Source organism: Bacillus sp. AFS001701, assembly GCF_002559405.1.
Lineage (GTDB): Bacteria > Bacillota > Bacilli > Bacillales > Bacillaceae_G > Gottfriedia.
Window position 1 is genome coordinate 1 of the sequence record NZ_NTZO01000088.1, and the last position, 57671, is coordinate 57671.

The 57671-nt window shown below is 33.4% G+C and carries 64 protein-coding genes and 1 tRNA gene (1 of these 65 running past the window's edge); 8 read left to right on the forward strand and 57 right to left on the reverse strand.

Annotated elements, in window-relative coordinates; genetic code table 11:
* On the forward strand, positions 1-2583 hold a 2583-nt coding region (locus CN514_RS07045), incomplete at its 5' end, for a sigma-54-dependent transcriptional regulator (protein WP_141529321.1).
* A gap of 226 nt (positions 2584-2809) precedes the next feature.
* Here the strand turns inward: CN514_RS07045 and chbG are convergent.
* From chbG to CN514_RS07095, 11 genes are all read right to left on the reverse strand, one after another.
* Positions 2810-3526 (reverse strand): chitin disaccharide deacetylase, encoded by a 717-nt coding sequence (chbG, locus tag CN514_RS07050; RefSeq protein ID WP_098231983.1) that lies wholly within the window; start codon positions 3524-3526, stop codon positions 2810-2812.
* Between the two features lie 79 nt (positions 3527-3605).
* Positions 3606-4943 (reverse strand): 6-phospho-beta-glucosidase, encoded by a 1338-nt coding sequence (locus CN514_RS07055; protein ID WP_098231984.1) that lies wholly within the window; start codon positions 4941-4943, stop codon positions 3606-3608.
* 72 nt (positions 4944-5015) lie between these two features.
* Positions 5016-5336, reverse strand: a complete 321-nt coding sequence (locus tag CN514_RS07060; protein WP_029715362.1) for a PTS lactose/cellobiose transporter subunit IIA — start codon at positions 5334-5336, stop codon at positions 5016-5018.
* 22 nt (positions 5337-5358) lie between these two features.
* Entirely contained in the window at positions 5359-6714 is a 1356-nt protein-coding gene (locus CN514_RS07065) for a PTS sugar transporter subunit IIC (RefSeq protein ID WP_098231985.1), read from the reverse strand.
* Between the two features lie 44 nt (positions 6715-6758).
* Positions 6759-7061, reverse strand: a complete 303-nt coding sequence (locus tag CN514_RS07070) for a PTS sugar transporter subunit IIB (protein WP_098231986.1) — start codon at positions 7059-7061, stop codon at positions 6759-6761.
* A 441-nt stretch (positions 7062-7502) separates the two neighbouring features.
* Positions 7503-7823, reverse strand: coding sequence for a PTS sugar transporter subunit IIA (locus CN514_RS07075; RefSeq protein WP_098231987.1), 321 nt, complete (start codon positions 7821-7823; stop codon positions 7503-7505).
* 25 nt (positions 7824-7848) lie between these two features.
* Entirely contained in the window at positions 7849-9204 is a 1356-nt protein-coding gene (locus tag CN514_RS07080; protein ID WP_098231988.1) for a PTS sugar transporter subunit IIC, read from the reverse strand.
* A 43-nt stretch (positions 9205-9247) separates the two neighbouring features.
* Entirely contained in the window at positions 9248-9550 is a 303-nt protein-coding gene (locus CN514_RS07085) for a PTS sugar transporter subunit IIB (RefSeq protein WP_098231989.1), read from the reverse strand.
* A gap of 334 nt (positions 9551-9884) precedes the next feature.
* Positions 9885-10178 (reverse strand): DUF6509 family protein, encoded by a 294-nt coding sequence (locus CN514_RS07090; protein ID WP_098231990.1) that lies wholly within the window; start codon positions 10176-10178, stop codon positions 9885-9887.
* A gap of 295 nt (positions 10179-10473) precedes the next feature.
* Positions 10474-10629, reverse strand: a complete 156-nt coding sequence (locus CN514_RS25585) for a hypothetical protein (protein WP_176525821.1) — start codon at positions 10627-10629, stop codon at positions 10474-10476.
* A 205-nt stretch (positions 10630-10834) separates the two neighbouring features.
* A tRNA-Arg gene (locus CN514_RS07095) sits at positions 10835-10907 on the reverse strand.
* A 1147-nt stretch (positions 10908-12054) separates the two neighbouring features.
* On the opposite strand from CN514_RS07095, the gene clpP reads away from it, so the two are divergent.
* A complete protein-coding gene (clpP, locus tag CN514_RS07100) occupies positions 12055-12648 on the forward strand; it encodes an ATP-dependent Clp endopeptidase proteolytic subunit ClpP (protein WP_025568718.1) in 594 nt (197 codons plus the stop codon).
* An 81-nt stretch (positions 12649-12729) separates the two neighbouring features.
* On the opposite strand, the gene CN514_RS07105 is transcribed toward clpP, so the two are convergent.
* The 26 genes from CN514_RS07105 to CN514_RS07235 form a co-directional block, all read right to left on the reverse strand.
* A complete protein-coding gene (locus CN514_RS07105) occupies positions 12730-12987 on the reverse strand; it encodes an HPr family phosphocarrier protein (protein ID WP_025568719.1) in 258 nt (85 codons plus the stop codon).
* A 20-nt stretch (positions 12988-13007) separates the two neighbouring features.
* A complete protein-coding gene (gene whiA / locus CN514_RS07110) occupies positions 13008-13958 on the reverse strand; it encodes a DNA-binding protein WhiA (RefSeq protein WP_098231991.1) in 951 nt (316 codons plus the stop codon).
* 39 nt (positions 13959-13997) lie between these two features.
* The gene (locus CN514_RS07115; RefSeq protein WP_098231992.1) at positions 13998-14966 is read right to left on the reverse strand and encodes a gluconeogenesis factor YvcK family protein; all 969 of its coding nucleotides are present in this window, start codon (positions 14964-14966) and stop codon (positions 13998-14000) included.
* A complete protein-coding gene (gene rapZ / locus CN514_RS07120; protein WP_098231993.1) occupies positions 14966-15850 on the reverse strand; it encodes an RNase adapter RapZ in 885 nt (294 codons plus the stop codon). Before rapZ ends, CN514_RS07115 begins: the two co-directional genes overlap by 1 nt.
* Before the next feature lie 27 nt (positions 15851-15877).
* Entirely contained in the window at positions 15878-16336 is a 459-nt protein-coding gene (locus CN514_RS07125) for an NUDIX hydrolase (RefSeq protein ID WP_098231994.1), read from the reverse strand.
* Between the two features lie 503 nt (positions 16337-16839).
* On the reverse strand, positions 16840-17787 hold the full coding sequence (trxB, locus tag CN514_RS07130; protein WP_098231995.1) for a thioredoxin-disulfide reductase: 948 nt from the start codon (positions 17785-17787) through the stop codon (positions 16840-16842).
* Between the two features lie 267 nt (positions 17788-18054).
* Positions 18055-19554 (reverse strand): tetratricopeptide repeat protein, encoded by a 1500-nt coding sequence (locus tag CN514_RS07135; protein WP_098231996.1) that lies wholly within the window; start codon positions 19552-19554, stop codon positions 18055-18057.
* A gap of 165 nt (positions 19555-19719) precedes the next feature.
* Positions 19720-20220, reverse strand: a complete 501-nt coding sequence (locus CN514_RS07140) for an acyltransferase (RefSeq protein ID WP_098231997.1) — start codon at positions 20218-20220, stop codon at positions 19720-19722.
* Positions 20217-20864 (reverse strand): pyrophosphatase PpaX, encoded by a 648-nt coding sequence (gene ppaX, locus CN514_RS07145; protein WP_098231998.1) that lies wholly within the window; start codon positions 20862-20864, stop codon positions 20217-20219. Before ppaX ends, CN514_RS07140 begins: the two co-directional genes overlap by 4 nt.
* Positions 20865-20877: 13 nt before the next feature.
* Complete coding sequence (locus CN514_RS07150) at positions 20878-21819, reverse strand: nucleoside recognition domain-containing protein (protein WP_098231999.1); 942 nt, start codon at positions 21817-21819, stop codon at positions 20878-20880.
* 27 nt (positions 21820-21846) lie between these two features.
* Entirely contained in the window at positions 21847-22659 is an 813-nt protein-coding gene (lgt, locus tag CN514_RS07155) for a prolipoprotein diacylglyceryl transferase (RefSeq protein ID WP_098232000.1), read from the reverse strand.
* Positions 22660-22680: 21 nt separating this feature from the next.
* Complete coding sequence (gene hprK, locus CN514_RS07160; protein WP_098232001.1) at positions 22681-23622, reverse strand: HPr(Ser) kinase/phosphatase; 942 nt, start codon at positions 23620-23622, stop codon at positions 22681-22683.
* A 282-nt stretch (positions 23623-23904) separates the two neighbouring features.
* Positions 23905-24279 carry a phage holin family protein gene (locus CN514_RS07165; protein WP_025671435.1) on the reverse strand — a complete coding sequence of 125 codons (375 nt, stop codon included), beginning with the start codon at positions 24277-24279 and terminating at the stop codon, positions 23905-23907.
* Positions 24280-24474, reverse strand: coding sequence for a PspC domain-containing protein (locus tag CN514_RS25590; protein ID WP_025568734.1), 195 nt, complete (start codon positions 24472-24474; stop codon positions 24280-24282).
* A 369-nt stretch (positions 24475-24843) separates the two neighbouring features.
* Complete coding sequence (gene uvrA, locus CN514_RS07175; protein ID WP_098232037.1) at positions 24844-27702, reverse strand: excinuclease ABC subunit UvrA; 2859 nt, start codon at positions 27700-27702, stop codon at positions 24844-24846.
* A 14-nt stretch (positions 27703-27716) separates the two neighbouring features.
* On the reverse strand, positions 27717-29702 hold the full coding sequence (gene uvrB, locus CN514_RS07180; RefSeq protein ID WP_098232002.1) for an excinuclease ABC subunit UvrB: 1986 nt from the start codon (positions 29700-29702) through the stop codon (positions 27717-27719).
* A 302-nt stretch (positions 29703-30004) separates the two neighbouring features.
* Positions 30005-31291, reverse strand: coding sequence for a hypothetical protein (locus CN514_RS07185; protein ID WP_098232003.1), 1287 nt, complete (start codon positions 31289-31291; stop codon positions 30005-30007).
* Positions 31292-31303: 12 nt separating this feature from the next.
* Positions 31304-32146 carry a hypothetical protein gene (locus CN514_RS07190; protein ID WP_098232004.1) on the reverse strand — a complete coding sequence of 281 codons (843 nt, stop codon included), beginning with the start codon at positions 32144-32146 and terminating at the stop codon, positions 31304-31306.
* Entirely contained in the window at positions 32143-32832 is a 690-nt protein-coding gene (locus CN514_RS07195) for an ABC transporter ATP-binding protein (RefSeq protein WP_098232005.1), read from the reverse strand. Before CN514_RS07195 ends, CN514_RS07190 begins: the two co-directional genes overlap by 4 nt.
* Complete coding sequence (locus CN514_RS07200) at positions 32833-33225, reverse strand: GntR family transcriptional regulator (protein ID WP_098232006.1); 393 nt, start codon at positions 33223-33225, stop codon at positions 32833-32835.
* 415 nt (positions 33226-33640) lie between these two features.
* Positions 33641-33937 (reverse strand): DUF5345 family protein, encoded by a 297-nt coding sequence (locus tag CN514_RS07210; protein ID WP_098232007.1) that lies wholly within the window; start codon positions 33935-33937, stop codon positions 33641-33643.
* Positions 33930-34469: an RNA polymerase sigma factor SigY gene (sigY, locus tag CN514_RS07215; protein ID WP_098232008.1), complete on the reverse strand. Its 540-nt coding sequence runs from the start codon at positions 34467-34469 to the stop codon at positions 33930-33932. Before sigY ends, CN514_RS07210 begins: the two co-directional genes overlap by 8 nt.
* 150 nt (positions 34470-34619) lie before the next feature.
* Positions 34620-35225 (reverse strand): flavin reductase family protein, encoded by a 606-nt coding sequence (locus CN514_RS07220; protein ID WP_098232039.1) that lies wholly within the window; start codon positions 35223-35225, stop codon positions 34620-34622.
* A gap of 16 nt (positions 35226-35241) precedes the next feature.
* Complete coding sequence (locus tag CN514_RS07225) at positions 35242-35847, reverse strand: alpha/beta hydrolase (RefSeq protein WP_098232009.1); 606 nt, start codon at positions 35845-35847, stop codon at positions 35242-35244.
* A 2-nt stretch (positions 35848-35849) separates the two neighbouring features.
* Complete coding sequence (locus CN514_RS07230) at positions 35850-36791, reverse strand: ring-cleaving dioxygenase (protein ID WP_098232010.1); 942 nt, start codon at positions 36789-36791, stop codon at positions 35850-35852.
* A gap of 23 nt (positions 36792-36814) precedes the next feature.
* Positions 36815-37255 carry a MarR family winged helix-turn-helix transcriptional regulator gene (locus CN514_RS07235; RefSeq protein WP_098232011.1) on the reverse strand — a complete coding sequence of 147 codons (441 nt, stop codon included), beginning with the start codon at positions 37253-37255 and terminating at the stop codon, positions 36815-36817.
* A 248-nt stretch (positions 37256-37503) separates the two neighbouring features.
* Between CN514_RS07235 and CN514_RS07240 the strand changes: the two genes are divergently transcribed.
* Positions 37504-38214, forward strand: a complete 711-nt coding sequence (locus CN514_RS07240; protein WP_098232012.1) for a polysaccharide deacetylase family protein — start codon at positions 37504-37506, stop codon at positions 38212-38214.
* Between the two features lie 2 nt (positions 38215-38216).
* Here the strand turns inward: CN514_RS07240 and CN514_RS07245 are convergent, their stop codons facing one another.
* Positions 38217-38798 (reverse strand): VanZ family protein, encoded by a 582-nt coding sequence (locus tag CN514_RS07245; protein ID WP_176525822.1) that lies wholly within the window; start codon positions 38796-38798, stop codon positions 38217-38219.
* 262 nt (positions 38799-39060) lie between these two features.
* Between CN514_RS07245 and CN514_RS07250 the strand changes: the two genes are divergently transcribed.
* Positions 39061-39717, forward strand: coding sequence for a glycosyltransferase (locus CN514_RS07250; protein WP_098232014.1), 657 nt, complete (start codon positions 39061-39063; stop codon positions 39715-39717).
* 66 nt (positions 39718-39783) lie between these two features.
* Here CN514_RS07250 and CN514_RS07255 read toward each other — a convergent pair whose 3' ends face one another.
* From CN514_RS07255 to CN514_RS07265, 3 genes are all read right to left on the reverse strand, one after another.
* Positions 39784-40572 (reverse strand): EcsC family protein, encoded by a 789-nt coding sequence (locus CN514_RS07255; protein ID WP_098232015.1) that lies wholly within the window; start codon positions 40570-40572, stop codon positions 39784-39786.
* Positions 40573-41136: 564 nt separating this feature from the next.
* Positions 41137-42021, reverse strand: coding sequence for an RNA polymerase sigma factor SigJ (sigJ, locus tag CN514_RS07260; protein ID WP_098232016.1), 885 nt, complete (start codon positions 42019-42021; stop codon positions 41137-41139).
* A gap of 20 nt (positions 42022-42041) precedes the next feature.
* Positions 42042-43346, reverse strand: coding sequence for a phytoene desaturase family protein (locus tag CN514_RS07265; RefSeq protein WP_098232017.1), 1305 nt, complete (start codon positions 43344-43346; stop codon positions 42042-42044).
* Positions 43347-43587: 241 nt separating this feature from the next.
* Between CN514_RS07265 and CN514_RS07270 the strand changes: the two genes are divergently transcribed.
* Genes CN514_RS07270 through CN514_RS07280 form a run of 3 tightly spaced genes read left to right on the forward strand, consistent with a single transcriptional unit; the run spans position 43588 to position 44962 of the window.
* Complete coding sequence (locus CN514_RS07270) at positions 43588-43914, forward strand: PadR family transcriptional regulator (RefSeq protein ID WP_056469746.1); 327 nt, start codon at positions 43588-43590, stop codon at positions 43912-43914.
* Positions 43914-44318 (forward strand): permease prefix domain 1-containing protein, encoded by a 405-nt coding sequence (locus CN514_RS07275; RefSeq protein WP_098232018.1) that lies wholly within the window; start codon positions 43914-43916, stop codon positions 44316-44318. Before CN514_RS07270 ends, CN514_RS07275 begins: the two co-directional genes overlap by 1 nt.
* An 11-nt stretch (positions 44319-44329) precedes the next feature.
* Entirely contained in the window at positions 44330-44962 is a 633-nt protein-coding gene (locus tag CN514_RS07280; protein ID WP_098232019.1) for a hypothetical protein, read from the forward strand.
* Between the two features lie 226 nt (positions 44963-45188).
* Here the strand turns inward: CN514_RS07280 and CN514_RS07285 are convergent, their stop codons facing one another.
* The 5 genes from CN514_RS07285 to CN514_RS07305 form a co-directional block, all read right to left on the reverse strand.
* Entirely contained in the window at positions 45189-45827 is a 639-nt protein-coding gene (locus CN514_RS07285; RefSeq protein ID WP_098232020.1) for an NAD(P)-dependent oxidoreductase, read from the reverse strand.
* A 138-nt stretch (positions 45828-45965) separates the two neighbouring features.
* Positions 45966-46394 carry an Rrf2 family transcriptional regulator gene (locus tag CN514_RS07290; protein WP_098232021.1) on the reverse strand — a complete coding sequence of 143 codons (429 nt, stop codon included), beginning with the start codon at positions 46392-46394 and terminating at the stop codon, positions 45966-45968.
* A 108-nt stretch (positions 46395-46502) separates the two neighbouring features.
* Positions 46503-47099, reverse strand: a complete 597-nt coding sequence (locus CN514_RS07295; protein WP_098232022.1) for a LysE family translocator — start codon at positions 47097-47099, stop codon at positions 46503-46505.
* Positions 47100-47122: 23 nt separating this feature from the next.
* Positions 47123-47737: a LysE family translocator gene (locus CN514_RS07300; RefSeq protein WP_098232023.1), complete on the reverse strand. Its 615-nt coding sequence runs from the start codon at positions 47735-47737 to the stop codon at positions 47123-47125.
* Between the two features lie 10 nt (positions 47738-47747).
* Positions 47748-48218 (reverse strand): Lrp/AsnC family transcriptional regulator, encoded by a 471-nt coding sequence (locus CN514_RS07305; RefSeq protein WP_098232024.1) that lies wholly within the window; start codon positions 48216-48218, stop codon positions 47748-47750.
* Between the two features lie 174 nt (positions 48219-48392).
* On the opposite strand from CN514_RS07305, the gene CN514_RS07310 reads away from it, so the two are divergent.
* Positions 48393-48824, forward strand: coding sequence for a YmaF family protein (locus CN514_RS07310; RefSeq protein WP_098232025.1), 432 nt, complete (start codon positions 48393-48395; stop codon positions 48822-48824).
* 201 nt (positions 48825-49025) lie between these two features.
* On the opposite strand, the gene CN514_RS07315 is transcribed toward CN514_RS07310, so the two are convergent.
* From CN514_RS07315 to CN514_RS07365, 11 genes are all read right to left on the reverse strand, one after another.
* Positions 49026-49427: a VOC family protein gene (locus CN514_RS07315; protein ID WP_098232026.1), complete on the reverse strand. Its 402-nt coding sequence runs from the start codon at positions 49425-49427 to the stop codon at positions 49026-49028.
* 17 nt (positions 49428-49444) lie between these two features.
* Positions 49445-49993 carry an NADPH-dependent FMN reductase gene (locus tag CN514_RS07320; RefSeq protein WP_098232027.1) on the reverse strand — a complete coding sequence of 183 codons (549 nt, stop codon included), beginning with the start codon at positions 49991-49993 and terminating at the stop codon, positions 49445-49447.
* A 134-nt stretch (positions 49994-50127) separates the two neighbouring features.
* Complete coding sequence (panE, locus tag CN514_RS07325) at positions 50128-51081, reverse strand: 2-dehydropantoate 2-reductase (protein ID WP_098232028.1); 954 nt, start codon at positions 51079-51081, stop codon at positions 50128-50130.
* Between the two features lie 49 nt (positions 51082-51130).
* Positions 51131-51778, reverse strand: a complete 648-nt coding sequence (locus CN514_RS07330; RefSeq protein ID WP_098232029.1) for a response regulator — start codon at positions 51776-51778, stop codon at positions 51131-51133.
* Between the two features lie 13 nt (positions 51779-51791).
* Entirely contained in the window at positions 51792-52910 is a 1119-nt protein-coding gene (locus tag CN514_RS07335) for a GAF domain-containing sensor histidine kinase (protein ID WP_098232030.1), read from the reverse strand.
* 2 nt (positions 52911-52912) lie between these two features.
* Positions 52913-53356, reverse strand: coding sequence for an SRPBCC family protein (locus tag CN514_RS07340; RefSeq protein WP_098232031.1), 444 nt, complete (start codon positions 53354-53356; stop codon positions 52913-52915).
* A 25-nt stretch (positions 53357-53381) separates the two neighbouring features.
* Positions 53382-53924, reverse strand: coding sequence for a GNAT family N-acetyltransferase (locus tag CN514_RS07345; protein WP_097975151.1), 543 nt, complete (start codon positions 53922-53924; stop codon positions 53382-53384).
* A gap of 42 nt (positions 53925-53966) precedes the next feature.
* Positions 53967-54953, reverse strand: coding sequence for a GNAT family N-acetyltransferase (locus CN514_RS07350; RefSeq protein WP_098232032.1), 987 nt, complete (start codon positions 54951-54953; stop codon positions 53967-53969).
* 148 nt (positions 54954-55101) lie between these two features.
* Positions 55102-55899 (reverse strand): YwqG family protein, encoded by a 798-nt coding sequence (locus CN514_RS07355; protein WP_098232033.1) that lies wholly within the window; start codon positions 55897-55899, stop codon positions 55102-55104.
* Between the two features lie 115 nt (positions 55900-56014).
* Complete coding sequence (locus CN514_RS07360; RefSeq protein ID WP_098232034.1) at positions 56015-56383, reverse strand: VOC family protein; 369 nt, start codon at positions 56381-56383, stop codon at positions 56015-56017.
* A gap of 111 nt (positions 56384-56494) precedes the next feature.
* Positions 56495-57671, reverse strand: the 3' portion of a protein-coding gene (locus CN514_RS07365) for an aromatic amino acid hydroxylase (protein WP_098232035.1). 560 nt of this gene lie beyond the right edge of the window; 1177 of the gene's 1737 nt are visible here — the last part of the coding sequence; the start codon falls outside the window, past its right edge; it ends in the stop codon at positions 56495-56497.

A 57671-nucleotide genomic window follows, 5' to 3' on the forward strand; every position in this document is an offset into this window, starting at 1 on the left:
TTATTAATTAAAACAAATTCTAGACCCGTTGTATTTAAACTTCAGTCTGATCGTATACAACAACCGAATAATTCTCAAAACAATCCAGCAAGTTCAAACTATAAATATGAATATTTTTATGAAGAGAATATTAGTTTAAGACCTGCCATCGAAAAAGCAAGATCAGCTATTCTCTATCCACCTAATGGAATGCATACATTAATACTCGGTGAGACTGGTGTTGGTAAATCTGCTTTTGCTAAAAGAATGCATGATTACGCAATTCGTTCGAATGTTTTAGAAAACGATTCCCCATTCATTATTTTTAATTGCGCAGACTATGCAAATAATCCACAACTATTATTAGGTCAGCTTTTCGGCGTAAGAAAAGGTGCTTATACAGGTGCAACAGAACAAAAGGGGCTGCTTGAGAAAGCAAATAATGGAATATTATTTTTAGATGAGGTTCATCGTCTTACTCCTGAAGGTCAAGAAATGTTATTTACGTTCATTGATTATAAGTTGTATAGAAGACTAGGAGAGACAGAAAACGAGCGAACATCGAATGTTTTAATCATTTCAGCAACAACAGAGGATCCCGGATCCACTTTATTATCTACATTTACGCGCCGGATTCCTATGGTCATTACATTGCCTGCTCTTCGCGATCGATCATATGAAGAGAGATTGACACTAATTAAACGATTTTTCACGGAAGAAAGTGTTCGTCTAGGAAAAGAGATCGTTGTAAGTGCAAATACGATTCGCTCTTTTCTATTTTATCCTTGTCAAAACAATATCGGACAACTTAAAGCTGACATTCAATTAGCTTGCGCAAAGGCTTACGCAGATTTTATTACTCATAAACATGATAAAATACGAATTTATAGCACTGATTTGAACTGGTATGTGAAGGAAGGCTTATTCATTGAAAAAAAGGTGAAGCATGCAGTCACACTGTTAAACGAGCATTTTGAATTTTCACCAACAAAGGGTATAACCAGTAACCAGCAATTGGATCATTCCGCAGATACAATTTATGACCGAATTGATACGAAATACGAAGAACTAAAACAACGTGGCGTTGCTCAGGACGAGTTATCCTTACTTATGGAAAACGATATTGAAAGTTATTTTACGCATTATTTAACTTCTATAAATCGCAAACTATCTAGTAAAGAAAATGTCCAAAAAATAATCAAGCCAGAAATCGTTACACTAAGCGAAAAGGTTCTAAAACTAGCAGAAGAAAAATTAAGTAAGAGATTTAATGAAAAAATACTCGTTGCACTTAGCCTACACATACAAACCCTATTACAACGTATACAGTCAAACAAGAAAATTTATCATCCAAATATAACGCAAATCCGAGATCAATATAAGAAAGAGTTTTCCGTTTCAATTGAATGTGTAAAAATGATTGAAGATTTTTCAAATGTTTCAATCCCATTTGATGAAGTAGCATTTATAACGATGTTTTTTGTATATGGAAACGAAGATTTTAAAGTGACTAGTTCCAATGTAAAAGTAATTGTATTAGCTCACGGTAATGGTATTGCTAGAGAAATGGCAAATGTAACAAATGAACTGTTAGAAAATGAGGAAGTTATTGGAATCGACATGCCATTAAGTGAACCACCACAAGATTTTTTAATTCGAGTAAAAGATTATATTAAATCTTTAGGTAAATTAAATGGAATTCTACTTTGTATCGATATGGGGTCACTATCTTATATCGGAGACATAATTGAAGCCGAATTTTCAATTCCTGTACGCGTGATTCAAATGGTAAGTACTGCACATGTAATCGAAGCCTCTAGAAAAGCGACACTAGGTTATAATTTAGACGAGCTATATCAGGATGTGCGAAACTTAACTACTTTCTTCATCAATTCTCATTCGAATAAAACGAAACAACCTGAATTTAATCGTTCTGTCATTTTAACTGCATGTCTGACTGGTCAGGGAAGTGCAATAGCCATTAAAAATATACTAGCGAATAACTTGGTCTATGATAAAGAGATGTTAGAAATCGTGCCAATTAGCCTTTTAAATAAAGACGAATTACAAAAAATGTTAAATGATATATCTAAAGAACGAAGTATCGTTTGTATTGTTTCGAATTTTGATATAAATGTTCCATTTAATACGTTTCATTTACAAGATGTATTAAATATGAAGGCTACAAAGACAATACAAGAATTGATCACTTATGAAGAAACGTATTTAAAAATGGCTGAAACATTACAAGATACTATTTCTTTAAAGGATGCTAAAAAAGTAATTAGCGTGATTAGACGTTCCTTGAATGATATACAAGTACAAACAGATAAATTTTTCAAAAATGAGGATTTAATGGGAATAGTTATTCATATGAGTTGCATGATCGATCGAATTCAAAACTCACAGCCTCTAATTCCATTTAAAGATAAAGAAGATAAAATAAATAGTGACTATATGCTATATTTAAAAATTAAAAAAATAATGCAACAAATTGAGGATGCTTGTGACATTATCATACCTGATGATGAAATATGTTACTTAATGGAATTTTATTCTAGAAATGATATAAGTAGGTTAGATGAAGAATTTTATATAAAATAAGAAAAAGGCAGTTGTTACTTCGTTGAAGATCCTTAGACAAAGTACTCAAATTTGACTTTCAGACTGATTGCAAGCGCCTGACTTTCTAGGCGCGAAGCCTGGTGAGGAGCGGAGTTACCTTTGACGGTAATGAGCACCGCAGACAGGCGAAGCAACGAAGAAAGCGAGCGTTTGTCAACAGTCTGAGCCAGTTACTTCGATGAAGGAACTGGCTTTTTTCTCAATATTAATACTTTACTAACTCTACTCCCTCAGGAAGTTTTGAGTTCGTTAAGATATCTAGTTCTGTTAATCTCTCAAAGCAATAAGATGTACCATTTTTCAAATGATTATCTAGAAATGCTGGATGTACCATAACCTCTACTGACTCAATACTATTATTTATTCTTTCTTCTATTTTCTCAAAATAGTTTTTTGGAATATCACTACCATAAAAATCGGTTAATAATTGATCCGTAAAAGGTGTGATTCCGTCTATTTGACTATTTGGAGAAACTCGGACTGGAAGATCATACTTTTGAGATAATCTTGCAATCACAGGGTGTAGAATTGGGATCATGTGTACATGGTGATGACTATCTAGATGTGAAGGATTCAATCCATAAGAAAGAAACTTTTGAATTTGAGCATCCCATTCCTTTTCAACTTCTTCAACATTAATAACTGGATTGTCATACCAATAACTATTCTTAAGGAAATCCGCATTTTGATCTACGATTGTTTGTAGACCTGTTAATAATGGTTTGCCCGCAGTTAATACAAGATGTACACCTAATCCTAATGTAGGATGTAATTTTGCTAATTCAATTCCATGCTCCACAGCATACATATTCATCATCATAGTCGCGGAGTTCACTATTCCATTCAAATGTGATTCAATAATGCCATAATTTACACCTTTTGAATATCCGAAATCATCTGCATTTACAATAAGCTTCGTCATCATTTATTCCCCTTTTTTCATTTAGTATGATAAAAAGGGATGCACTCTTTCATTCGAGCTACATCCCACTTTTTAATCGTTAATTTGCTGCTACTTTTTCGTTTTTGAAGAATTGAGGTAAATGCTCTTTGTGAGCCTCTAACATTTCATCTAGTATTTGTTTTGCTAAATTATCAGATCCAACTAGTGGGTTGATACACATAGCAAGTAAAGCTGTTTTATAATCACCAGTTACTCCGGCTTCCGCAGCAACACGCTCGAATGATTTTATTTGTTGAACTAAACCGCGTACTGCAACCGGCAAATCACCCATTGTAAGTGGTTTTGGACCATCTTTTGTAATAACGGCACTTACTTCAACAGCACAATCATCTGGAATTGATGCAATAGCACCATTATTCATTGTGTTAACAGGTTGGATATCACCTTTATTGTTATATAGAGATGAAATTAATCGGCATGCAGCATCACTATAATAAGCTCCACCGCGTTTTTCTAATTGTGGTGGCTTAATATTTAAATTAGGATCTTTATATAATTCAAATAATGATTCTTCTAATTTTTTTACAACTTCTGCACGCGTACCATCTTTTTTCGCTGCTTCAAGCTCTTCCTCTAGCATTACTTTCGTTTGATAGTAGTAGCGATGATACGGACATGGAATCGCTCCAAGTGCTTCAATAAAATCAGGATTCCAATCCATTGCCTTAATATTTTGCATCGTCATACTTTCAGCAGGGCGTGCAAACTCACTTACAACACGACTTGTTACATCTTCACCATCTAATAATACCTTCGTTCCGTAAACCATATGATTTAATCCCATAAAATCAATATGCACACGTTCAGCTTCTACCCCTAGACCTTTTGCAATGTTCATGTGGATATGAATTGGTACATTACATAAACCTACTACTTTACGGAAATTTGTGTATCTTAAAATTGCTTCTGTTAAAATACCTGTAGGATTCGTAAAGTTTACTAGCCAAGCATTTGGACAAAGCTCTTCAATATCCTTAACGATATCTAAAATAACTGGAATTGTACGAAGTGCTTTAAACAGACCACCAGGACCATTTGTTTCTTGACCAATTACCCCATATTTTAAGGGAATACGTTCATCCTTCATACGAGCTTCAAGTAAGCCTACACGAAATTGTGTCGTAACAAAATCAGCATCTTTAAGGGCAGCACGTCGATCAAGCGTTAAGTGAATTTCCATTGGTACTCCTGCTTTTTCTACCATTCTTTTCGCAAGGTTTCCAACGATTTCAAGTTTCTCTCTACCTTCTTCAATGTCCACTAGCCATAGCTCTCTTACAGGTAGTTCATCATAACGTTTAATAAAACCTTCAACTAATTCTGGAGTATAACTTGAACCGCCACCAATTGTTGCTATTTTAATACCGTTTCTCATTTTCTTCACTCCTTTTTTATGATAGGAGAAAAGTAGCCCGGTCATTCTAGGAAACTACTTTTCTATTTTCTCTTATTTATTTAATTTTTCATGTAGGAAAATTATTTCTGTTACTAAGTCCCTCATCGTTAATGCATTCATTAAATGATCTTGAGCATGAATTAATAAGATACTTAATTCAACATTCTCTCCACGTGCTTCACCTTGAATTAATGAAGTTTGTGCCTGATGCGCAAGATTTAATTCTTTCTTTGCTTCTTCAATCTTACTATTTGCTTCTTCTAAATTACCCGCTCGAGCAGCCTGCATACCTTCCATTAATGAGCTTTTTGCGTTTCCTGCGTGTAAGATTAATTGGAATGCTGTTTGCTCGATTGTCGTTAAAGTACTCATTTCGTATCCTCCTCAAACTGCCTTACATAGCAGCACTTTGATTATTTGCTGCTTCTCTCATTTTTTTAGATTCCATACGTCTTTGTAGTGCAACGAAAGGTAAATAGATGACCACTGAGATAACTAAGTTGAATGCTGCTAAGGCTGCACCTGTCCAATGTCCACCTGTAATCAACCACCCACCTAAAATTGGTGGTGTTACCCATGGAATATTCGTAGTTACTGGGTGAACCATACCTAAAGAAATCGCTAAATATGAAATAATCGTTAAGATAATTGGTGTACCAATGAATGGAATTAACCACATTGGATTTAACACGATTGGCAATCCGAAAAGAACTGGTTCATTAATTTGGAATAAACCTGGTGCCCCACCTAATCCAATCATTTGTTTATTACGTTTTCGATTTATTAATATCATTGAAATGATTAACCCTAACGTAGCACCTGATCCACCTAAGAATACAAATGCATCAAAGAACTGGCCAGCCATTACATTGTATTCACTCCACTTTGTAACACCTTTTGCTGCTAAATCAATATTTTCATTTCCTAAAGCTGTAAATAATGGTGTCGTAATTCCACCTAGTATATTTGGTCCATGTAAGCCAAGCATCCAGAAGAAATGAATAAAGAATGCTATACCGATTGCAAACGGTAAAGAGTCTGCAGCATTCGTTAATGGCTTAACAAGTACTGAGCTTAACCAATCATTAAAATAAACCCCATCCGATAAATATAATCTGAATAACAATCCAACAATCGCGATCACAAAGATTGTTAGCATACCAGGTATTAGCTTCGCAAAAGCTTTTGAAACTGCTGGTGGTACACCATCTGGTAATTTAATAACTAATTGCTTTACTCTTGATAAGCGAACAAAAATTTCTGTTGCAATAATGGCAACGATTATTCCCGTAAATAGTGCAGTTGAATTAGTATAAGTAGAGTTCACTAATCCCCAAACACTACCAGTAGCTGTTTTTCCATTTTCTAATGTAACCGATACTGTGTTTAATGATTGTGGCACTAGTACAAAATATGACGCTAATGCGACAAGCATTGCTTCAAATCCTTCATCACCATAAGAACGTGCCAATTTATAAGCAATCCCTACAACTGCAAAAACAGTCATAAATGCGAATGTTCCCCACCAAATGTCTCCACCTAATGTCTTCCAGTTCACTCCAAAAAGAGCTTCCATCATTTTGTCGTAACCTTTAATCGCTCCACCTAAATTATTAAATAAAACTGCAAATGAACCGACCATTGTTATGGCAATCATCCCGATTAACGCATCGCGTATTGCTAATAAATGACGTTGGTTACCGAACTTTGCTGCAGCTGGCATTATATATCTATCTACAAAATTCATCATTTTTTAAGACTCCCTTTTGTTTAAAATGTATGCAACATATATGACTATTTTTTTAAACTAAGTGCCAATTCTAAAACAGCTTCACCATTCATAAGTCCATAATGTACTGGATTGATTACATCCACTGGTATTCCTTTTGGCTCGGCAACTTTTTTCATTTCAGAAGCTAAATAACGCACTTGTGGTCCTAATAAAAGAACATCTGCTTTATCTAAATTTTCTTTTGCAGCATCTCCTGAAACTGCCCAAATCTTTATTTCAATCCCTTTTGCTTTTGCTGCATCCTCCATTTTAGTTACTAGTAAGCTAGTAGACATTCCTGCTGAACAAGCTAATAAAATATTCATTGTTATTCCTCCAGTATTAGAATTAGCGTAGCGCTTACAGGTTTGTTTGAAAGTAAGAAACAGTTCCTTGTAGCATCTACAAATTTATTTATTTTGTACACTCTTTATATAGCAAATGGCGTGCCAACTTTTTCTGACATTTTCAAAAATTTATCATTTACTCATTGAAACGTTGTCCTATATGGACTCATCGTCATGAAATCTTTTTTCTTTGCTTTAAAAGGAAAGTAACTTAAAACATCTAGTGTGTTAATTTTAGTTCGTTCATCTTCTTAAATTGTTATAGTGTGTTATTACCCGGTTAGTGTGTCATGATTTAAGTACACTAAATTATAGTGTTTTAAAACACTTTTCGATTCTTACTTAAATTATACATTTTGTTCTATGTAATCTAAGAAAAAAAGTGATGTAGAATTAATCTACACCACTTTTTTTCAATAATTAAAGTGAAATTTTCTCATGCAAATAAATAATTTCTTCTACTAAATCTCTTGTTGTAAGAGTGTTCATTAAATGATCCTGTGCATGTACTAAAAGAATATTAATTTTGTATTGTTGCCCACCAGCTTCACTTTGTATAAGTGAAGTTTGTGAATGATGAGCCAGCCTAAGTTCCGCATTCGCCTCGTTTACTTTTCTACGAGCTTCCTCGAACTCTCCATCACGAGCTTTATACATTGCTTCCATTAATAAACTCTTAGCATTACCGGAATGTAATATAAGCTGTAATGCAATTTGTTCATTATTTGTGTCGGTTGGCATTTGCACTCTTCTCCTTCACATTCTATTATACATTTAATGAATTACTACTTGTCGTTTCTGTTGACTTTCTAGCTTCCATTCTTTCTGCTACTACAACAAACGGTAAGTAAATAACGATTGAAATCACTACGTTTACAAGCGATAAAACTGCACCGCTCCAGTGACCTCCAGTTGCTAAATAGCCACCTATAACTGGTGGAGTTACCCAAGGGATTGTAGAAACAACTGGGAAAACAATATGTGATTGAACTGCTAAATAAGAAATAATGGTTAAAACAATTGGAGTAATGATAAATGGTATTAACCATACTGGGTTTAACACGATTGGTAATCCGAAAATAATTGGTTCATTAATATTAAATAATCCTGGAGGTGTTCCTAAAGCAATCATCTGTTTATGACGTTTACGGTTAACTAAGAACATTGCAACAAGTAAACCGATTGTAGTACCTGATCCACCCATATATACGAAAGCATCTAAGAATGGCCCTGCTAAGACTGAATACTTATCTAGATCTGTTACACCTTTTGCATATAAATCGATGTTATGGTTACCTAGAGTAGTTAATAAAGGAGTTGTAATCCCCCCTAAAATATTTGGACCATGTAATCCAAGTGCCCAGAAGAAATGTACAAAGAATGCAATCGCAACCGCAAATCCTAATGAATCGGCTGCATCAGTTAATGGTTTTACAAGAACTGAATTTAACCATTCATTAAAGAATACGCCGTTCGAAATGTATAATCTGAACAATAAGCCAATTAATGCAACGATAAAGATTGTTAACATACCTGGTAACAACTTTGCAAATGCTTTTGATACTGCTGGTGGAACGCCATCTGGTAATTTAATGACTAATTGTTTCACTCTAGCTAAACGTACAAAAATTTCAGTCGCAATAATCGCAACGATAATACCTGTAAATAAAGCTGTTGAGTTTAATGAATTCCAACTAATAAATCCCCAAGTTCCACCTGTAGCTGTCTTACCACCATTTAACGTAACAGATACTGCAGCTAATGATTGTGGAACAAGTACAAAGTAACACGCTAATGCAACAAGCATTGCTTCAAAACCTTCATCACCATAAGAACGAGCTAATCTATGCGCGATCCCTACAACGGCAAATACTGTCATAAATGCAAATGTTCCCCACCAAATATCACTGCCTAGTGTTTTCCAGTTTGCACCAAAGACTGTTTCCATCATTTTATCGTAGCCGTGAATTGCGCCACCTAAGTTATTAATAAGTACAGCAAAAGCTCCAATCATCGTAATGGCAATCATTCCAATTAACGCATCACGGATCGCTAACAAATGACGTTGATTACCAAACTTCGCTGCGGCAGGCATTATATACTTTTCAGCAAAACGCATCATTCAAAATACACCTTCTATTCTCTCTAGATTTTTAATTCCCCGTTTATTTTTTCAAATTTAAAGCCATTTCCAGAACAGCTTCACCATTCATCAATCCATAATGCACTGGATTAATCGTATCTACTGGTATCCCTTTAGGTTCAGCTAGTTTTTTCATTTCTGAGATTAGATAACGAACCTGAGGACCAAGAAGTAATACATCCGCTTTGACTAAATTTTCCTTTGCCTCATCACCAGCAACAGCCCATATTGTTGCCTCAATTCCTTTTGCCTTAGCTGCTTGTTCCATTTTTGTAACTAGTAGACTAGTCGACATTCCTGCAGAACATACCAATAAGATATTCATCCTACACCTCCTCAATTTTCCTCGTCGATGAAACGCTTACATTTTTACAAATAATGACAAAAGAATTACGCGTTACAATGACAAGTTGCGAATCAATTTAAATATTGCAAATCCTGTGCCAATATTCTAAAAAATCTATCTATTCGAAAACACAACAAAAAAACCTTGATAAATCAAGGTTTTCAAAACGTAGCATTTGTTCAAAATATTAGTGTTTTATAAGTGTGTAGGCTCATTTGGTACTGTGTTTACAAACACACAATAGTGTGTTGCCAAATTACACAATCTAAACGATTCCCTAAGCTGAAGTGTGTCACTCAATAACACATTAATATTAATCTTCAACTGTTAAATGAGTTTTACAAAATTCGAATACTTCTTTTTCTTCATCTTCTTCCAAATCAAAATCTAAATACTGATTTGACTCAGATTCATACAAGTCATATTTAATTAATTTCGACTCTTCACCATTTACTCCAAAAAGCACTTTTATGTATATACCTTTTTCATTAAATAATTCATCATCCTCTGGTACATTGATATAAAGAATAAACTCATATCGATCACCCTCAATGATACCAAATGGATCTTTTATTTCTTCTACAGTGTATTCTGCAATCGTTAACACAAAAACATTCCCTTCAATTTTAATATGTACTATTATACACAAAGGAATGGACAAAAAGAAAGACGCCTGCCGCAGCAGACGTCTTGATGCGTTTGAGGCGAGAGACCGGGCGGCCACATCCGCGCGTTTAGCTTGCGCATATCTCTCGTCTTACTCAAATTAGCTCATCGCAAAGAGTAATATATCATATATTTAGGAAAAAGAATAGAGGAAAAAAATAGAAGGAGCAAAAATAACCGATAAAATTACTCGACTCATTTTAGTAAATTTAAAAATGATTTTAAACTTCTCTTGTTTAGAAACAGAATTTAATGATTTTTAAGTCGAAGCAGTATTTTTTCTTTTTAGTTGTTGAGTACAGTTTATAGGTTTCTTTAAATTTTAATTCTCTTTCTATTTCATCTTTATTGAATTGAGCCATTTCTTCAAGAAACCAAGAATTCATATCCATTTGAATGACCTCCCTTTATTTACTTTAAATATATGATTTTAAGTAAAGGGAACCCATTCTTCATTGGATGGAGTTTTAGTACATCTTTAGTTGTAATGTAAAGGTAGGATTTTAGGCTGAGATTCAGGGTTTAACAGAAGAACAATAAAAACCGAGCGATATGTCTGTTATTTTACAGATTTTATCACTCGGTTTAATCTTTTAGCGCGCTCGACAGGATTCGAACCTGCGACACACGGTACCGGAAACCGTTGCTCTATCCACTGAGCTACGAACGCATTATAATATAAAGGTAAATAAGTAGATCGTATTGTCGCCCCAATCTCAGGAGGCAGGTGCAAGGAGCAGCTCGATTGGTGCGCTGCAGTTTCGCTTTGTAGCTTATTCAAACGTGCTCTATCCACTGAGTTAACAAAGATTGAGAAAAATGTAAGGTCTAGAAAAAGATTTATATAAAAAATCTTATGTTTTATTATATCGTTAGAATGTTCTGACCGCAATGATTTAGGTTTCTTTTTGAGGTAGAAAAAGAAGAAGATACACTTTAGAATGGTTTGTGTGCCTATTCTTCTATAAATTTTGTTTTATAGATTTTTCCCTTTTGTTTTGATGGCTTTGTAAAATCGTTTAAACTCATCGTCTTCTATATACGGAAGACGCGATGAAATTATATTTAATTCTAATCTATCAACAAAACTATAGTACTTGTTTTTTCAGAAGTTAAAATATTTAGAGCAATTTTTTTAGATAAATAATTTCAAATGATTAGTTTATAAGTTCATTTTCGATCTTAATTGAAAAATAAACTGATTAATAAACTGTTATTTTACGCTAAGTAAAGGATATTTAAGTAGCATTTTATCTTAAACTTTTTTTGATGAATTAGTTGATTGGAACGGAGGGATGCTCGACTCCTATGGGATAAGCGAGAAGGCTGAGACCCCGCAGGCTCGCCGAGAAGGCGCTCAGGTCTCGCCCCCATGGAAAGCGAGCATCCCGCAGTGGAAATCAACCTCACTAAACACCTTTACGAAAACTTGGTAATTAAATTGACAAGACTGTTTTTCAATAGTGTGACGCCCCCTGTATATAGAGGACGTTATTTACTTTTTACTTCTTCTTTTTCTTCCATTCTCATTCATTTCCAAACAATATCTGCTCCCGATTATTTAATTAACCGAATAGGATTCATTTTGTTATTAGTTTTTTAACTGATCAAAAGAAAAACTACATAAAGTTACGTTTAATAATAGGAAAAGTCGTTAATGATGTTGAAGTATTAGATAAATAGATATGTTATAAAAGGTCAATATTTTTTAGTTTAAATAATACATTAAATATAGCATCTCTTTTATTTGACCTTTTCTGACCTTAAAGGTATTATTGTATTAATCATTCATTTGTTTTAAACAAGGAGGAGAAAAAATGAATTTAATTCCTACAGTTATTGAACAAACAAGTCGTGGTGAGCGTGCGTATGATATATACTCTCGTCTATTAAAAGACCGCATCATCATGTTAGGTAGCGCAATCGATGATAACGTAGCTAACTCAATTGTTTCACAACTTTTATTTTTAGCAGCAGAAGATCCAGATAAGGATATTTCATTATACATAAATAGTCCAGGAGGAAGTATTACTGCTGGTATGGCTATTTATGATACGATGAACTTTATTAAGCCACAAGTATCTACAATATGTATTGGTATGGCGGCTTCAATGGGTGCTTTCTTATTATCTGCTGGGGAAAAAGGAAAGAGATATGCTCTTCCAAATGCAGAAGTTATGATTCACCAACCATTAGGTGGTGCTCAAGGGCAAGCTACTGAAATCGAAATTGCAGCTAAGCGAATCTTGTTCTTACGTGATAAATTAAACAAAATTCTTGCAGATCGTACTGGTCAACCATTAGATACGATCGAGCGTGATACAGAGCGCGATAACTTTATGACTGCAGACCGTGCATTAGAATACGGATTAATTGATAAAGTAATTTCTAATACTGCAGCTATTAAATAATAATAAAAAACTAGCCGTAATTTCTCGGCTAGTTTTTTTATAGAAAAAATTGGACATCCAACTTGTGAATGTCCAATTACATCAAATTTCTTCTCCAATAAAGTCCATTACGGCTTCCATCGCTTCAACTTCATCGTCGCCAGTAACAGTAATTACGATTTCTTCTCCATGAGGTACAGCAAGACTCATAACACCCATGATACTTTTAACGTTTACTTGTTTACCTTTGTAAGCTAATAATACTTCTGAGCGAAATCTCGTAGCAACTTGAACAAATTGTGCTGCTGGACGAGCCTGTATTCCAGTTTCTAATAGTACTCTTCCTTTTTTCTCAATCATTTTTTCTTCCCTCTTAACTTTTATTTTATTTTTATCGGTTCTCCCGCTCTTAGTTTATCAGCTATTTCATCAATTTTACGTAGTCGATGATTGATTCCTGATTTACTAATTGCACCACTAGATACCATTTCACCTAACTCTTTTAATGTTACATCCTCATACGCTACTCGAAGTTCTGCAATTTCACGTAGCTTCGGCGGTAATATATCTAAACCAACTGAGTTTTGGATATAACGTATATTTTCAATTTGCCTAAAGGCTGCACTGATTGTTTTATTTAAGTTCGCAGTTTCACAATTTACTAGACGATTAACACTGTTTCTCATATCTCTTAGAATGCGGATATCCTCAAACCTTAATAAAGCTGAATGTGCACCAACAACGTTTAAAAACTCAGTAATTTTTTCTGCTTCCTTTAAGTACGTGATATAACCTTTACGTCTCTCCAGTGTTTTAGCATTTAATCCGAACTCATTCATTAGACGGCAAATTTCTTCCGTATGCTCTTTATATAGTGAAAAAATTTCTAAATGATATGAAGATGTCTCTGGATTATTTACTGAACCACCAGCTAGAAAAGCACCTCTTAAATAGGAGCGTTTACAACATTTCTTCGCAATTAGCTCTTTTGCTATTTCATTCGTAAAGGTAAATCCTTCACCAGTTATATAAAGATCATTTAAAATATGTTTCGCTTCTTCTTTTATTCGAACAATATATACATTGTTCTTTTTAAGACGCATTTTTTTACGAACGAGCAATTCAACGTCCACATCATAAACACGTTTAATTAATACATATATTCTTCTAGCTATTGCTGCATTTTCAGTAACTACATCTACAATAAATTGGCGATTCGCAATTGATAATGAACCATTCATTCGAATTAAAGAGGATAGCTCAGATTTTGAACAACAATCTTTGATCTCAATCGTTGTTAATTCTTTTTTCGTTTCTGATGCAAAGGACATTTGAATCACCCCCTCCTTCTAGCTCTATATATTTTTTCATTATTCTTTTATTTTTGTCGGGATTAGATCACATAAGATTTCAGCTAACTTTACTGTATCATGCCTAATCACATTATCATCATATTTAACGATCGACTTATGAACAATTTCTAGATTTAAAGATTCAAGCTCATTTATATCAAGTTTTACTTGTTGAGCATGTTCTTCCTTATAAAGTTCTAAAATATTTTTAGGCATTGTGCCTTCATTGACAATTATTGTATCGATAAAGCTTGAGTCTAAATGCTGGTATAGAGCCCTTACGTGATCACTAGCTGTATAATGCAAAGTTTCACCCGCTTGAGTCATCACATTACATACATATACTTTTTTAGCATTTGAATTTACAACAGCCTTCCCAATTTTAGTAACTAATAGATTAGGAAGGATACTCGTATATAAACTACCCGGTCCAATTACAATTAAGTCAGCACGATTAATTTCATCAAGTGCTTCTTTTAAAGGTTCAACATTTCCTGGTGCTAAAAATACTCTTTTAATCTTCTTACCAGAATAAGGAATTTTTGATTCACCTGAAACAATAGTGCCATCTTCTAATTCAGCTTTTAATACGACACTTTGATTAGCTGCTGGTATAACTTTCCCTCTAACATTTAATACCCTTCTCATTTCAATGATTGCACGGTAAAAATCACCTGTAATCGCAGTCATTGCACTTAGCATTAAATTACCTAGAGAATGTCCAGAAAGGTCTCCAGATGTTGCAAATCGATGTTGGAATAATTCTTCCAACATCGGTTCCACATCTGATAACGCGGCAAGTACATTTCGTACATCACCAGGTGGTGGAATTTTCAACTCGTCACGTAATCGTCCAGAGCTACCACCATCATCTGCAACTGTAACGATAGCGGTAATATCAACGGGATGTTTTTTCAACCCACGAACTAAAACAGATAGTCCCGTTCCGCCTCCAATTATTACTATTTTCGAACGTTGACTAACCATTATTTATGACTCCTTTTTTCAACGTCCCGATGACTAACATTCGTATCATATTGATCCTTATAGTAGTTAGCTAAATACTCTGCTAAAGTAACAGAGCGATGCTGTCCACCTGTACATCCGATCGCAATGATTAGTTGTCGTTTACCTTCTCTTTTATATTGAGGTAACATAAAACTAATTAAATCAATTAATTTCAGCATAAATTCGGTTGTCTCATTAAATTTTAGAACATAAGAGGAAACTTCTTCATCTAAGCCAGTTAAAGGACGCATTGATTCAATATAAAATGGGTTTGGTAAAAATCGTACGTCAAATACTAAATCCGCATCAATCGGTATTCCATACTTAAAACCGAATGACTGAATATTTACTGAAAAACCTTCTTGTTCATTTTCTCTAAATTGTTCAATTATTTTTTCTCGTAATATTTTAGGCTTTAAATCTGAAGTATCATAAATTAATTGTGCACGCCCTTTTACCTCGGCTAAAAGAGTACGTTCCAACTCAATTCCCTTTAATGGAGATCCTGTTGGAGAAAGTGGATGTGAGCGACGAGTTTCTTTGTATCGAGTAACAAGTGCAGCATTCGTTGCATCTAAAAATAAAATTTGAGGGATGATTGAAGGAGTAGACATTAATTGATCTAACGAATTCCCTAACTGATCAAAAAATTCTCTTCCTCGTAAATCCATAACAAGAGCAACTTTATCTGTTGTATTGTGATCCGGGTCCTTTAATAGCTCTACAAATTTTGGAAGTAGAGCAGGAGGAAGATTATCGACACAGAAATAACCGATATCTTCTAACGCTTGAACAACGACAGTCTTTCCAGCACCTGACATTCCAGTTATAATAACCATTTTTACATGTGATCTTGTAGGCATTTAACTCAACCCTTTCTATAATTTAGGTTAACTAGGATTTAAACGATATCTTAATAATTCAAAATCCGGTGTATAGACAAAGGTACCATGTAAAATTTCTTTACCCTTTAGTAAATAATCAATAATATGATAGTCACCTGCTGCCATAGGAAGACTTTTCACTTCATCTATTGCATGCCAGCGAAGAATTCCTTCTTCACACTCATCTTGATTTTCACCGTCAAACTCGGTAGCCAAAAATGAAAACATCATCCATTCATTCACTACCTTAGCATCTTCTTCTATAATAATTGTAAAAACACCTTTTAATTTTGGGTTTTTTAAGTAAACACCTGTTTCTTCACGATATTCACGAACAACTGCTTCTCTAATGTTTTCACCTGGCTCCATCTTACCGCCGGGTGCAACCCACCAGTTTCTTCTAGGTTTTTGTAGCAAGAGGATATTATTTTCATTTACCAAAACACAATGTGTAACTCTTTGCATTTCTTATACCTCACTTACAATTTGGACTTGCAGTTGGTTGAAACTGCCCAATCTATATTATACCGTTAAACTAGTCAGACAACAACTTGTTAAGAGTGGGAATTAGGGTTGAAAGGTCTATGCTAAAGGAAAAGATTTTGTGGGTTCGAACTAGGCGTGAGGAACAAAACCGATCACTTTCGGAGACAATTAAAGAAAATTTACTGATTTACGAGCTTTCTAGCGAAGACTAAAGGCGATGTTGCATTTATACTTAATTGCTACTACGATAGGTCCTCCTTTGTCGCTACAAATTTATACTTTAATGCACAAAAAAAGGGAACATGGACAAGCGCATATCCATGTTCCTATATATTAGGGGGCTCTCTGGTTATTGTCTATATTACAGTAACTATATTTCAGGAGAGTTACACCCTAATTACATATAAGTTTCAGAATATTACAATTTCGTTCACAATTCTAAAACTTAATTTTATATGTCAGTTTATTGTTTCTAATCAAGATTAGTTAGTTTTAGATAATTCTTCTTTTAATTCTTCAATATAATGTTGTACTGCTTGAGCAGCAATACTTCCGTCTCCAGTAGCTGTTACAACTTGACGTAAAGTTTTTTCACGAACATCACCAGCAGCAAAAATTCCAGGTACTTTTGTTTCCATTACATCGTTTGTTTCGATATATCCATTTTCATTCGTAATACCTAAACTTAAGAATGGTTTTGTTAATGGCAGCATTCCAATATAGATAAATACGCCATCTGTTTTAAATTCAGTTTCTTCACCATTTTGAGTATCTACAAGCGTTACGCTACTTACTTTACCATCAGTTCCGTTAACTTCTTTGATTGTAGAATTCCAAATAAATGAAATTTTTTCATTTGCAAATGCACGGTCTTGAAGAATTTTTTGAGCTCGTAATTGATCTCTACGGTGAACGATTGTAACTTTAGAAGCATATCGAGTTAAATATACGCCTTCTTCTACTGCTGAATCTCCGCCACCTATAACTACTAATTCTTTATCCTTAAAGAATGCTCCATCACAAACAGCACAGTAAGATACACCACGTCCTCCAAGCTCTTGCTCACCTGGAACACCAATTTTTTTGTATTCTGCACCAGTTGAAATAATAATTGCGCGTGCTTTGTACTCTTTTTTACCAGCAATGATTGTTTTATATTCTTTACCGTCGATAATTTCTTTAATGTCACCATAAGCGTATTCAGCACCAAATTTTTTCGCATGATCAAACATTTTATTTGATAAATCCGGGCCTAAAATACTATCAAAACCTGGGTAGTTTTCAATTTCTTCAGTATTTGCCATCTGTCCACCTGGAATACCACGTTCCATCATTAATGTAGAAAGATTTGCACGAGATGTATATACAGCTGCCGTCATCCCTGCAGGACCAGCTCCAATGATAACAACATCATAAATTTTTTCTTCCATTTCTTAATCACTCCTTGTACTTAAATGGCTAATTGCCCTACTTCATTAACTATCACTATCCTAATACGCGATGACATAAAACAACAAATCATATGCTCATGATAAAAAAAACTCTTCGACTGACGAGCTTTTAGGAGAAGTCAGAGGCGTAGTTGCACTTATACTTAATTCCTAGTATTTGCTACCACATCGAGTACAAATCCTTGCTTCCAATTTATACTCACCTTAATGAGAAATAAAGAAAGCTTGCATTAACACCATCTGGTATTAAAACAAGCTTCGAATGGCGCTAATGCCTTTATTTAATAAATAGGTAGAGATATTATAGTTTGCTGCAATTTTCTTTTGTGATACACGTTTTACTTCATTTTCAACAAGATAATGTGTAGCAGCTAATAAAACATCTTCACTTACAGGTAATTCTTTATATTTTAAGGTAAGTTCACAAATAGCGAAAAACCATAATTGAAGATGATTACGTAGTATTATATAATCTTCTTCCCAAGTTGTTTGTACTTTCTTTGCTCCGTTAATCGCAATATTCAATGATGGATGAGGCTCTAGATAACACATATTATTTAGAAGAACCTGTTCTAATTGTTCATCGAGACCAATATTTTCTAATGGATTTAAATCTTGAAGGATTGAACTAAATTTTTGTTCATAATAATATTCCTTCATAAAATAGATTAATCCCCATCTCTCACTATTCGAATTGGAGTATTTTGCTTGGTACTCTGTTTCAGCCATTAATTGTTCGATTTCATTCGATGAATGCTTTTTTTCAGCCCATGGAGCTAATTCCTCATGATCATCAAATTCACTAGTCATTTCAAAATTCCAAATACGCTCCGCCGTTTCAATTCTTCCAGATTGATAAGCTGCATCACAGAACATATAATAAAACTGTATTTCACGATCTGGTCGTTCCATGTACAGTAAATTAAATAACTTATAAGCTTCTTCATACTTCTTGAACTGATAGAAAAGTACGCCAAGCTTATGGCGGTGCTCTTCAGAGATTGGAACAATATTTGATAAGCCTTCAAGATATTGCAGAGCAATTTCTTGTTCATTTAATATTCTTTTTAGCATTGTTAAATGAATTAAAGCTGATAAATTACCTGGATTATGTTCTAAAACATATTGTAATACTCTTTCAGCTTCCTCAGGATTACCTAAATGAAGCTCTACTAAAGCTAAGTTATTATAAGCAGGCCAAAATTCTTGATACTTATCAACAATAGTAAGTAAAGTTGTTTTAGCAGATTTCCAATCATGATTTGCCAAATAGCTTGTAACTCGCTCTTGAAGCACTAATAAATCATCATTAATACTTAAATCATCATCTTCTTCACTATGAATAATATCTAAATAGTCTTCTAGTTCTTCTAATTGCTCTTCATCCGTGCCAATTTCTAAATACTTTTGAGCATACAAATTGGCTTTTTGGAACAATCCTAATTCAAAAAATGCAAATGCTAATAAATAATATACATCCTCATTTGTTGGATATTTATCTAAAATATATTCTAAAATTGTTATTGTCGTTTGATATTGATGTAATGATAAAAGCTTTCTAGAAATATCTATAAGAACTGTTTGATTTTCTTCATTTTCAGCAGCTTTTTTTAAATAATAAATCGCTTGCTCAGAATCGTTACTATTATAAGCTTTCATCCCTTTTTCATAGAAATAATCTTTCGGTAACGAGAACGAAACGACATTATGAAATTGATTTGTTTGATTCCCCAAATTTTCAGACATTCGATCCTCCAGTTTTTCAAGCTTATCACAGTATATCACATAAAAAGAGGAAATAGTCGCCGTCCAAATTATAAGAATTTTAGACGAACGTACAATTTCCACATTATCTAAATAAGTTGTCAAAGTATTATTTTAACCGAAACAAAAAATATTGAAAACTACTTTTTAAATAGTAGTATCAGATTGAGGTAATGAAATAATAACCATAGGATTACCTCCAACGAATGCACCAGCTGGAACATCCTTGTTGACAAGTGTTGCAGCTGAAACTTTCGCACCATCACCTATTGTGACACCCGGCAGGATTGTCGTATTTGCACCAACTAACACATTATTACCAATAATGACTTCTCCTAATCGATATTCATTAATTAAATATTCATGCGCCAAAATTGTTGTATTATAGCCGATAATCGAATTACTACCAACTGAAATTAATTCTGGAAACATTAAATCAGGCGTTACTTTAAATGCAAAGGCTGCATACTCTCCTACTTTCATTCCAATGAGATTCCTATACATCCAGTTTTTCAGTCTAAAGAAAGGGATATAACGAGCTATTTCAATGACAATAGTATTTCGAAATGTTTTCCAAAACGAAACAGTCTTGTAGACTTGCCAAAGTGAATTTTCACCTTCAATTAGGTAGCGTTTCGTTTTCCTCAATTCTCATCAATTCCTAAAATTCGTAAGAGATCACTCATCTTTTCAAGCATAAAATCAGGTTTAAAAGTAGCTAAAAATTCTTTTCCTTTTAGTGACCAAGCAACACCTGCTGTTTTCGTTCCAGCATTTCGACCACCTTCAATATCATGGTAATTATCGCCCACCATTATACTCTCTTCAGGAATAGAATTTAATTTTTTTAAAGCTAATTGAATCGGTTCTGGATGTGGCTTTGCATTTTGCACGTCATCTATTGTGATAACAGTATCAAAGAATTGCTTTAATCGACCAAAACTTAAGCCCATCTCAACAACATTTCGTGCCTTTGTTGTTACAATCCCAATTTTATATCCTAACTTGTGTAAAGTTTCAATCGTCTCATAAACCGTTTCATACTCCTCAACAAACTCATCATGCATCTCCATATTAAAACTGCGATATTCCGAGATGAACTCGTCAACTCTTTCTGCATCTACCGTAGAGAATGATTCAGTTAAAGTTGGACCCATAAAAGGTATAACATGTTCACGTTTATATTGTTCGGGATAATATTTATTCAAAGTATGCAAGAATGAAGCAATAATTAATTCATTTGTATTGATTAAAGTACCATCTAAATCAAAAAGAATCGTATTTATTTTCATAAGAATTTCCTTTCTATTTCACTTCAGCTTTTAAACTTGATTCAGTTTTTCTCCCTACTCTTCCTACGATTCTTGCAACTATACAAGTAACAACTAATGCGACAAAGAAACGAATTAAAAATAAGTATAAAACTGGAATCCCTAAAGGAATAAAGAGAAGTGTATCTTCTACTACAGCATGACAAGCTACTAAAAATAAGAAAACGAGGTATAAATCTCGTTTCGAAACACCATCTTCTTTAACGGCTTGAATCATAACACCTGCTCCAAAAGCTAATCCAAAAAACAATCCCGCGGCTAATGTAACTCCAGCTTTTGCTTCAACACCGATTAATTTAGTAAATGGAGATAATGCTTTTGTTATATAATTCATCCACCCATAATCTTTTGCAATTTGAATAACTAGCATTAATGGAAAAACAATTTTAATAAGGTTTAAAATACCCATTAATGATGAAATGATGGCATTATAAATGATATCCCATCCTGACTGGTTAACGCTCTCTGCAACAGCAATGCCTTTATGAACAATTTCTGTTCCACCAGACCAAAAGAAATGGATACAAATAGCAGAGATAATTGCAAATCCAATCCTTACTAAAACAACAAAAGATGCTCGAACTCCTACAGCAGTAGCTACTGTCGTTTCAACAAATAGATTATGAGAAAAACTTAACATAACTGCAAGGATCAATGCCTCCTTAACAGTTAAATCCATCGGTAGCATTGCTCCAAGGGCTGCATAAAGATTTAAAACATTTCCTAAAACTAATACTAATGCTGCATCTCCCTTTAAACCGATAAAACTCATTAATGGTTCAAGAATATTAACAAACCAGTCCATTAGTGCAGTTTCTTTAATGATCGTTAAAATGAAAGAAATAGGGAAAATTATTTTCCCTATTTTCCAAGAAGTTTGTAAACCAACTAGTAACCCTCTCTTTAAAGTTTCCAACGTGCTCCCCACTCCTGTTTTACAAACTTATGCGTCTAAATAACGCTCATTCGATAACCCTTTAACTCTACGATAAACAAGAATGATAATAGATAGTATGATAATTACGACTGAAATAAATTGAGCCATTCTAATTGTACTTGTTAACATTAAACTATCTGTTCTCAGTCCTTCAATAAAGAAACGACCAACTGAGTACCAAATTAAATAAGTTAAAAACATTTCACCACGTCTTAGATTCACTCTTCTTAAAATTAGTAAGAAGATAATCCCTAATAAACTCCATAATGATTCATATAAAAATGTTGGATGATAATACGTTCCATCAATATACATTTGATTAATAATCCAAGTAGGTAAATGAAGACTTTCTAAAAATGATCTTGTTACTGGACCTCCATGAGCCTCTTGGTTCATAAAGTTTCCCCAACGTCCAAGCATTTGGCCTACTAAAATACTTGGTGCTGCAATATCTGCAAGCTTCCAAAATGAAATGCCTCTTTTCTTTGCAAAAAAGTAACTAGCAATAAACGCCCCAATTAAACCACCGTGAATAGCTAATCCACCATGCCAAATGGCCGGTATTTCACTAACATGCTTAGAATAGTAGCTCCACTCAAATAGTACATAATAAATTCTAGCCCCTATAATGGCTGAAGGTAGAGCTACTAAAATCAGATCCAAAAATGTATCATCAGGTATTCCACGTCGTTTACTTTCACGAATTGCCAACCATAAACCTAATACAACACCTAAACCGATCAATACTCCATACCACTTTATTGAAAGAGGACCTAAGTGTAAAAATACTTTATCTAATGGCTGAATATTTGACTCCATTTCAATTTCCCCACTTTTTCATTAAATTAAATCACTAACGTTATTACCGCCTTGAATTACTTTCTCTAAACGATCTGCAAATTGCTGCGCAGCATTTACACCCATATTTTTCAAACGGAAATTCATCGCTGCTACTTCAATAATAACAGCTAAATTTCGACCTGGTCGAACAGGCAATGTGATTTTCGAAATATCTGTATCTAATATTTTAAGTTTTTCATCGTCTAAGCCAACTCGGTCATAAACCTTTTGGGAATCCCAAGTCTCTAAGTCAATATTCAACGTAATACGCTTGTAATTACGAACAGATCCTGCTCCAAAAAGAGTCATTACATTAATAATTCCTAATCCACGAATTTCTAATAAATGCTCAATTAATTCTGGCGATGAACCAATCAGCGTATCCTCATCAGTTTGACGAATCTCTACTGAATCATCTGCTACTAATCGATGACCACGTTTTACTAACTCTAGAGCCGTTTCACTTTTACCTACACCACTTTTACCAGTAATTAATACACCGACACCATAAATATCGACTAGTACACCGTGTAATGCTGTAGTTGGAGCAAGTTTAGCCTCTAAATAACTCGTAAGTCTACTGTACATTTTAGTTGTCTTACTGTTTGATAGTAAAATAGGTACGCCTGTTTCTTCACCCGCTTCAATTAGTTCGGATGGAATTTCTAAACCTCGTGTCACGATAATACAAGGCGTATCATCTGCACAAAGTTTTCTTAATCGATTATGTTTTTCTTCGTCAGTTAAGCTATGATAAAAAGTTAATTCTGTTTTCCCTAATATTTGTACTCGATCAGATGGATAGTATGTAAAAAAACCTGCAACCTCTATACCTGGGCGAGATAAGTCAGTCGTGTTAATCGAACGATTCAACCCCGCACTTCCACTAATGACCTCTAATTTAAAATACTCAACTAAATTCTTTGTACGTAATTTAGCCATACAAGCCTCCTAAGGATTAATAATTATGTATTATCTCTCATATTGTACCATTTTTAAACTTTGTGGGAAAATGTCGACAAGTCAGTAACTGAGCTAAAACGATTAAAAATCATTAATGTAAAAGTGAATTTATCATGATATTTAGTAACTTCAATCAGTTTTTGCATTTAATGATCATCAGTAAATGACGACGGAGTTCACATAATGTTCGAAAATCCCATTAATCTAAAAAACAAAAAAAGAGACTCTCAAAAGTACTTTAACTTAAGAGACTCCCTTTTTCTACCGATGACTATGCTTTTTTTTATCCTTTGAACCAAACACAAAATATTGAATTAACATACTGAATGTACTAATTAGAATCGATGCGATAATAGCAGTTCCAAAACCATTTACTCGTAAGGCATCCCCTAATAAATAATCAGTAATTTCTAGCGTAAATGCATTAATAATAAACAGGAATAATCCCATTGTAAAAATGGTTACAGGTAAAGTGATTAAAATTAAGATTGGGCGAATAATTGTATTTAAGATCGATAATACCAACGCAGCAATGATAGCCGTTGGAATATTTTTTACATAAAAATCTGGTTGCAGAAATCCTGCTACTACAATAAAAACTAAGCTATTAATAGCTAATGAAAATAACCATCTCATTTATTTCACATCACCTTCTTCTGGAACAACAAATATCCAAATTAAATACACGAATAGAAGTGCCCCAAATCCTACGAAGAATAATATAACAAACAGTAAACGGATTAATGTACTGTCCAAATTAAAATACTTACCTAATCCACCACAAACACCTGCAAGCATAGAATCTTTAGAAGATCGATATAGTTTTTTCACAAAAATCTCCTCTCTATCGATACGCCCTCATTTTTTTATCATTACTATTTCATTATTTATTCTATGTTAAAACATTAAAGAAATGTGGACTACTTTTCAAGTAAAAGGAACTATGAATGACATAAAGTCCTACCTGTCAATTAATGACCAAATTTTCGTAAAAGGAGTTTAGTGAGCTTGATTTCCACTACAGTATTGACCGTTTTATATATCAACATCCTGACAAAGAAAAAGAAGAATAGTTGATTTCTGTTTGAGAATGCTCACTGTCCAGCTAATTCAACTGGAGTTGAGCACCCTTTTCGTTTCAATCAACTACTCTTTTACATCAATATTTCAATTACTATCCACTTATAAAAAGAGACTTTTTTAAGATTCCATCAATGCTAATCTTTTTTCCATTCTAGCTTTGTCACGTTCTAATACAGCTTTTAAATACTTACCTGTATGAGATGCTTCAACTTTACATAGTTTTTCTGGTGTACCAGTTGCTACGATTGTACCACCTTTGTCTCCACCTTCTGGTCCTAGATCGATTAGATGGTCGGCTGCTTTAATAACGTCTAAGTTATGTTCAATTACAAGTACAGTATCTCCATTATCTACTAGTCTTTGTAATACAACTAATAATCGTGCAATATCATCAACATGAAGCCCTGTTGTAGGTTCATCTAATATATATAAAGTTCTTCCATTCGTACGTTTATGAAGCTCAGAAGCTAGTTTTACACGTTGCGCTTCTCCGCCGGATAAAGTCGTAGCAGGTTGACCTAATGTAATATAGCCTAAACCTACATCATTTAACGTTTGAAGTTTACGTTTTATCTTAGGAATATTTTCAAAGAATGAAACTGCATCCTCAACTGTCATATCTAAAACTTCAGAGATCGTTTTATCTTTATACTTAACTTCTAAAGTTTCTCGATTATATCGTTTACCATGACAAACCTCACATGGTACGTAAACATCCGGTAAGAAATGCATTTCGATTTTAATGATTCCATCACCTCGACATGCTTCACATCTACCGCCTTTAACGTTGAAGCTAAAACGACCTTTCTTATAACCGCGAACTTTTGACTCATTCGTAGCAGCATATACATCTCGAATATCATCAAATACACCAGTATAGGTAGCCGGATTTGAACGAGGAGTACGACCAATTGGTGATTGATCAATATCAATAACCTTCTCCAATTGTTCAATCCCTTTAATTTCTTTATGCTCACCTGGACGTACTTTCGAACCATTTAATTTTTGAGCTAATGATTTATATAAAATCTCATTTATTAATGTACTTTTCCCTGATCCTGATACACCTGTTACTGCAACGAATGTACCTAATGGGAATGAAGTTGATACATTTTTTAAATTGTTTTCTTTTGCTCCAACAATTTTAATTTCACGTCCATCGCCTTTTCTACGCTCAAGCGGTACAGGAATAAACTTCTCACCCGATAAGTACTTCCCTGTTAATGAATTTTGATCATTCATTACTTCATTTGGCGTTCCTTGTGAAATGACCTGTCCACCGTGAATACCAGCTCCTGGTCCGATATCAATTAAATAATCTGCTGCTAGCATCGTATCTTCATCATGTTCTACAACAATTAATGTATTTCCGATGTCTCTCATATTTAACAATGTTGAGATTAAACGATCATTATCACGTTGGTGTAATCCAATTGATGGCTCATCCAAAATATATAATACACCCGTTAATCTCGAACCAATTTGAGTCGCTAAACGAATCCTTTGAGCTTCTCCACCAGATAATGTCCCTGCAGCTCGGTTCAATGTTAAATAATCTAAACCTACATTTACTAAAAAGCCTAAACGCTCTCTAATTTCTCGAAGGATTAGATTTGCAATTTTTTCTTGTTTTGGTGTTAAATCAAGCGATCCAAAGAAATCAAATGCTTCTTTAACTGACATTTTTGTTACTTCACCGACATGCAAGCCACCAATAAATACTGCAAGTGCCTCTTTTCTTAGACGATGCCCTTTACAAGTTGGACAATGTTGTTGAGCCATGTATTTTTCCATTTGCTCACGAATAAAATCTGAAGATGTTTCTTTAAAACGTCTTTCTACATTGGAAATAACACCTTCAAATTCAATCATCGCTTCACGTACATGACCTTGCTCGTTATCATATTTAAAATAGATTTGTTCTCCATTACTACCATAAAGAATTTTATCTTGTTGATCCTTTGGTATATCCTTAAATGGAATATTCATTTCAATTCCATAATGATTACATACACTTTCTAATAATTGAGGATAATACATCGAGCTAATTGATTCCCACGGTGCTATAGCATTTTCTTTAAGAGTTAATTCATCATTTGGGATCACTAAGTTTATATCCACTTCTAATTTCGTTCCTAATCCATCACATGAATGACAAGCACCAAACGGGCTGTTAAACGAAAACATACGCGGTTCTAATTCCCCAATTGAAAAACCACACAGTGGACATGCATGATGTTCACTAAATAGTAATTCTTCTTCACCTATTACATCAATAATCACTCGACCTTCTCCTAGTTTTAATGCTGTTTCAAGAGAATCAGCTAGTCGAGATGCTACACCATCTTTTACAACAATACGGTCAATTACAACTTCGATTGAATGCTTCTTATTTTTCTCTAATTCTATTTCATCAGATACATCAAATAGCTCACCATCAACACGAACGCGAACGAACCCTTGTTTTTTAATTTCTTCAAATACTTTTACATGTGTCCCTTTACGACCAGATACCACTGGAGCAAGCACTTGAATTTTTGTTCGTTCAGGATACTCCATTACACGATCTACCATTTGTTCAACTGTTTGAGAAGAAATTTCGATCCCATGATTTGGACAAATCGGAGTTCCAATACGAGCATAAAGAAGTCGCAAGTAGTCGTAAATCTCTGTTACAGTACCAACTGTCGAACGGGGATTTCGGCTAGTCGTTTTTTGATCAATTGAAATCGCAGGTGAAAGTCCTTCAATTGAATCAACATCCGGTTTATCCATTTGACCTAAAAATTGACGAGCATACGCAGATAATGATTCTACATATCTGCGTTGACCTTCTGCATAAATCGTATCAAAAGCTAGAGATGACTTACCTGATCCCGATAAACCAGTTACAACTACTAATTGATTACGAGGAATCGTAACATCAATATTTTTTAAGTTATGCGCTCTGGCCCCTTTAATAATTATTTCATTCATACTTTTCAAGTTCTTCACCTCTCAGACTTCAATTCTAATATTAAGTCACGAAGTTCTGTTGCTCGTTCAAAATCAAGCGCCTTCGCTGCGTCCTTCATTTCCATTTCAATTGATTGAATAAATAAATGTCGTTCTTTTTTGTTCATTTTCTTATATTTAGCACTAATGCCGTTTTCATAAACTTCTTCTTCTTCAGCTACAGAAGTAGCTCGAATCACATCACGTACTTGCTTAATAATCGTTTTAGGAGTGATTCCATGTTTTTTGTTATATTCTTCCTGAATCTCACGACGACGTTTTGTTTCATTAATCGCAATATCCATCGACTTCGTCATTTTATCAGCATACATAATAACATGACCATTTGAATTCCTTGCAGCCCGACCAATTGTTTGGATTAATGAACGTTCAGATCGTAAAAATCCTTCTTTATCTGCATCTAAAATTACAACTAATGAAACTTCAGGAATATCTATCCCTTCACGTAAAAGGTTAATACCAATTAACACATCATATTTACCTAAACGAAGATCACGAATAATTTCAATTCGTTCAAGCGTTTTAATTTCAGAATGTAAATAGTTAACCTTAATACCGATTTCTTTCAAATAATCCGTTAAATCTTCAGACATTTTCTTTGTTAGAGTAGTAATTAGTACTCTCTCATTTTTTGCAATGCGATTACGAACTTCATCGATTAAATCGTCAATTTGACCTTCAATCGGACGAACATCTATCGTCGGATCTAGTAGACCTGTTGGACGAATAATTTGCTCTACTTTCTCAGGACATAGTTCTAGCTCATATGGTCCAGGTGTCGCAGTTACGTATATAGTTTGTTGCACTTTTTCCACAAACTCTGCAAACTTTAAAGGTCGATTATCCAATGCAGAAGGCAGACGGAATCCATGATCTACTAATACTTGCTTTCGAGCTTGGTCACCGTTAAACATTCCTCGGATTTGCGGAACTGTAACATGTGACTCGTCAATCACCATTAAGAAATCTTCTGGAAAATAGTCTAATAATGTATAAGGCGTAGAACCTGGTGGTCTCAGTGTTAGATGACGGGAATAGTTTTCAATTCCAGAACAAAATCCCATCTCGTTCATCATTTCTAAATCATATCTAGTTCGCTGCTCAAGCCTTTGAGCTTCTAGTAACTTACCATTATCTCTCATTTCCTTTAATCGTTCTTCTAACTCAACTTCAATATTTTTAATGGCAATTTTCATTTTTTCTTCACGTGTAACGAAGTGGGAAGCCGGGAAAATTGCAACGTGTTCACGGTCACCTAAAATTTCGCCTGTTAATGCATCTACTTCTCTAATTCTCTCAATTTCATCACCAAAAAATTCCACACGAATACAGTGCTCATCACGTGATGCCGGGAATATTTCAACAACATCTCCACGAACTCGGAAAGTACCACGTGAGAAGTCAATATCATTACGCGCATACTGAATATCTACTAGTTTATGTAATAGGTCGTCTCTACTAATTTCCATTCCAATACGAAGAGAACAGACTAATTCACGATATTCTTCAGGAGAACCTAAACCATAAATACAAGAAACACTCGCTACAATAATGACATCCTTACGTTCAAAAAGGGAGGAAGTCGCAGAGTGACGTAATTTATCAATTTCATCATTAATACTTGAATCTTTTTCAATATAAGTATCCGTTTGAGGTACATAAGCTTCTGGCTGAAAATAATCATAGTAACTTACGAAATACTCAACTGCATTATTTGGAAAAAACTCTTTTAATTCACTATATAATTGCCCTGCTAATGTTTTATTGTGAGCAAATACTAATGTTGGTTTTCCTACTTCTTTAATTACATTTGAAATGGTAAACGTTTTTCCCGTACCTGTTGCACCCAATAAAACTTGATGCTCTTTACCATTTTTAACCCCATCAACTAACTGCTTAATCGCATTTGGCTGGTCACCTTGAGGTGAATAATTAGAAACTACCTCGAATTTCTGCTCCATCTTCCCCGCCTCCATTTCCAAAACATACCTATCCTTCTATTTTACCACAAAATTTCAAAAATCAATCAAAAACAGAACAAATGTACTTTAAAATTTAATCATCTTTACATATTATCGATGTTTTGGTACGAATTCAAGTAACTAAACTAGAACGTACATTCTTCAAGTGAAGGAAAAAGTACATAAAAAGGAGGAAAGTATAGAAAAAAGAGCATAAAAAAAAGAGAAGGAGTAGGAAAAAATTTTATAAGATTTATAAAATCCTTTCCTATAACCCACTTCTTTTCTTTTTCCTGCCCTATTTATTTAAACTGAAAATCATAAACTTCTAATTTTTTTAATGCTTTACTAGTATTTCCTTTATCATTCTTTACTTCAATTCTGCCTTCGAAAACACTTTGTCCATTTGCTAAATCAGCAACAATCAAATCTTTATTGAACTTGCCAGGATTTTCAGTACTATTCGTAATTGCATATAGTTTTCCGTCGATGACTTTGTAATTTGAAAGATTATTACTATCTACCTTTTTTATGAGTACTGTTTCACCTTCGACCTTTTTATTGTTTAGATTATACTTTAAAACTGAAAGATCTTTATCACTTTGCGTTATAAAATACAAGTTTTCTTTATCAAGAATTACATTACTTTGCATTAATTGCTCTTTTTGTTCATTCGATAAATTTAAATTTTCTTCTTTACCAGTTTCTAAATTAAATATGATTACTTCATTACTAAGTTCTTCAGTTTCCGTTTCTCCATTTGTTTGAACTGTATCCTTTAGTTTTACTTTTTTGTATACATCGAATTTAGAAGGAACAGTTTCATCTGAATCTTGTATCAGATTTTGTATGTCAGTATGTGTATGAGTATTTTGATCATTGGATGATTTATTAATGACTGTACGATCAACAATTTTCTTTTGGTTTACATTAATTCGATACATGACTAATTCATTTTGATCGACATTTATATTTGAATTTGTAGTTTTATCCTTTACTACATCCGTTTTATTTTGATAAGTAGTGACAATTAAATCTTTACCGATTAATTGTACATCTTGTACATAAATATATGAGTAGTTTTCTTCCTCTGGAATATCAAGTTTAAATTTAAAACGGTCTTTATTATGAAGATCAAGACCATCTATATACATTTTAAAATGATTATTTTGGTGCTCATACGTACCACCAAGTTTTCCACCTTTTACATCAGCATACCATGCATAATCTTTATCGATATAAAATTGAGAAGAAGAAAGTTTTCCGCGCATAAAGTTTCTTTCTTTCTTTCTTAAATGATCTAATTTCTTTAGATCATAATAGTCACTATCAAGCTCACTAAGCATTGAATTTCTGTCTTTATATTCACTTCCATCAGTAGTAATAGTTAAACTTCTACCTCCACTACCTCCACTCTGATCATATCCAGCGCTAATAATTAAATCTTTAGCATATTTTGAATCTCCATTTTCAGTTTTTAAGTAAAATTTAGGTAACTTGCTTTCTGACATAGCTACTTTCGTAAAAAACGTACCTAAACTGATTGTCGTGACAACGGCTATTACTGCCAAATTACGATATCGCTTCATTCTAACTCCCCCTTAAACCGATACTTTGTTTTTTAATAAATATTTACTAAATAAGATTGAAACTGTAATGATGATTGTAAAAAGGCCTAATTCCATATAGAACACTTCACTCGGATAAAATGAAAAATCATCTCCAAACAAATAGGATTCAATAAAAGCTGGTATAAGAAGTAAACCTGCAATTGCAATCACATATAAAATCCCAAAAATTATGCCTTTCCAACGATAACTACGTTCCAATAATATGAATGTGAAGAGGGTAAATACTAGTCCCATTCCAATAAGATACCTAAAAATGAAATCCATAAAATTACTTGGTAATATCATTGTAAAAATATTAGAATTCATAAAAAGATCAATCGTACTCATTTTCCCTAAAAGTTCACTTGGAACAATTTGTTGAAATACGTTTATTTCAATCGGTAAAAGTATTAGTTGAAAAGCGAGCAAACTCAACACCATAATTAAAATCGTAGTCGCTTTGGCAAAGTAAATTGTCATTCTTGAAGTTGGTATCATAAATAAACGGTAAATAAACGTGTTTTTCCCAAAATAATCTCTGTACCAAATGATAAATACATAGAACATCATTAAAGCTATACATATAACAATTGGACCAATAAATAATGGATGATTAGCAACGTGGTTAAAGCTTAGCAATCCATTTGATGCAATGAATTCTTCGGTTGCTTTCATAGAGCTTGCGTAATTTGCATCATTCGCTGTGCTCATATAAGAAGACTTTACTAAAAACAAACTCACAAACTGTGATATAGCTACAATAATAAGTAACCCTATATATAATTTTAAAAATCGATTAACTTCAAAATTAACTAGTTTTAAATATCGATTCACGATTGATACACCTCTCTCATTACGTCCATCACAGATTTACCTTCTTCTAATCGTATTTCTTCTGTATAAAACTCTTTCAGAATTTCGCCGTTATCTAATAAAACGACCTTATCGATTAAATGCTCAATATCACTAATTTCATGCGTTGTTATAATGACGCCTCGATCTTCAATTAAGTGACTCGTAAACACTTTTGCAATTTGCTCTCTACTAAACATATCGATACCAGAAAAAGGTTCATCCATTAGAACATAATCAACATCTAGTCCTAAACCAAAAAGTAGATTGGCTTTTGCAGCATTCCCTTTTGAAAGCTCACCTAATTTCTCGTCTTCCTTTAAACGGAAAAATCCAAGTAATTCTTTTGCTCGCTCTGGATTCCAATTTACATAAAAGTCCTTCATAAACTGCATTGCTTCTCCAACTGTAAAACTAGGAAGCATGGTAAGTGTATCTGGAATAAAGGTAATATTTTCGTACATTGTATGATTCATTTTCTTATCATCTATTAATATTTCACCGCGATCAATTGGCGTAATCCCCATAATTGCCTTCATCGTTGTAGACTTACCAACACCATTAATACCAATTAAACAAGTGATTTCTCCTTTATTTGCTGTAAAAGAAATATCACGTAAAACATTTTTCCGACCATATTTTTTTGAAACATTTTTTACTTGGATCATTTAAGCATCTCCTTTCTTTTCTTCTTTTATCTTTTGTTCATAGTTTTGTTTAACCATTGTAAGTAATTCTTCCACAGGAACATTTATTACTTTAATTGAATCGACGAATTCATTTACAGCTTCCATAATCAATTCATTTCGTACACCATTTAACACGTTTATATCAGTCGTAATCTTACTAGGGAAATTTCGTTCAGTCGTAATCAATCCTTGTTCCTCCATTTCCTTGTATGCTTTTTGCACAGTATTTGGATTTATATTAAATTGAACAGCTAATTCTCTTCTTGATGGTATTTCTTGACCAGCTTCTAATAGTCTTTTGGCAATTTGTTGTTTAAAATGCCTAACGACCTGTAAATAAACTGGTTCACGGTTATTCACTATAAATTCCATCAATCCACCTCCTCGTTCTTAATACAATTTAATTAGTATGTGTGTGTACCATCTAGTTCATACACCTAACACATAACTATGCGTATTACTCGATTAATACACCTTATACGTGTACTATACAGGTAATACACTAAAATTGTCAAACATAAAATTAAAAATACTAGACAAAAATTGAATCGTTCCAATTAGTCTAGTATTTCTACGCTATCCTTAATTTAGTTTTTTTCGATCTTTTCGAACAACTAAAAAGTAAAAGAAGACACTAGGCCAAGGGAATTGAATCATTCCTAACAGCCCCCATAACCAGGCTGAACGATTTCTCTTTTTAGCGTTAGTAAAAAGTGTGATACTTTGAGTTATTAAAATTATAAAGACTAAACCTAATATGATAATATTTTCTGTTGTCCATTCCACTTTAAATCAACTCACTTTCAATTTTCTTTTTATCTCGTTTAAAAATAATTGGTAATGCAATAAAGCCTAAACCTTGAATAATAACAATACTTACTGGAGCCTCTAAAACCATAAGAAGTGCACCGATGAATAGACTGCATGCTACACAGATGAATACGATTAGTTCTTTAAGAAAAATAGTTTTCTTTTTTTCCTGATGATATTTAATTTTTTCTGTAATCGCACTGATTGAAGGTTCATGTACATTCGTTAATTCATCAAACTGCTTAAATGCTGAAACAATTTCTTCTTTATCCATCTTGCATTAACTCCTTTCTTAATTCCTTCATTCCATTATGAATTCTTGATTTAACCGTTCCTTCTCGAATTCCCATCATATTCCCAATTTCTTCGTTCGTATAGCCGTAGTAATGCTTTAATAATATAGCTGTTCGCACATCTGATTTAAGCTTTTCAAAACCCTCCACAATATCACTCCACTCAAACCCTTTATAGGCTAGCTGCCAATTTAAGGAGCGCGATAACTTTTCAGACTCATTTTTTTGCCAAAACCATTCGCGCTTTTTCCTTCTTTGTTGATCTAAATAAAGTCTAGTAGCGATTGTAATTAGCCAAGTTGAAAATTTGGATTGTCCGTTGTATTTCTTTATATTGTCATAACCTTTCAACATCGTGTCCTGCACTAAATCTTCTGCTGTTTGTTGATTTAACGTCATCTTTAAAACGTATTTATATAAAAAGGAATAATGGGTTTGAAAAAGTTTAGCAAATGCATCTTGGTCACCTTGCTGAGCAGACTTTATAATTTCTAATTCATCTAAATCAGCCATATCTTCCACCCTTCTTGCTAATCTATACAATTCTTATTTGGTTTCATTTGTTATACGAATAGGTTCTGCATATCGTTCATTTTTCTTTTAATTTTTTTCAAAAAAAAAAGTGAAGTGTAAATTCTACTTTACCCTTCACTCTTATTAAACTTATTTAGGACGATCAATCGTAAACATTTCTCCAACTTTAGCATAATCATTCCCTGCTAAACGACTTACTGCTTTTAAGCCATCTGCATCGATTCGTCCATTTTCATAAATTTCATCTTCTATATGAAAATAAACAACCTTGCCTATTAATAAGTCGCAAGCCTCATTATCTTTTCCTAATGGAATTACTTGTTCTAGAGTGCATTCCATTCGAATTTTTGACTCCTTCACTCCTGGAACTGAAACCATTACGCTATCTACTGGTGTTAAGCCTGCTAATTCGATTTCACTTTCAGTAGGTGTCAATGCAGCTGCTGTTTTATTAATTGCTTCAACATTCGATTCATCAACGATATGAACGACGAACTCTTTTTTCTCAATCGCATTTCTAGCTGTATCTTTTTGTTTACCATTTTGTCGCTGAACGGATACAGATATCATAGGTGGATTAGCCGTTACGATGTTGAAATAGCTAAATGGTGCACCATTTAAGACATTCTCATTTGATTCAGTTGTAACAAAAGCAATTGGTCTTGGAATAATTCCACCAATTAAGAACTTATAATTATCACGTTCACTTAAATCTGCTGGAGAAAAAGATTTCATCATTATTGCATACTCCTTAAAAGTTATTTTTGTACCAATCAGCTGCTGCTTCAATTTCCGATCTAGTTAAGCTATGCCCCATGTTTTCCCAATGAGTAACGACTTTTGCACCGGCACCGTCTAACAATGATGCTAATTCTTCTGTTTCTTGTGGTAAACAGATTGGATCATTTTTGCCTGCTCCAATGAAGACTGACACATCTTTCATATTTGGCAATTCTAAATCACGAATCGGTACCATTGGATGCAATAACATTGCCCCTTTAAATACATTTTGATAATGGAACAGTAGACTTCCAGCAATGTTTGCACCGTTTGAATAACCAATTGCGATCATATTGTTTGGATCAAATCCATGTTCTGAGGAAGCCAATTCAATAAACTCTTTTAATTCTTTTGTACGGAAAACTAAATCTTCCATATCAAATACACCTTCAGCTAATCGCTTAAAAAAACGTGGCATTCCATTTTCACTTACATTTCCTCTCACTGATAATACAGAAGCTTCATCATCGATCATACCTGCAATTGGTAATAGATCAAGTTCATTCCCACCTGTACCATGTAATAATAAAAATGTTGGCTTTGATGGATTACTCCCTCTATTAAATACGTGTTTCATCGTCATTCTCCTTTCACTTCTCTAACAACAATTGGTTGCAAGTGATTTTCTATCATTTCACGATGTGGTTCTTGCCACTTTGGAAGCATTAACTGTTCACCTAAATGGTCTATATTCTCATCAATCATAAATCCTGGTGGATCAGTTGCAATTTCAAATAATAACCCACCATTTTCACGAAAATAAATTGCGTTAAAATAGTTTCGATCTTTTACTTCAGTAACTCCATATTGATTATCATATAATTTATGTTGCCATTTTACATGTTCTTCATCATTACTTGCTCTCCAAGCAATATGATGGACAGTTCCTACTCCCATAGCTCCTCTTCCTACTGCTGCTAATTCAATATCGATAATATTTCCGATATCACTAGCAGCCTTAAAACGTAAATAGTTACCCTCTTGACCTAAGCATTCTAATTCCATTACGTTTTCCAACAGTTCAGCTGTTTTATTTGGTGCTCCAGAATATAAAACTGCACCACCAAACCCTTTAATTGCTACATCTTTTGTAACACCATTAAATTCCCAAGTATTTTCCTGTCCAGCTTCCCTTTCTACTAATTCAAGCTGTAAGCCATGAAAGTCTTCAAATTGAAGAAATGTTTCACCAAATCGACTTACTTTTTTTGTTTGAATTTTAAAAGATGCTAAACGGTTTTCCCAAAATTCCATTGAGTTAGCTGGGATTAAGAATGTTGTGATTCCTACTTGACCACTTCCAACTTTTCCTCTATATGCATTTGCCCAAGGGAAAAAAGTCATGATCGTCCCTGGTTTTGCAGTTTCGTCTCCAAAATAAAAGTGATACGTACCTGGATCATCAAAATTAATTGTTTTTTTCACAAAGCGTAAACCTAAAATCCCAGCGTAAAAATCCATATTTTCTTGCGGATCACCAACTATCGCAGTAATATGATGTATTCCTTTCATTTTCTCCATAAACTTTCCTCCGTTCTAATTCATTATTTATTTAATTTCCTTAATAAAGTAAGTAATTGTAATTGCTCTTCTTCAGTTAATTTGCTGAATTGAGCTTGTTGAAACTCATCTTGTGAAGGTACGATTTCTTCATGCATTTTTTGACCTAACTCTGTTAAAGAGAGATATTTGTTTTTCCATTCTACTTCTCTTTTAATCCACTGAAGCTCTTCCATTTTCTTTAATAGATGAGTCACATTTCCTTTTGTAACAACTAATTTATCGGCTAATTCTTGCTGCGTAAGACGCTTATTTCTACCCACATGGACAATTACATCAAATTGAGCAGTCGTCAAACCCCATTTTTTCAATTGATTATTTGATTCTCTAACATTTTTAAGATAAAAACGAGCTAATCGAAACCAAAGTAATACTGCTAAATTTTTTGATTTGTTTGCAGAAGCTTCATTATGACTATTTAACATTTTTGCACCTCTTTGATCGATCTTGTTATCAGTTTAATACTAAACTGACAAATTTGCAAGTAGATTGTTTGATCAAAATAAAAATCTATTTTCAAAAATTACTTTCTAATTCATAGCTTAAAATACTGTATTACACTACTTCTTCCATCAATCTTAAATTCCCTTTAATTTCCTTCTTTTATTCTTTTTTTAATTAGTGATGATATAATTATGTTTAATTTCAATAACAAGAAAGACAGGTAAAATAGATGAAAAAAAGACTACTGAAAATAAGTGCAAGTATTCTAATTTTGTTTCTTATCTTATTTGGATTGTACAAGCTAATGAATGCAAGATCTTTTCAGCTTTTTGGGGGATTAACAAATGAAGTACAGACTAACCAAAAAGTAGTTGCTTTAACTTTTGATGACGGTCCAACTAAAAATGTTGATGACATTCTACCACTTTTAGATCAATTCAATGCAAAGGCTACTTTTTTTCTAATCGGGAATGAAATTGAAAAGAATCCCGAAGAAGCTAAAAAAATAGTGGATGCAGGACAACAGATTGGAAACCATACATATTCTCATGACAGAATGGTGCTAAAATCACCTTCATTTATTAAAGATGAAATAGAAAAAACAGACAAACTAATCCGAAAAGCTGGCTATAAAGGAGAAATTGAATTCCGTCCACCAAATGGTAAAAAACTAATTGGCTTACCGTATTACATGCATAAACATAACCGAGAAACGATTACATGGAATTTAGAGCCAGATACTTTTTACACAAATCCTCAAGACAAAATAAACTATGTAAAGAACAATATGAAACCAGGCTCAATTATTTTAATTCATCCGATGTATGATAAAACTGGTAAAGAACTAGAAACAATTAAAGGGATATTGGATTCATTATCGAAAGATGGATATAAATTTGTGACAGTGAAAGAGCTTCAGAAGTTACAAAAAGACAAGTAGCATTATGCTCCTTGTCTTTTTATATATTGATTATCGATTTTCTTCTTTATAGAAAATTTAGTGCTTAAACTAAAGACTATTACTCCTAACACAGTACCGAATGTATTTAATAATAAATCATCAATGTCGCAAGATCGATAATTATATCCAATAAAAAAACCCGTGGTTCCTTGGATTATTTCAATCCCTAAACTTACAGTAAAACCAACTAATATCGTTTTACTTTTCTTAATTTTAGGATTTAGAACTGGCAAAGCAAATCCTAATGGCATAAATAATACAATATTTCCGCCAACTTGCTTTAGAGCAATTGAAAATGATCCATATCTGATTGAATCTACAAATACTTCAAATGGGACAAAATTATTTGTATATCCCAAGTGATCCTTAATCATGACTTGAATTAGATATTTTTGATAAGGAAATGGGAACAAAGTAATATCCACGAGACAAGTAATGTAGATTCCAAAGATTACGCAATATAAATATTTTAGTAGAGTAATATAACCTTTAAAAAATCTATAACCAAAAAATAAAATGATTAAAGTCATGATAAAGATACTAGGATACAAAAAATTTAACAATGTTATCTTCACCTTCCAAGGAAAAAATAACATGATTGAAGTGATATTTTTTCCACTATTTCCCATTATTTATTATTATATTATATCAAAATTACTATTTTTTAAATAGCTAATCTAATTTTGATGTTTTCCACATGAGTGGCTTTTTTTCTAAAACATTACTTTCAAAAATAAACTGAATGTTAAAACTTTGAATATTACTTGAAAAGAAATCCAAAATAATACTGGTACATTTTGAAAACATCTCAAAGGAGACATCTAAATGAAGAAACAATTACTAAAATTCACATCTCTATTTTTATGTTTTGCACTAATTCTATCCCCTATTAAATCCAGTGCCGAGCAAATGGATACTAGGGCTCATGGAAGATGCATAAGTAATTCAGCATGTAATTTCAAAGCAGATATGAGAAAGCTTTGGATGGATCACTTAATATGGACTAGTAAGTATATTGTTAGTGCTGTTGCTGGAATGCCAGATAAGGATGTAGTACTTGCAAGACTCCTAAGAAATCAACAAGATATTGGGAATGTAATTAAACCATATTATGGTGCTGCCGCTGGAGATCAGCTTGCTAAATTACTAACCGACCACATTGTAATCGCTGGTAAAATTATTGATGCTGCGAAAGCAAATGATATGGCAACCTTAAAAACATTGAACGACACATGGTTTAAAAATGCAGATGATATGGCTGCACTCTTAAGTAAAGCAAATCCAAATTGGACAAATCAAGTTTTAAAAGACTTACTATATACACATTTAAAAATGGTAACAAATGAAGCTGTAACAAGAATAAAAATGGACTGGGAAGGAAATGTAAAAGCATTTGATGCTGGTCTTCAACATATGATCCCTATAGCTGATACAATTTCTTCAGGCATTATTAAGCAATTCCCAAATAAATTTAAATCTTAAACAAACGTTTGATTAAATAACAAAAAAGATGAATTTAGCTCTAAACTAAATTCATCTTTTTTCTGCTTATTTTAGATCATCCAATCTTTCCATGATCCGTCTTTTTTTATAAAGCATTCTACCAGCCTCTCCAACATCTTCAATTGCTTGTTTATTTACATATGCACCAAATATTAAACCTGCAATTGGAATCATTTGAAACAACTTTTTCCATCCCATGTTGTCACGATATGTATAAAATACTTCTCTCCAACCTTCAATTTGAGAAAAGGCTTTTTTTCCTTCAATATTTGTTAATTCTTCTAATATCGCCTTTTTACCCACTATATCAGCAGATGTAAATTGTAAGCATTTAATAATGAATACTCTCTCCATTTGATCATTTGGATCATAACCATAAGAAATTGCTATTTCTTGAAGTGTCTTTAATGTAAGTCCTAATAAGATTGGGATATCGATCGCAATCGTAAACATTCCACCAAAACCTGTTGTCGCTCCTTGGACCTTTGCAAATTGTTTACGACTAGCAATAAAATCATTCGAAACACGATCCATTTGCTCTAGACTAAGTTGATTGACCATTTCAATTTCGGTTAGTTCTTCAATAGAAAGCTCCTTACTCATCCTAGTTAGAGTTGAAGGAACACTAACTAAATATTGACCACCAGCATTCACATACTTTGATAATTCATCTAAAATAACTCCAATCTTATCGTGAATAAACTTAGGTGTAATTTTATCCAAAATCATAAATGGAATTCTACCGATTTTCTCCCAAAAAAATACGCTTTTTTGATCTTTTTCCCATTTTTCAATTTCATTAAGTTGCGTAATTAGATACTCTTTCGTTTCCATAAACACTCCTAAAATTTTTAATCTAAACATAGTGACTACTAAAACTATAAAGCTTTTTATGAAAAAAACCAAAAATAAAAAGGGGCTATCTCATAAGCCAGGTTAACTGACAAATTAGTACCTCTGTATTTTTAAGATATTTAGTAGATTTTTTTTGATATAGATAGAATTTTTCCTTTTCTACCTACTCTTAAACCCTTTATGAGTTATCATATTTCATCTTTTTGCTGTTTTACTTACTCATGAAGACCCTATGAGTTACTAAATCTCTTCTTTTTGCTGTTTTACTTACTCATGAACTCCTTATGAGTTACTAAATCTCTTCTTTTTGCTTTTCTACTTACTCATGAACTCCTTATGAGTTACTAAATATCTTCTTTTTGCTGTTTTACTTACTCATGAACACCTTATGGGTTACTAAATCTCTTCTTTTTGCTGTTTTACTTACTCATGAACTCCTTATGAGTTACTAAATCTCTTCTTCCTGCTTATATAAAAACAAAAAAACAAGGAATCCCATAAAAAAGTGGGAACCCTGTTCTAAGGTTTAAAATGTTCTAATATTCATCCCAAAAATCTTATTTTTTCAGGATTTCGAACCATATAAATACTTCGATAACGCTCTCCTTCTATTTCAAAACAAATTACGGTTGGCTCTTCGCCTTCACTTTTAACAATTAAACCAATTTGATTATTGATCAAAACAATTTCAGTTTCGGATGGAGTGTTAATTTTCTTCCTTACACCAATAAGGAATGCAATAACATTTTTCTGTAGATTGATTGGGCGAAGGGCAGCCTTCGTTTTGCCACCGGCGTCTGTAATTAGTACGATATCTTCCGTTAAAAGTGATATTAGTATATCTAAATTACCTGTTTCCGCGGCTTCAATAAATCGTTTTGCAATGTCTAGCTCTTGATTTAGATTTCGTTTTTCAACTACATCCTTACTTTGGACTTTGCGCTTAAGTCTACTGAATATTTTACGGCAATTCAATTCGGTCTTATTTAAAATATTAGCGATTGTACGGAAGTCAAACTGAAAGGCTTCTCGTAAGACAAATACTGCTCTTTCGGTTGGATTTAACTGTTCAAGTAAAACTAAAAATGCATAGGTTATCGTTTCATCTAAAATCATCTTTTCCATCGGATCATCATTTAAATCTTCAGGTAAGTTTTGAATAATCGGTTCTGGAAGCCACGGTCCTATATAAACTTCGCGCTTATTTTTTGAGGATTTTAATAAATCCAAGCAACGATTTGTCATTATTTTACATAAGAATGCTTTTATATTATTCGGCTCTTCTTTTGTGATGGATTGATTCAACTTTTGAACTGTGAGAAAAGTATCCTGTACCAAATCCTCCGAATCCTCAACCGATCCTAGCATACTATATCCGATTGAAAATAAAAGTGGCTTATATTGAGAATATAGATAGTCTACTTCCATGAAGTATCTTCTCCTCTATTTTAAATTAGTTGAAGTTCAAGCTTCTCATTTATTAGTTTAGTAGCATTTTTAACACTTGTTAGTGATGCATTTAATAGAAGTTCTGTCTCCCCTACCCAGTCTCCTGCAATATAAATGCCTTCTAAGCCAACATCACTATTTGATAAATGATTATCCAATTTCTGAAATGGCTTTTTTATGTCGTTAGAAACGATAAGTTTAGGAAGATAGCGTCGTGAAATTACATAATCTCTCCAACCTGGTTGAAGTACATCAAGCAAACCTTCTAGTTCTTCCTCATCTTTTTTCGAATCTGTTTCGTTGACCGAGTTTAAATATTTCATTAGATGAACTACAATTTCTCCTTCTTTATTCGATAATTTAGCTACTGATGAATGATTTGAAAAATACCATGGTTGATCAACACCTAAAGCAAAGTTGAGTTTTGGATTTGGTAATCCTTTCATTACAAGGTCAAGGCATGCAGCTTTTACTGGAATCATTTGATTACATTTTTGTAAAAATGAATCTGAGATTGGCTCTTCTATTAGCTTAACTAAATCAATTGGATTAATGGTCGATAACAAACAGCTGGTGTTGATCCTAGTATCGTTTTTCAAGATAAGATTTATGTTTGGATAAGAGCCAGTAATTTTAGACACTACTATACTATTTTGAATCGTAACACCAAGTTGATTCGCCTTTTTAATTAGGTCGTTAACAATTGATTGCCATCCTTCGTTTATATACATTACTTTCGCGCTACGAAGCTGACCAATTGCCACTCCTGCACTTATTAATTCAGAATTACTTGTAAAGGTAGATACACGTATAAAAGCTAAAATTAAATTCTTTACACGACGACTTGTTATTTTTCTATTTAAATATTCTTCTAAACTAATATGATTGATTTCCTCTAAATCCACTTTACGAATATGTCGGTAAAATCGAATAAATTCCATTTTTTCTTTCCATTTTAAATGATTACCCAAAAATAAATTAAATGCTTCTATTATTTTCATTTGTTTAGATTGGTCACCAAGAATAAATGCACCACACAATTTTGGAAGCCTGCCAGAAACAGTAACACCCACTTCATTTAAAATTTCGATACAGTCTATATATAATGCGTGTGCTCCAAGATTTAAATATGCATCGCCAATTGTATTCGAACTACCTCTCCCACCTAATTTAGCTGCTTTATCCAATAGAAGTACTTTTTTACCTGCTTGAGCTAAGTAGATCGCTGCAGTTAACCCCGCAATCCCACCACCTAATACAGTAACATCCCATTTTTGATGACCATCTATTTGATTTAAATTCATAATATTATCTCTCCCTTTCTTTTTCTTCACTAATTAAGACGAATGAAATACAAAAAATGTGACATATAGTAAAGCAGGACACAGAAAAGAATTATTTTATTTTTGCTTCGGACAGGCTTATTTCACTTCTCTCGAATAGTCATAAACAAAATCACATAAAATTACTTTGACAGATAGAGTAATTATTGTTAACATTACTCTATCAGATAGAATAATATTATAGAAGGCGAATAGGTGAATTATGGTTAGAAGTGACATCATACGCGGGCATCTTGACTCAATCATATTAAAACTTATTTCTGAGAAGGACCGCTATGGGTATGAGATTTCTCAAGAAATTGGATTACGGACAGACAATCGGTTTCAAATAAAAGAAGCAACATTATATGCTGTATTTCAGCGCTTAGAAAAAAAAGAATTAGTGGAAGCTTATTTTGGTGATATTACGCACGGTGGAAAAAGAAAATATTACAAAATTACTTCATTAGGTAAAGCATATTTAAGTGAATTAGTAAAAGAATGGCAAGAAGTAAAAGAAATTATTGATCTATTCATGGAGGAGATATAATGAAAAAAATTAGAAATCATATTGAAGAACTATTTAAAGATGTTCCTAAAACTGAGCAATCAGAAATAGTTAAACAAGAGATTATTCAGAACTTAGAAGAAAAAGTCATGTTTTTAATGGAAAATGGGAAGGAAGAAGAAGATGCTATAAACAAAGCAATTGTAGAATTTGGAGACATTGAGGAATTAAAGAGAGAACTTGGTGTTAAAAAACCAGATAGCAAGAAAGCAAATTTTGCAAAACTAAATTTATCCTATTCAATTTGGGGTAGTGGCTTACTAATTGCTCTCTTCTTATTTATTAATTTTTACTACACTCCGAAGACTATTTGGTTTGTGTACCCAACGTTTGGTCTATTATGGTGGCCTCTTTCAATGTATTTCTACTGGCAACGTAAAAAGTGAGGTGAAAAATAGTGAAAAATTATATCGGTTTTGCAACTGCAGGCTGTATTATGACGATGGTCTTTTTTATGCTCGTTAATTTTATTACATCTCCTAGCACGATTTGGTTTATTTACCCATGTTTTTTCATTTTATTTTGGCCAATAAGTTTATATTTCATTGGAAAAAGATCGATGAAGCAATTCTCACTCTTTAGTAGTATCGTACTCCTAGCTTTCTTGTTAACAGAGAACTTAGTTCACTCACCTGATTATCTTTGGTTTTTCTATGCTGCCTTTCCCATTATTAGTTGGCCAATTCTCATGCATTTAGGTAAGAATGCTAGAACATTACCGATTGCACTCCTTGGCAGTATCATTACGATCGCATACTATGGTTTTTTGAATTTTATCGCTTCCCCAGATTATCCTTGGGTCATTTATCCGGCATTTGCAATTATTTGGTGGCCATTATCCATTTATCATGCAAATCGAAAAGCGTTTGTAGCATTTTCGTTTACAGCTAGCATACTAATTAGTCTATTCTTTATCATTGTAAATATCATTTCATCCCCAGATACAATTTGGGCTGTATATCCAATTTTTGCAGTTATTTGGTGGCCTCTAAGTATGTATTTTTATGGTTATAAAAAGAAACAAATATAGGTAATCATTTGTGGAACTCAAACTAAGGGGTCCATTTTTATTTTTATAAATAAGAAAAGCGATTCTCATAAAGAATCGCTTAAACTTGATTTTCAGACTGATTGCAAGCGCTTGTCTTTCGAGGCGCGAAGGCTGATGAGGAGCGGAGTTACCTTAGTCGGTAATGAGCACCGCAGACAGGCGAAGCAACGAAGAAAGCGAGCGTTTGTCAACTGTCTGAAACTTATTATGCTTCAGAAACCAAAGTAAATCGTTCATTAATATGCTGTGGATTTTCAATCTCGTCTAATAATGCAATTGCATAGTCAGCATAACTTACATAGCTATTACCTTTTTTATTAACAATAAAATTGTCTTTTCCTTTATGATAAGCCCCAGTACGTTTACCATTCGGATCAAAGAATGCCGCTGGACTAATAAATGTCCATTTAATATCAGTTGTTTTTTGTAAGTCCTGAAGACCTTTTGTCATATGAGATGCAGTAGCATAATATTCTTTTGGAAATTCAGGTGTGTCTACTAATTGAATCGTTTTTTCTTCATCAACATACAAGCTTCCAGCTCCACCAACTACGATTAATCTAGTATCCTTAACACCTTTTAAAGCATTTATTAAAACATTCCCAGCTTCAATATAAAGATTCTCATGACCTTCAGCTGCTTTAAATGCATTTACAACAATATCAAATTGCTTTAAGTCAGTTGAATTTAAATCAAATAAATCCTTTTCCAATACTGATACTTCTTTATTTGTTAATTTAAAAGCATTTCTTACGATTGCTGTTACCTCATGTCCTCTGTCTACTGCTTCTTTTAAAATAAGGTTTCCTGCTTTTCCTGTTGCTCCAATAATACCAATTTTCATCTTTTTTCTTCCTCCTTAAATTTATTAAAGTTGATTTGAAATTATAGACGTAACTAAGATAGTTACAACTAGTTTTAAAAAATATACTATAGATGTAACAAAAACAGTTACATCATTCACAAAAAAAATTGAATGATATTATCCAATTTTTTTACTTAATACTGTAACTAATTCTTCCATAGTAACTTCATCCAGTATTTTTTCCATTGCTTCTTGTGCTCGATTTAAGATCAGTTCTAGCACTGCTTGAATATTTGCACCGACTGGACAATTCGGATTCGGTTTCTCATGAAATTGAAAAAGTTCTCCTTCTTCTACAACTTCAACTGCTCTATAAACATCTAAAAGAGTAATTTCATTTAAAGGCTTACGAAGTGAAGCTCCACCGGTTCCTCGACGGACTTGAATTAAGCCAGCATTCTTAAGTTTTCCCATTACTCTTCTAATTACGACCGGATTTGTATTTACACTTCCTGCAATCCATTCGGAAGTACAAAGCGAACTATTCTCAATCGTGACCAAAGATAAAATATGAACAGCAACGGTAAAACGACTACTGATTTTCATAGGATTCAACCTCCGATGTAACCATTATAGTTACAACACTTATTAATTGTCAATACTATTTATTTTACACAAACTTAAAGGAAAGAAGCTACTAATACATAGCTTCCTTTACTTAATAAATGACGTAATTCCTAAAACAACAATCATTAAACCAGCCATTATATTTACTAAACCTAAGTGATTTGTAATTTTATTTCGAAACAAACTAACTACACTACTTAAAATAAGCCACCAAGAAACCGCACCTAAAAAAACACCTATAATTAGTGAAACTGTCAATCTAATAGATGTAGAACTATGGTCAAAACCTAGTCCTGTAAACATTGCTACAAAGTTTAAAATAGTTACAGGATTTGTGATCATTAATAAAAATGTAGAGAGAAACATGCTAACCATGCCTTCACCCTCTAAATTTGAAGCAGTTTTAGTAGGTCTTTTTAGAAAGGTTTTCATTCCTAAATAAAATAAAAATATTGCACCTACGATTCGAAGAACAAATTCCTGCTCAATTAAAAATGATGAAATAATGGAAAAACCAAATGCGGCAATACTAGCGTAAAATAAGTTAGCCGAAGATGCGCCTAATCCTGTCATAAATCCAGCTGTTTTTCCCCTAGATATAATTCTTTGTATGCACAATAAACCAACCGGTCCTACAGGTGCAGAAACTGATAGACCTAATACAAAACTTTTAATTAATAACATCTAAATACCCTCTTACGCTTACTCTACATTAATCCATATAAAGCTATACCACCAAAAATAATAATAATAATACCTGATAAACGGTTAATTAATGTTAAAGACCGATCATTGATTCGAGTTCTAAATAATCCCACGCCACTGCTTAATATTACCCACCACAAACTTGAACCACAAAAAACACCTAATACTAAAATGACAGAAGAAACAATATTGCTATCTGAATTCGAAATTCCTAATCCCGCAAAAATGGCGATAAATGATAGAATCGTCATTGGGTTTGTTAGCGTTAAAAATAAAACCGATAAAAACGCATGAATTATATTTTTCTTCTGCGTATCGGATTGAGTATAACTGGCTTTTGAAATAAGTGTTTTTACACCTAAATAGCAGAGGAAGAAACCACCGATTAACTGAATCCAAAAATGCTGACCAATTAAAAAATTCATAATGATAGTTAATCCAAAGCCTGCAACTAAACCATAAATACCATCAGCAGTAGCAGCCCCAAGACCAGAAACTAAACCTACCATTCTTCCATACGCTAGAGTTCTACGGATACACAGTACTCCAATTGGTCCAACAGGTGCAGCAATTGATAAGCCAATGATTAATCCTTTAATATAAAATTCAAAATTCATGTTGCCCTCCCTACTCTATAGAAAATTTATGTTTTTGTAATGGCAGTCGAAAGGTTTCTTTCGTTGTATCCATTACAATTGTTGTTTTTGTTCTTATTACGCCCTTTAACCCTTTTATTTCATGGCTAATTACTCGATCCAAGTCTTTTGTATTTCTACTTCTTATTTTTAGTAAATAATCATCTTCCCCCGCAATATGGTGACATTCCTGCACTTCCTCTAGTTGATTAACAAGCTCTAAAAAAGGAGCACGATTTTCAGGTCGCTCAAGCGAGACAGCTACAAACGCAGTTAATTCACTTCCAACTTTTTCTGCATCAACTAGCACACCAAACCCATTAATCACACCTTGTTCAACTAATCGGTTAACACGTTCAGCAGTAGCTGGAGCTGACAAGCCAATCTCACTAGCTAAATCCGCCCATTTTATTCTAGAATTATCCATTAAGCGATTAATAATTTTCAAATCGAAAGTATCCACCTATAACAACCTTCTTTTTGTAAGTATTTATTCCATTTTACTTTTTTTATGAAAGTAATTCAATAATTCTAAATGAAAAAATATCTAAATATTAACGTTTAATAAACATATTTATTTACTGGTCCTAATAAGATGAAAAAAGAAGACAATCTTTATTGAAGGGAGCGTCATTTTATGAAAAGAGACCCGTTTGAGTATCGAAAAAGACTAAGGGAAAGAGAAAGAGAGAGAGAGTTTAATGAAGAAAATGAAAGAGAGGCTAATGAAGAGAAAGAAGAAAAACACAAAGAAGAAAAACCACAAACACATGTACATGAATTTGTGGCAAGTACTAAATTGGCAGAAGAGGGTGACGACCGACATAATCATCGTTTTGCTGGCGTGACAAGTGAGGTCATCCCCGTAGGAAGACACAGTCATATACATCGAATTGTAGTAAATACAGATTTTCTCGATCATCATCACGAAGTTATTATTGAAACCGGCCCTCCTATTCCGGTAGGAAACGGTAAGCATGTTCACTTTGTCAAAGGAATGACAACGATCAACGATGATCATGAACACAATCTTGAATTTGCAACACTAATAGATAGGCCATTAGTATAGGGAAATTGAAAAATTCAATTTATGTATATTTCATTGAATAGAATATACATAATTTTTTAAGACCCTTTCCAGATTCAAACTCCTTATCAAAAAATTTCACCGTTATATCAACAACTCTAAAAAAATTGACTACTTGGTATAACACGATGAAGGACCTTCTATAGAAGGTCCTTCATCGTGTTTTTTTACTTAAATGAAATTCTAAGTATTCCGCAACCCTTCAGTATTCATTAACACAATTCTCCATCCATCCGGGTCTTCAAATGTAATACTTTTTCCGAGCCAATAAGGATTCTCAGGTTCAACTTCAATATAACCTATTTGATTTAATCGGTTTTTGACAAGATTTATTTCCGCTTTTTGAGGTATATAAAATACTAAAAGGTTATCCTTTGTTGGGGCAGGACATGGGCTTCCATCAATATGTTGAGTAAATTCTAAATGGTATTCAACATTAGGTAATCCAAACATGATTCCATCGTACCCGTCGTGATTTTGAAAACCACCCACACGGTTTAAGCCTAGCCCCTCTCCATAGAACTTACTTATTTCAGCTAATTGGTTTGTAGGTCTTGCAATTCTAAACTGAACCCAGTTTTTCATTGTCATCACCTTATTCTTTAATAGTTTGATGTTGCCCATTCTTCATTTAGCTCTTTTGATATTTGTGTATAGAGCTTCAATTCTTGAAATAAGCTATCTACTGAATAAGATGTATTTTCTTCTAACGCAGTACCTTCTGATATTAAGTCTGATGGATCAATCACAACTTGTTTCGATAAAACATTTGCATATAATGCTCTTAAAACAATTCTCATATTGTTAAGTGCATTAATGCCACCCTTTCCTCCACCGGCTACGGCCAATATTGCAACTGGCTTATCTTTAAAATGCTTACTACCTAAAAAGTCAAAAGCGTTTTTTAATGCTCCGCTCATTCCACCATGATATTCCGGTGTTGCAATGATCATAGCATCAGCATTTTCTAGCTGTGAATTTAGTTTTTGGATATTAGCATTTTCATTTTGTTCCTCTTGACCATTATAAATTGGTAATACTAGTTCACTTAAATCAATTGTTTTTACATTGTATTTTTTCGAGATGATTGTAGTTAATTTACCTGTACGACCTTCTTTTCTTGGACTACCATTAATCATTATAATATTCATATTTTCCACTCCTTTAATTCGTACCTTTAGTATAGTCAATTAATAAAGTCCGAACTTCAGTCGTTTGATAGAACTTTTCTACACGTTTAGGAGTATATATAAATGAAAAAAATCTACAACTAAAGTTGTAGATTTCAAACTGATAAATGTTCGATATCTTTATTAATACGATCTTGATTCATTTTTTGATAAACTTTAATATTTTGATAAACTAATTCAAGTAATTTAGAAGTTATATCCTTTTTCTTTGCAAGTTCTAGTAAATACCCTTGCAAATGATCCCCCTCTACCAATGACCATTTTTCCATATCCCTCTGCAAAGAGGACTTCATATCATATCCAAGAGCATCAATTGATTTCATATGCTCATCCACAATATTTTCAGAAATCGGTGCACCATGGGATCTCATAATTTTAGCGCACTCTTCAAATAATTCACGGATTGTAGCTCTTCCACCATCACTTTCTCTAATTGGACCAATTGGGGCACGCATAAGAGACGTAACACCAGACATTACAGTAATAAACAAATATTTATGCCACATGTCTCGTTCAATCTGCTTACTATGGACAAAGTCAGCTTTTGATCCGCTAAATGCATCAGCAATTGTTTTAATTCGGTCAGTTTCTTTGCTTAAGAATTCACCAAATACAAGTCTAGCAGCTTTACTTGTTTGAGCAACTTCGCCGGCTTCGTTCAAAGTTGTTTCAATAAAACATAAACCGCCTATAACCTTTTCTTCACCAAAAGCCTGCTTTAAGGGATTTAGATGAGCAATACCATTCAAAAGAGGTAAAATAACAGTTTGATCACCTACGAACGGTTTTACATCTAAAATAGCGTCGCTTAAATGATATGACTTAGTTGAGAAAAGCACGATGTCAAAAGTCTCGGCAGGACTCTTTGCAGTAATTAGTTTCGGTTGAAATGAAAAATCACCATTCACACTACGAATGACTAAACCATTTTCCTCTAGCTGTTTTTTTCGATTAGCTCGTACTAGAAATGTAACATCTTCTCCCTTTTCTACTAAGCGTCCTCCAAAATAGCCGCCAATTCCTCCAGCTCCTAATACAAGAATTCGCATAACACTCTTCCTTTCTATTAAAAAATTAAAATCTGTAACTTACTAATGTCTATTTCAAAATCCCATTTCGTACTGCATATAGTGCCAATTGAGTTCGATCTTGAAGCTGAGTCTTGGCTAAAATATTCGAAACATGGGTTTTTACAGTTTTTTCTGTAATAAATAAAGATGCTGCAATTTCTTTATTACTCTTTCCCCTCGTAATTTCCTTCAATACATCCATTTCTCGCTTAGTTAATTTGTCTTGAAATGAATCATCATTCTTCATTTCTATCTTCCCAGTTAAAGCAGAAACTAATTGCGTCGTAACCTTCGAATGAAACTGTTTTTCCCCATCGTGTATCTTTCGAATCGCGGAAACGAGCTCATCTGGGTCACTATCCTTTAAATAATATCCCGCTGCACCAGCTTCAATTGCAGGTAAAATATGATCTTGATCATAAAAACTAGTTAAAATCATTACTTTAACTGTTAAGCCCTCTATTTTTATTCTTTTGGTTGCTTCAATTCCATCTAGAACTGGCATCGCTAAATCCATGATGACAATATCAGGTCTTAACTCTTTTACTAAGCTTAATGCCTCTTCTCCGTTCGATGCTTCTCCAATAACCTCGATATCATCTTGTGTATTTAAGAAGAAAATAAGTCCTCTCCTAACTACATGATGATCATCAGCAATTAATATTTTAATAGACATAAAACTCTCCTTCTTAAAAAGGGATATTCGTCGTAATTTTTGTTCCTTTATTCAAATCACTTTCAACTAAAAACGACCCTTTTAACGATTCGACTCTTTCCTTCATGCTTTTCAAACCTAATGTTGGAATTTGTACATCCTTTGGGCATATAAAACCTACACCTTGATCTCGAATCGTCATTTTTGCTTTCTTTGTACTGATTGATAACTGTAAATATATCGTATTTTGTCCTGAATGTTTTCTACAATTATTAAACGCTTCCTGGCCTACACGCCATAACGTTTCTTCTATTTTAGAAGGTAATATTGTTGTTCCTTTTACATTACTAATTACTTTTAATCCTAGCATTTCACCATAGTTAATTAATGCACTAACTATTCCTTTTTCAATACCTTGTGGTCTAAGCTGCCATATTAATGCTTTCATTTCTGCTTGTGCTTCTTGGGCAATTTGTTGAATATGATTAAATGTATCCTTTAACTTTGGACTGTCGGATACATTTGCACCTGCTTTAGCAGTTACATTAATGGAAAACAATAATTGACTAACTGAGTCGTGTAGGTCCTTTGCAAGTCTATTTCTTTCTTGAATCAACTCAAACTCTTTTACCTTTTCTGTTAATTGAATTCGTTTAATTGCTGTTCCAATTTGCAATGCAACTGCGCCTAGTAAATTCAATTCTTCCTGATCAAATTTTAATTTATTAGAAGCAGCAACATTCAATAAACCAAAAGATTCTTCACCTGCTTGTAGTGGTACAGTCGCATGATGGGTGACACCATTTGTTTCTCCCCAATTATGAATAATTGAGTCTTCTAATCTCTTACATTCCATAATGTTTGATGCCTTATTAAGTCTTCCGGTATTATATTTATCTACACACCAACAATCTCCATTGCACATCGGCTTAGCCTCTTCGTTCATAAGGGCTGGAGGTAATTCATGTGAAGCGACTAATTCAAAGCCCCCATTTTCATCAATTAAAAAAATCCAACCTGTCTCTAGACCTGTAACTTGAACTAATTTGGCTAAAGCACAATTGAGAGTACTGTGTAAATCAGTACCCTCGTTTAATATTTCGGCAATTTCTTTTAATACTTGTAGCTCTAAAAGAAATGATTCTTTTTTCATACTTATGTTAATTCCTTCATTCGACGATCAAGTTGTTCAAGCACCATCGGCCACGCTTGCTCGTGTTGATCTCTAGATAATTCATCTGGGAATCCTGCATGTGTCAATCTAATAACTGCTGCTCCACTTTCATTTGTTGAAAACTCTACAGTGACTACAGTTTCCGTTTTGGATCCAGAAGTGAACCAAGTAATCTCAACAAGTTGATTGTGCTCAAGTTTTAAAAAGCGACCATAATGTGGATGACGTTTATCCTCAAAATGCGTCTCAAAGAAAAATACAGAATTAACCTCTGCCTTCATAATCACTGAACCAGGCGCAGCAAACCAGTCACCAAATCTTTTTGTCCAAGCTTCATATAACACATCTTTAGAATTTTCCATTACTCGTTCCACAGTGAGACTATGTGGTCTACTTGATAAATCCGGATAACTAATAATATTCATATTAATCCCTCCAAAAGTTTTATAGTTATTCATTTTCATTAATTATAGCTAGCATTTGGTGATCTTCCCATTTCCCATTTATACGTACATTTTTCTTGGCAATTCCCTCTTTATGGAAACCCGCCTTTTCTAATACTCTTATTGAACCAATGTTATGCGGCATTACACCCGCTTCAATGCGATGTAATTTTAATTCATTAAAGGCATATTCTACAACTAACTTTGCAGCTTCAGTTGTATATCCTTTACCATTTTGTTGTTCATCTAAAGAATAACCAACAAAACAACTTTGTAAATCTCCTCTTAAAACCTCTGCTAGCATCGTAAAACCTATAAAAGCGTCTGTTTCTTTTAAAAAGATACCAAAGCCATAATACAGATCATTGTCGCTTTTCTCTTTATATGACTTAATACGATCCTGCTGAGCTTCCAAAGTATAGAAACTCTCGTCTTTTATATATGTAAATGGTTTAAAAAACTCTCTATTTCGAACTTCGTATGATAAAAAATCCTCTGCATCTGCAACTTCTAAATGTCTTAAATATATATTATTACCAACTAATTTCATCTGTTTCCTACACTCCCTAATTTCTCTGCTTTTCCTGACCCATTAAACGCCAGTTGCCCATATTATTCTTGGGTCAATCTTACGGACTAGACGATATGCTATCGGTTTAAAACCATTTTTTGGCCAGAATCTCGAGGATTCTAAATTCGTTATTCTCCAATCCGTTTCGCAAAGTTTATAGCCTTCTTTGTCTGCAACAGTAAGTCCATGACGTAATAAGGCCTTACTAACACCGATTCCCCGAGAAGATTCGACCGTTGCTCCTACTACTAAACTAATGCAAGTTTCAGGTGTTAATAAATTCTCATCAGATGCTGCTGCTGATTCAAATACTTGAAAACCTACAATCTCATTTCGATGGAGCGCTAACCATAACGTTGCCGCTTCATCATTAATAATTTCTGCGTAACCTTCCTGATAGTCATCTCTTTCTTCAATAAACCCTGGTGCAAATACCGGTGATTTCGCTTGGTGTTCCATGATTACAGTTGCTAATTCACGTATTCTTTTTTCATCTTCACTAGTAGCCAATCGAATCTGAATATCTTCAAATACTTTATCCGACGAAACTGACAAATCACGTATACCATGAACCTGTTCATAGGCAAATCCTAAATGAAGCCAAGCATCTAAAGTAGACTTATTTCCACTTGGTACCATTACATAATGATTAAACGAACCAAGCTCTACCATTTTCTTCGCAAACTCTGCATATAATTCACGATATAGCTCTTCATTTTCACTTTCTGCTATAGCCATTCCTGCATAATTAATCCATGTATGACGTTCTCGATTTTTATCTGTTTGAATTGCCCCAATCATATAGCCAACTAACTCGGAATCATTCACCGCTGCAATACCAAAACGATCCTTTTCATTAAAAAGCGCCTCAATAGCTTTCTTAGCATAAGTAGCCTCTTCAAATTTAGATGGTAACTCTGGGTTTATACTTCGGTCATACATATGACGGATAGCCAAAAGACTAGCCGCTTCATCTAAGTGTATATTTTCGAATGCGATAAATTTCATAACAAACCTCCTTGCAACTTTTACAAGTGAAAATAATTAAAAATTGGGACTATTTAAGTTATGTTTTTATTCACTCATTACTAGTTCCATAAAAAGAGCATTACTTCCTGCTTATAGCGGGATAATGCTCTCTTTCATCTAGTACTATTCAGCAACAATCCCAAGTGTATAGAACATTAGTAAAATCCTTTTTTAATAAATCCTCTTTCTTAATAAAGAAGTTCGCTACTCCAACGTCACCAAACATACATTCAATTGTGTCATCACTATCAATTTGTAATAACAAGATCGAGTGGCTTTCAGTTTTTTTAAAATATCCTCTCGGGTCTGACTGAGTAAAGTATGGATACCCCCCAATTCGATGACCATCTCCACTAAAATACTCAAAATAAAGCTCACCTAACTCTTCATAATCATCATTGTCAATTTCCGCGTCAAATGGCACATCTAAATCGATTTTCTCGAAGTCCATTGCTTCAGGGGATATTGGTTGGGCAGTTAATTCAAACTTCATTGCAGCTTCTTTTCCAATTGGAAATTCATCTTCTACATCTCCAGTAATAAAAGAGAAATCTTCAATTAGGTTTGTTTCATTTATATTTTCATGATAGATGACTCTAAAGCTTTTTTGACTGGTTGGTTGATCAAAATCTTGTCCATATACATCATCAATGGCTATAAAAAATTGAAGTAAACCCGATGTTGGAAAATTTTCCATTTTTGGTAACTCAGAATAATTAATCTGAGCAAGCAATTTCATAGGCTCACCTTTTTCATCCATTGGGTACTCCATACTAACTGGAAAATAAGGATCCCCTGAAAACTTACTTTCTATTAAAGAAGTCTTCCTTACTATTGGTTCAACTTCAACTGAATCTTTAACAGTAGACTCAATTGTTTGTTTATAAATTTGTAACTCTTTAGGTAATTTTAATTGTTTAGCCATAAAGCACCTTCTTTTGTATATGATAATTAAATCATATCAATTTTCTTAAAATTAACAATTCAATTTAGTTAAAAATAAAAACCACCGTCAATTTACAGTGGTTAACAATTAGTGCTTAATGAAATTCTAAAAACTCGACTCTATTTCCAAATGGATCATTTACAAAAAATCGAGTACGGCCTTCTATTGGTGGTTCCTCTTTGATTTCAAAATTGAGTTGAAGAAGTTCCTCCCTTAACGCCTCAATATTTGTAACAATTAAACCAGGATGAGCTTTTTTAGGTGCTATAAAATCTTCTTGAATACTAATATGAATTTCTTGATTACCACAAATAAACCAGCATCCACCTCTGCCTTTTAAATTTTCCGGTTTTGGCAATTCCTTCATACCTAAAATTTCATTATAGAATTTTCTAGCCTCATCCTCTCCATCCTTTGGACAAACTAATTGAATATGATCAATTCCTTTTACTTCAAATCCCACTGTTAACACCTCTCTCATTATGAAAAATTTATATCTTTAGATTACCAGAACTAATTAACAAGAAAAGCATTACTTCAATAGAAGTAATGCTTTTCTCAATATTCTTACATATTATACTAGCTTTAAGCCATTTGTAATAAGATTCTTTAAAGAATCATCTTTTCTTAATGCTTCCAATTCAGCTTTTAGCGGCTCAACAATTTGCGCTAATTTAGCATTAACCGTAGCAATTTCAAGTAATTCTAAACGTAATAACCAATCACTTTGGTGTTCACGATTAAGCTCATTATGCACAGCAATTAGTTTAGAAATACAGTCATCACAGAATGAATTCTTTTCTCTAATTACTCTAACTTCTTTATATAATTTTTCTAATTCTGTTAATGGGGCAGGTGTTTCCATTACGAACTCTACTTCTTTAATTGAATCACTAAAGTAAGATGTTGGGTCAGCTGCGCCAGGGTATGCTGATTCAATTCGAGAACCAACTGCCATATCAAAAGTTCCCCACTCTTTTTTGAATAATTCTTTTCCTTCGTAAGTAACAGTGCAGTCTTCAAATGAGATTAGTGCAACTTTGTCTTCATTCTTAATGATATTCACAATTCTACCGGAAGCGCTTACATTGCTTAAGAATTCTAAATCAACAAAGTTCCCTACGACAATACCTAAATTTTCAAGTGCAGCATCGTCACATTCTTCTAATTCAATATTTCCTTTTAGAAGTCCAATTGGTGTACCAAATCCTTTAGCATGGTAGTCTTTTCCGTGACCTTCTAATTGCTTATTGTTAATTGAAAGTGCAGTTTCGCCAGTTGTATTAACGTAAATTGCTTCACCGTTTTCATCTTTTATGATTGCATGAACAATACCAGTTACACTTAATCCTGAATTTAATTCAAATGTAGCAACGCTTTTCGATTTAAGAGCTTTATCTAAGCTTTCTGTTCCACCTACACGAAATGCCATAGTGCTTGCTAATTCTTCAGCACCTTGCATTAATTCATCAAAATCTTTACATATGAATAATTGTGCTTGCATTTCAGTTATATTTTTCGGTTGTAATGTAGATGCTTCAATAGAAAAAGGTAGTCTTTCAACTGCATCTGTAAAGCAATGTGTGCTTTCACCTACTGAAGATAATAAACCAGCGCCGTAAATTTTTGGATTATCTACTTCACCAATTAGACCATATTCAACTGTTCTCCAAAATACGCGTGAAATTTTTTCTGCTTCTGAAATTCCAACGATTGCTTTTTGTCTTTCTTCAACTAATTTTTGTGCAGCA

Bases quoted from the DNA above. Each gene is read 5' to 3' on its own strand.
- chbG (WP_098231983.1), bottom strand. From the start codon at position 3,526: ATGACGAAGCTTATTGTAAATGCAGATGATTTCGGATATTCAAAAGGT.
- CN514_RS07055 (WP_098231984.1), bottom strand. From the start codon at position 4,943: ATGAGAAACGGTATTAAAATAGCAACAATTGGTGGCGGTTCAAGTTAT.
- CN514_RS07060 (WP_029715362.1), bottom strand. From the start codon at position 5,336: ATGAGTACTTTAACGACAATCGAGCAAACAGCATTCCAATTAATCTTA.
- CN514_RS07065 (WP_098231985.1), bottom strand. From the start codon at position 6,714: ATGATGAATTTTGTAGATAGATATATAATGCCAGCTGCAGCAAAGTTC.
- CN514_RS07070 (WP_098231986.1), bottom strand. From the start codon at position 7,061: ATGAATATTTTATTAGCTTGTTCAGCAGGAATGTCTACTAGCTTACTA.
- CN514_RS07075 (WP_098231987.1), bottom strand. From the start codon at position 7,823: ATGCCAACCGACACAAATAATGAACAAATTGCATTACAGCTTATATTA.
- CN514_RS07080 (WP_098231988.1), bottom strand. From the start codon at position 9,204: ATGATGCGTTTTGCTGAAAAGTATATAATGCCTGCCGCAGCGAAGTTT.
- CN514_RS07085 (WP_098231989.1), bottom strand. From the start codon at position 9,550: ATGAATATCTTATTGGTATGTTCTGCAGGAATGTCGACTAGTCTACTA.
- CN514_RS25585 (WP_176525821.1), bottom strand. From the start codon at position 10,629: ATGGATATGAATTCTTGGTTTCTTGAAGAAATGGCTCAATTCAATAAA.
- clpP (WP_025568718.1), top strand. From the start codon at position 12,055: ATGAATTTAATTCCTACAGTTATTGAACAAACAAGTCGTGGTGAGCGT.
- CN514_RS07105 (WP_025568719.1), bottom strand. From the start codon at position 12,987: ATGATTGAGAAAAAAGGAAGAGTACTATTAGAAACTGGAATACAGGCT.
- whiA (WP_098231991.1), bottom strand. From the start codon at position 13,958: ATGTCCTTTGCATCAGAAACGAAAAAAGAATTAACAACGATTGAGATC.
- CN514_RS07115 (WP_098231992.1), bottom strand. From the start codon at position 14,966: ATGGTTAGTCAACGTTCGAAAATAGTAATAATTGGAGGCGGAACGGGA.
- rapZ (WP_098231993.1), bottom strand. From the start codon at position 15,850: ATGCCTACAAGATCACATGTAAAAATGGTTATTATAACTGGAATGTCA.
- CN514_RS07125 (WP_098231994.1), bottom strand. From the start codon at position 16,336: ATGCAAAGAGTTACACATTGTGTTTTGGTAAATGAAAATAATATCCTC.
- trxB (WP_098231995.1), bottom strand. From the start codon at position 17,787: ATGGAAGAAAAAATTTATGATGTTGTTATCATTGGAGCTGGTCCTGCA.
- CN514_RS07135 (WP_098231996.1), bottom strand. From the start codon at position 19,554: ATGTCTGAAAATTTGGGGAATCAAACAAATCAATTTCATAATGTCGTT.
- ppaX (WP_098231998.1), bottom strand. From the start codon at position 20,864: ATGAAAATAAATACGATTCTTTTTGATTTAGATGGTACTTTAATCAAT.
- lgt (WP_098232000.1), bottom strand. From the start codon at position 22,659: ATGGAGTCAAATATTCAGCCATTAGATAAAGTATTTTTACACTTAGGT.
- hprK (WP_098232001.1), bottom strand. From the start codon at position 23,622: ATGGCTAAATTACGTACAAAGAATTTAGTTGAGTATTTTAAATTAGAG.
- CN514_RS07165 (WP_025671435.1), bottom strand. From the start codon at position 24,279: ATGAGATGGTTATTTTCATTAGCTATTAATAGCTTAGTTTTTATTGTA.
- uvrA (WP_098232037.1), bottom strand. From the start codon at position 27,702: ATGAATGAAATAATTATTAAAGGGGCCAGAGCGCATAACTTAAAAAAT.
- uvrB (WP_098232002.1), bottom strand. From the start codon at position 29,702: ATGGAGCAGAAATTCGAGGTAGTTTCTAATTATTCACCTCAAGGTGAC.
- CN514_RS07185 (WP_098232003.1), bottom strand. From the start codon at position 31,291: ATGAAGCGATATCGTAATTTGGCAGTAATAGCCGTTGTCACGACAATC.
- CN514_RS07195 (WP_098232005.1), bottom strand. From the start codon at position 32,832: ATGATCCAAGTAAAAAATGTTTCAAAAAAATATGGTCGGAAAAATGTT.
- CN514_RS07200 (WP_098232006.1), bottom strand. From the start codon at position 33,225: ATGGAATTTATAGTGAATAACCGTGAACCAGTTTATTTACAGGTCGTT.
- CN514_RS07210 (WP_098232007.1), bottom strand. From the start codon at position 33,937: ATGGATAAAGAAGAAATTGTTTCAGCATTTAAGCAGTTTGATGAATTA.
- sigY (WP_098232008.1), bottom strand. From the start codon at position 34,469: ATGGCTGATTTAGATGAATTAGAAATTATAAAGTCTGCTCAGCAAGGT.
- CN514_RS07220 (WP_098232039.1), bottom strand. From the start codon at position 35,225: ATGAAATCTTTTTCTCCAGCAGATTTAAGTGAACGTGATAATTATAAG.
- CN514_RS07225 (WP_098232009.1), bottom strand. From the start codon at position 35,847: ATGAAACACGTATTTAATAGAGGGAGTAATCCATCAAAGCCAACATTT.
- CN514_RS07230 (WP_098232010.1), bottom strand. From the start codon at position 36,791: ATGGAGAAAATGAAAGGAATACATCATATTACTGCGATAGTTGGTGAT.
- CN514_RS07235 (WP_098232011.1), bottom strand. From the start codon at position 37,255: ATGTTAAATAGTCATAATGAAGCTTCTGCAAACAAATCAAAAAATTTA.
- CN514_RS07240 (WP_098232012.1), top strand. From the start codon at position 37,504: ATGAAAAAAAGACTACTGAAAATAAGTGCAAGTATTCTAATTTTGTTT.
- CN514_RS07250 (WP_098232014.1), top strand. From the start codon at position 39,061: ATGAAGAAACAATTACTAAAATTCACATCTCTATTTTTATGTTTTGCA.
- CN514_RS07255 (WP_098232015.1), bottom strand. From the start codon at position 40,572: ATGGAAACGAAAGAGTATCTAATTACGCAACTTAATGAAATTGAAAAA.
- sigJ (WP_098232016.1), bottom strand. From the start codon at position 42,021: ATGGAAGTAGACTATCTATATTCTCAATATAAGCCACTTTTATTTTCA.
- CN514_RS07265 (WP_098232017.1), bottom strand. From the start codon at position 43,346: ATGAATTTAAATCAAATAGATGGTCATCAAAAATGGGATGTTACTGTA.
- CN514_RS07270 (WP_056469746.1), top strand. From the start codon at position 43,588: ATGGTTAGAAGTGACATCATACGCGGGCATCTTGACTCAATCATATTA.
- CN514_RS07275 (WP_098232018.1), top strand. From the start codon at position 43,914: ATGAAAAAAATTAGAAATCATATTGAAGAACTATTTAAAGATGTTCCT.
- CN514_RS07285 (WP_098232020.1), bottom strand. From the start codon at position 45,827: ATGAAAATTGGTATTATTGGAGCAACAGGAAAAGCAGGAAACCTTATT.
- CN514_RS07290 (WP_098232021.1), bottom strand. From the start codon at position 46,394: ATGAAAATCAGTAGTCGTTTTACCGTTGCTGTTCATATTTTATCTTTG.
- CN514_RS07295 (WP_098232022.1), bottom strand. From the start codon at position 47,099: ATGTTATTAATTAAAAGTTTTGTATTAGGTCTATCAGTTTCTGCACCT.
- CN514_RS07300 (WP_098232023.1), bottom strand. From the start codon at position 47,737: ATGAATTTTGAATTTTATATTAAAGGATTAATCATTGGCTTATCAATT.
- CN514_RS07310 (WP_098232025.1), top strand. From the start codon at position 48,393: ATGAAAAGAGACCCGTTTGAGTATCGAAAAAGACTAAGGGAAAGAGAA.
- CN514_RS07315 (WP_098232026.1), bottom strand. From the start codon at position 49,427: ATGAAAAACTGGGTTCAGTTTAGAATTGCAAGACCTACAAACCAATTA.
- CN514_RS07320 (WP_098232027.1), bottom strand. From the start codon at position 49,993: ATGAATATTATAATGATTAATGGTAGTCCAAGAAAAGAAGGTCGTACA.
- panE (WP_098232028.1), bottom strand. From the start codon at position 51,081: ATGCGAATTCTTGTATTAGGAGCTGGAGGAATTGGCGGCTATTTTGGA.
- CN514_RS07330 (WP_098232029.1), bottom strand. From the start codon at position 51,778: ATGTCTATTAAAATATTAATTGCTGATGATCATCATGTAGTTAGGAGA.
- CN514_RS07335 (WP_098232030.1), bottom strand. From the start codon at position 52,910: ATGAAAAAAGAATCATTTCTTTTAGAGCTACAAGTATTAAAAGAAATT.
- CN514_RS07340 (WP_098232031.1), bottom strand. From the start codon at position 53,356: ATGAATATTATTAGTTATCCGGATTTATCAAGTAGACCACATAGTCTC.
- CN514_RS07345 (WP_097975151.1), bottom strand. From the start codon at position 53,924: ATGAAATTAGTTGGTAATAATATATATTTAAGACATTTAGAAGTTGCA.
- CN514_RS07350 (WP_098232032.1), bottom strand. From the start codon at position 54,953: ATGAAATTTATCGCATTCGAAAATATACACTTAGATGAAGCGGCTAGT.
- CN514_RS07355 (WP_098232033.1), bottom strand. From the start codon at position 55,899: ATGGCTAAACAATTAAAATTACCTAAAGAGTTACAAATTTATAAACAA.